Origin of the sequence: Pseudarthrobacter sp. SL88 (assembly GCF_026672455.1) — a bacterium.
In the GTDB taxonomy this organism is placed as follows: domain Bacteria; phylum Actinomycetota; class Actinomycetes; order Actinomycetales; family Micrococcaceae; genus Arthrobacter.
Map to the genome: position 1 here is coordinate 230,687 of NZ_JAPPRD010000001.1, position 55,543 is coordinate 286,229.

Below are 55,543 nucleotides of genomic sequence, written 5' to 3' on the forward strand. Positions count from 1 at the left end.
CTTCAGCGCCCTCACGTGGTCCCAGTGCTGGTGCGTGGTGGCGATGAGGGCGAGGCGCGGCCCGGCCTTGGTGTCCGCAGCGCCGTCCGCTATCAGTTGCCGGATGGCCGGGAGGTCGTCGGCGGCGTCAATCAGCAGTTGTGCGCCGCTTGCCTTCGCCGTCAGCAGGTACACGTTGTTGTCCATCTCGCTGACGGAGATGCTGCGGATGGTCAGTGCCGGCAGGTCGTACAGAAGTGAGTCCATAGGCTTCAGTCTAGGGACGCCGGGTGCCCGGTCTCCGGCATCCGTGCTGCCTTGCAGGACTGCTGCCGGGCCAGCAGCAGTCCTGCAGGCGCTACAGCCCCAGCGGCAGGGTTTCCGAGTAGACCTGCTTGGACGGCGGCGCGGCCAGGATCTCGCCCAGGGAGCTCTTGCCCTCCGGGGTAGTGCGCCAGGCTGCGTAGTCGTCGTGGTCCTGCGGGGTGGCCCAGGTTTCCACCACCAGGATATGGCAGGGATCGGCGTCGTCCACCAGCGCCTCGATGCCCTGGTTGCCCGGCCAGGCGCGGGTGGCGGTGAGTGTTTCGGCCAGATACTTCGCGGCCTCGTCCCGGCGTGCGGGATCGATCCGGACCTCAAAGTGGACAATGGCGGGCATGGTGCTCCTTGGCTTGTGGGAGTAGGGCCGATCCAGCCAACCTTACTGCTGCAACCAGCGCGGGGACCGCTTTCTTCCTTGCGAACCCGGGTGCATCCGCGCAATTTCGGCCGTTGGCCGCATCACGGCCAGCCGTGACCGGATTCATAAAAGTCTGCCCTTCCGGGCACCCGTTGATAGCGTCGAAAGCCAAGCCAGACTCAATGCGACGCCCGGCCTGATCTTCATTCGGTGTGCCCTCAGCGGCACCGTACGCCCGGCGTCTGGACCGCAGCCTCAAAACTGGAACGGGATCTGATGAGCCAGAATGCAGTACCGCCCGTGGACACCACGGGTCCTGAGAAAGAAGAACGAAAGCCGCCCGCGCACGGCGGAAACACCAACCACAGCGCCGGCCCGGCGGCCAAAACCCGGGTCAACAAGACAGTCTTCCTGGGCTCCGCCACCGGCGTGGTGGCTATTGCCCTGTGGGCCATCATGGCCAAGGACAACGCGGAGGCGGTCATCGGGGCCATGGTGGGCTGGGTGTCCACCAATATGGGCTGGTACTACTTCATGATCGTCACCGCCGTGGTCATTTTCGTCCTGGTGGCCGCCCTGTCCCGGGTGGGAAAGACCAAGCTCGGGCCGGACCACTCCAAACCACAGTTCGGCATGTTCACCTGGGCGGCCATGCTCTTTGCCGCCGGCATCGGCATCGACCTGATGTTCTTCTCCGTCTCCGAACCGGTAAGCCAGTACCTGGCCCCGCCGCAGGGCGAGGGAGGAACCGCGGAGGCCGCCCGCCAGGCCCTGGTGTGGACGCTGTTCCACTACGGCATCACCGGCTGGGCGCTGTACGCCCTCATGGGGCTCGCGCTGGGCTACTTCTCCTACCGGCACAACCTGCCGCTGAGCATCCGCTCGGCCCTTTACCCCATCTTCGGCAAGAAGATCGAGGGGCCGGTGGGGCACGCGGTGGACATCGCGGCGCTCCTTGGCACCATCTTCGGGATCGCCACCTCACTGGGCATCGGCGTCGTCCAGCTCAACTACGGGCTGAACTTCATGTTCGGCATTCCCGAGAACCTGGCCGTGCAGATCGGCCTGATCGTCCTGTCCGTGGTGATGGCCACCGTGTCCGTGGTTTCCGGCGTCGAGAAGGGGATCCGGCGGCTTTCCGAACTGAACGTGATCCTGGCCGTTGCCCTGATGCTCTTCGTCCTGGTGACCGGCAAGACCAGCTTCCTGCTGGACGGGATCGCCCAGAACATCGGCGACGTCATGAGCCGGTTCCCCGCCATGACCCTGGATACGTTCGCCTATGACCGTCCCACGGACTGGATGAACGCCTGGACCCTGTTCTTCTGGGCCTGGTGGATCGCCTGGGCGCCGTTCGTCGGCCTGTTCCTGGCCCGCATTTCCCGCGGCCGCACCATCAGGCAGTTCGTCCTGGGCACCATGACCGTGCCCTTCATCTTCATCGTGCTGTGGATCTCCATCTTCGGGAACTCCAGCCTTGACCTGATCATGAACGGCAACGCGGCGTTCGGCGAGGCGGCCATGAGCCACCCGGAACGCGGCTTCTACAGCCTGCTGGAACAGTTCCCCGCCGTACCCGTCACCGCCGCAGTCGCCACTTTCACCGGGTTGCTCTTCTACGTGACCTCGGCTGATTCCGGCGCCCTGGTGATGTCCAACTTCACCTCGCACCTCAAGGACGCCGATTCCGACGGCCCCGAGTGGATGCGCGTCTTCTGGGCGGTGGCCACCGGCCTGCTGACCCTGGCCATGCTGACGGTGGGCGGCGTTCCCACGCTGCAAAACGCCACCATCATCATGGGCCTGCCGCTCTCGCTGCTGCTGGTGCTGATCATGCTGGGGCTCTACAAGGCGCTGCGGGTGGAGAACTCGCTCAACGACAGCTACCGCGCCAGCCTGCCCGGCATCATCACCGGAAGGTCCCTGGACCAGCGCGGCGGACGGACCTGGCGGCAGCGGCTAAGCCGGGCCATGAGCTACCCGGGCCGCAAGCAGACAACCCGCTTTGCCGAAACCGTGGCCCTGCCGGCGTTGAAGGACGTCGAGGCGGAGCTCAAGTCCCAGGGCGCCGAGACGTCGCTGACCGTAGCCACGGTGGAGGCCTGCGGCATCCAGAGCATCGACCTGCAGCTGGCCATGGGGGAGGAACGGGCGTTCAAGTACCAGATCTACCCGGTCCAGTACGAGACGCCCAGCTACGCCACCCGCCGCGCTGATCCGGAGGACCGTTACTACCGGATGGAGGTGTTCTCCCAGGAGGGCAGCCACGGTTACGACCTCATGGGATACACCCGCGAGCAGGTCATCACCGATGTCCTGGACCACTACGAGCAGCACCTTGAATTCCTGCACCTGAACCGTGCAGCACCCGGAAACACCGTCCTGGTCGAGGACCAGGTGGCTAAAGACAATTGGGAATCCGATTTCGACATGCAGGAGGAAACGAAATGAGCGCTTCGACGCTATTCATCGGCGGCACTTGGACCGGAGCGTCCGACGGCGGCACGCGGGACATTCACTGCCCGGCGGACGGCGAGCTGGTGGGCACCGTTGCTGAGGGGACGGCTGACGACGCCGGCCGCGCGGTGCTGGCCGCACGTGCTGCCTTCGACGCCGGCGAGTGGTCCGCGAGGTCTCCGCTGGAGCGCGGCTCTTTCCTGCTCAAAGTGGCCGCCCGGCTGCGCGACCGCAAGGACGAGTTTGCCCGCGCCGAAACGCTGGACACGGGCAAGCGCCTGGTGGAAAGCGACATCGACATGGACGACATCGCCAACTGCTTCGAATACTTCGGCAAGCTCGCCGGGCAGGAATCCGGCCGCCTGGTGGATGCCGGCAGCCCCACGGTGGTCAGCCGCATCGAGTACGAGCCCGTGGGCGTCTGCTCCCTGATCGCGCCGTGGAACTACCCGCTGCTGCAGGCGGCGTGGAAGATCGCCCCGGCGCTGGCGGGCGGCTGCAGCTTCGTCCTCAAGCCCAGCGAACTGACGCCGCACACGTCCATCCTCATGATGGAAGTCCTCCAGGAGCTGGGACTGCCCGACGGCGTCGCTAACCTGGTCCTTGGCGACGGCAAAACCGTGGGCTCCGTCCTGTCCAGCCACCCCGACGTGGACCTGGTGTCCTTCACCGGCGGCCTGGAAACAGGCAAGGTGATTGCGGCCTCGGCAGCCGCCTCGGTCAAGAAGGTTGCCCTGGAACTGGGCGGCAAGAACCCCAACATCGTCTTCGCGGACGCTGATTTCGACGCTGCCCTGGACAACGCCCTCAACGCGGCGTTCGTTCACTCCGGCCAGGTCTGCTCCGCGGGTGCCCGCCTGATCGTGGAGGAATCCATTGCGGAGAAGTTCGTGGATGAGCTGGTGCGCCGGGCAGGCCAGATCCGCCTGGGCGGCCCGTTCGACCCCGACGCCGAGGCCGGCCCGCTGATTTCAGCAGCCCACCGGGACAAGGTCACCGCCTACGTGGACAAGGGCGTTGCGGAGGGCGCCCGCCTGCGCTGCGGCGGCGCGTGGGGAACCGGGGACCTGGAAAAGGGCTTCTACTACCTGCCCACCGTCCTGGACCAGGTCACCAGCGGAATGTCGGTCCTGGTGGACGAGGCGTTCGGGCCCGTGGTGACGGTGGAAACCTTCACCAGCGAGGCCGAGGCCGTGAAGCTCGGCAACGACACCCACTACGGCCTGGCCGGGGCTGTCTGGTCACAGGACGCCGGCAAATCCCAGCGGGTGGCCCGTGCCCTCCGCCACGGCACCATCTGGATCAACGATTTCCACCCCTACCTGCCACAGGCGGAATGGGGCGGCTTCGGGCAGTCCGGCGTCGGCCGTGAACTGGGCCCCACCGGCCTGGCCGAGTACCAGGAAGCCAAGCACGTCTACCAGAACATCGATCCGCAGGTCACCGGCTGGTTCGCGGACCACGCCGCCGCACCTGCAGGGAGGAACTGATAATGAGCGCAGCAGCAAAGACGGACTTCGACTACATCGTGATCGGCGGCGGCTCGGCGGGCGCTGCAGTGGCTTCCCGCCTCAGCGAAGACCCCTCGCTGGAAGTTGCCCTGGTGGAAGCCGGTCCGGACGACCGGGACCTCCCCGAGATCCTGCAACTGGACCGCTGGATGGAACTGCTGGAATCCGGCTACGACTGGGACTACCCCATCGAAGAGCAGGAAAACGGCAACTCCTTCATGCGCCACGCCCGGGCCAAGGTGATGGGCGGCTGCTCCAGCCACAACTCCTGCATCGCCTTCTGGGCGCCGCGCGAGGACATTGACGAGTGGGAGCAGAAGTTCGGCGCCACCGGCTGGACCTCGGACCTGGCTTACCGGCTGTACAAGCAGCTGGAAACCAATGAGGACGCCGGCCCGGACGCACCGCACCACGGCGACTCCGGACCGGTGCACCTGATGAACGTCCCGGCGTCGGACCCCACGGGCCGGGCCATGCTGGAAGCCTGCGAACAGGCAGGAATCCCCAAGGCGCACTTCAACACCGGCGACACGGTGATCAAAGGTGCCGGCTTCTTCCAGATCAACCGCCGCGCCGACGGCACCCGGTCCTCCAGCTCGGTGTCCTACATCCACCCCATCATGGACCGGAAGAACTTCACCCTCCTGACCGGCCTGCGCGCCAAGGAGCTCACGTTCGACGACGCCAACCGCTGCACCGGCGTGGCCGTGGTGGACAACGCCTTCGCCAAGACCCACCAGCTCACCGCCCGGGCCGAGGTAGTGGTGTCCACCGGTGCCATCGATTCGCCCAAACTGCTGATGCTCTCCGGCATCGGCCCTGCGGCCCAGCTGGAGGAGTTCGGCATCCCCGTCCGGGTGGATTCACCCGGCGTGGGCGAGCACCTGCAGGACCACCCTGAGGGCGTCATCCAGTGGGAAGCGAAGCAGCCCATGACCCAGACGTCCACCCAGTGGTGGGAAGCCGGCATCTTCACCACCACCGAGGACGGCCTGGACCGCCCGGACCTGATGTTCCACTACGGGTCCGTACCGTTCGACATGCACACCCTGCGCCAGGGCTTCCCCACCACGGAGAACGGCTTCTGCCTCACGCCCAACGTCACGCACGCCCGCAGCCGCGGGACCGTGAAGCTGCGCAGCAAGGACTTCCGGGACAAGCCCAAGGTGGATCCGCGCTACTTCACCGATCCCGAGGGCCACGACATGCGCGTGATGGTGGCCGGCATCCGGAAAGCCCGTGAGATCGCGGCCCAGCCTGCGCTTTCCGAGTGGGTGGGAACCGAGCTGTACCCGGGTTCCGGCATCCAGAGCGATGAAGAGATCACCGAGTACATCCGTAAGACCCACAACACCGTCTACCACCCCGCGGGCACGGTCCGGATGGGGGCAACCGGGGACCGGATGTCGCCCCTGGATCCCGAACTCCGGGTCAAGGGCGTCACCGGCCTGCGGGTGGCCGACGCGTCAGTCATGCCGGAGCTGACCACCGTGAACCCGAACATCACCACCATTATGATCGGCGAGCGCTGTGCCGAGCTGGTCCGGGCCGCCCGCACAGCCTGATCTGCCGCTGAAATTCCCCACCTTCGCCGTGAGGATGGAATGGACGACGGCGTGTCCCCGGGACACGCCGTCGTCCCGCCTCAAAGATGGGGAACCCCAGCGGTGCTGCCGTCAGTTTGTCCGATGTGGAAAAAGGGGATGGTCAGAGCCAGGGAATGATGCGGTCGGCAGCGTGGCGGGTGGACCTGATCAGGACCGTGTTGGCCTCGTCCGGCCCGTTGGCCCACGCCTCCGCGGCGTCCGGCGCCATCCCGAATGAGGCGTGCCGGGCCACCAGCCGGCTGATCCGCAGCCCGTGGGGTGTCTCCAGGAACCACACCTCGTCCAGCTGCGCCCGGATCTCTTTCCACGGCTCCTGGTCGGCCAGCAGGTAGTTGCCCTCGGTGATGACCAGCGGAACGTCGGCCGGCACCGCGATCGACGCCGCCACAGGCTCGTCCAGGGTGCGCCGGAATTCCGGCGCGTAAACGACCGCCTCGTCCCGTGCCGCCAGGCGCCGGAGCAGCGACAGGTATCCGCCGGCGTCGAACGTGTCCATGGCGCCCTTGCGCTCCCGCAGCGGGGTTCCGTCGATGATGGCGTTCCCCAGGTGGAAGCCGTCCATGGGCACCACCACCGCCGTTCCGGGGCCGAACTGTTGCTGGAGCCAGGCGGCCAAGGTGGATTTTCCGGAGCCGGGCGCCCCGGCGATGCCCAGGATGGTTCGCGTTCCCGGGGCTATCCGGCGCCGGAGCGCGTCCACGGCCTGGGCGATCTCGGGGGAGTCCATGGCAAAAGCCTAAAGGCCAGGGCCGCGCCGCTGAACCTCCCCACCTTTGCGGCCACCAGGACGGCGGACGACGGCGGGTCGCTGGGACACGCCGTCGGCCCGCCTCAAAGGTGGGGAGACTCAGCGCCCGGCGGGCTCGGACGGTGCGGAAGCCGGCTGCTTCTTCTCGGTGGGGAGTGCCTTGAGCCCGGCGGCGCAGCCCACGATTCCGGCAATGAACAGCAGCTTCAGCACGCTGAAGGGTTCCACTCCGGTGGCCATTGCCCAGCCAACTGTGAGGGCGGCGCCGATCCCCACCCAGATGGCGTATGCGGTGCCCAGCGGGATGGACCGGATCGCCATCCCCAGGCCCAGCATGCTGAGCGTGGCGGTGATCAGGAAGACCAACGTAGGCAGCGGTTTGCTGAAGCCGTCGGACAGGCCGAGCGCGGTGGCCCAGACCGCTTCGAGGACGGCTGATGCCAGGAGCACCAGCCACGGAGCTGAACGCTTCAACATCACGCCACCACCTTCAGGCCCACCACGCACGCGGCGATGCCGGTCAGCAGGAGCAGGCGCGCCGCCGTCGGGCGTTCAACCTTGCTGGCCATCGCGTAGGCGGACGTCAGGACCACGCCGACGCCCACCCACACCGCATAGGCGGTACCGGTGGGAATGCTTTGCATGGCAAAGGCCAGGCCGCCGGTACTGGCAGCGACGGAGACCAGGAAGAGGATGGAGGGGGCGATGCGGCGTTTGCCGGATGCCTGCGCTGCGCGGTGCAGGGCGGCGGCCCAGACTGCTTCGAGCGCCCCGGAGAGAACCAGGATTAACCACGACATGACAGATCCTTTGGCCAGTCTTGTCGCGTGCCGGGTACTGAACCGTCGTCCGGAGGCTCGGGTGCGGAGCCTTGGCATCCAACATAGCAACGCCCGACGCCGGCTGGCCAGCGTTGGTGCCCAAGCTCACCACGGGTGTCTGCACCCAACCAGGTCGCAGCAGATGCTCTTTTGACGGCTCTATCCGACATCTGCTGCTACCCAGTTAGCCGGGGGTTAGAGCGTGCCGCCTGCGGCAACCGGCGCGTTGGCGTCGCGGCCGCCGTTGCCGACGGTTTCCCGGGCAATGAAGTTTTCGATGTCGAACAGGTTGTCCGCGCGTTCGGCGATATTCAGCAGCGTGGTCATGGACGCCACCTCCTCCACCTGTTCCTTGAGGAACCAGAGCATGAACTGCTCGCCCAGGGCATCATTTTCGGAGCGGGCGGCACGGAAAAGGTCCTCGATGTTCCTGGTGACTTCCTGTTCCTGCTGCAGCGCCAGGGCCAGCGGTTCGGTGACCTTGGCGAAATCGGTCCGGACAGCCGGAACGCCCGGAATGCTGAAGGGGATGTCGCGGTCCAGCATGTACTGGACCATCATCATGGCGTGGTTCCGCTCCTCCACGGACTGGCGGTAGAAGTAGCGGGCCAACTGGGGCAGGTCCTGGTTGGCGAACCACGTGGCAACGGCGATGTACTGCTGGGACGCCGTGAATTCGTTGCCGATCTGGGTGGACAGGAGCGCGTTGAACGTTGTTGTGGTCATAGTGCCGAGTGTAGGGACGGGCCGGAGCGCCCACCAGAGGGGGAAACATCAGGGCCCGGGACGTTCGCCCCTGCCCCTGTCCCTGCTCTTGTCCTTGTCGGGGTCCGGTTCGCCGGCGTGTCAGTCGCTTGCAGGATCGATGGACACCACGGCCAGGAACCCGCGGCCGGTGACCTCCGGAGTGGCGTCATCGGATCCCACTACCGCGTCGTAACGCCCCAGGTCAGCGGAGCCGCCGGCCCCGTCACCAGCCGTTGCCTGTCCCTGCAGCAGCACTGCGACCTGTCCCGCGAACACCGGGTGGGCCCGCTTCTTCGAAATTTCGATGACGGATGCGTAGCCCTTGAAGGCGTCAGACTTGGTGATCACGTTGAGGTTCCGAATGTCGCCGGTGGGCAGCGTGGCGGTGGTTGCCGCGCCGCCGTCGAAGCGGAATGGCCGGTACTTTTCCACGGGACGTTCGGAGCCGTCCACGCTGAGCAGCAGGAGTTCGCCCTCCACCACGGTCAGCACACGCTCACAGCCCGGGAACTCCGAAAAATCACCGGCTTTGGTGACATCGGCGAGGCTGACCCGCCAGCCCCACCCGTCAGCCTGGTCCGCCGGGCCGCTGAGGATTTCCCGTGTGGTGCCGCCGCCGTTGCGCCAGGGTTTGGCCTTGAGTTCTGCGAAGCGGATGATCTGCATCTGCCCAGCCTAGTTTGCGGCCGGGGTTGACCGGTCCCGCCACCTGGCGAGTGTGCGGTTTGGTTACGTGGGCATGCATCGCAGGTTGGACCCGTCCCTGCTACTCTCCTGCGGGGGGTCAACACGAAAACAGCCTGAAGGAGCCGGGAATGTTCGTCAAAGTGTGTGGTCTCAGCACGTCAGAATCCATCCGTGAGGCGGTGGATGCCGGGGCGGATGCGGTGGGATTCGTCCTGACTGCCAGCCCGCGGGTGGTCTCGCCGGGCCAGGTTGCCACCTTGCTGGCGGACGTGCCGGCGAATGTTTCCCCCATTGCTGTCTTCCGCCACGAGCCCGTGGCCGACGCCATTGCCATTGCCCGCGCCGCAGGATTGCAGTGGATCCAGCTGCACGGCCAGCGTACCCGCGCGGATGTCGCCACAGTGCACGACGCCGGCATGAAGCTGGTCAGGGCCGTCACCGCTGGTGCCGGGCCGGATGAGTTGGAGGACTGGGGCGAGGACCTCCTCCTGATCGATGCCGCCGTGCCCGGCTCGGGTGAGAGCTGGGACTACGCGTCCATGGCGGATCTCCCCGTCCTGCAGGGCCGCCAGTGGTTGCTCGCCGGCGGGCTGGAGGCGGGCAATGTGGGTGAGGCTTCCGTGGCAGCCCACGCCTGGGGTGTGGACGTGTCCTCCGGTGTGGAGGCATCCCGGGGCGTCAAGGACCTGGCAAAGATCCGTGCCTTCGTGGGTGCCGCGAAGACCGGCGCGAAGGTCTAGGGCTGCCCGGAATCCTGCTCCCGGCGTTGTCGGCCGGGCCAATTCAGGGTCTGCTCAGGGGGATCCCCCACGTTCCGGTCCGCAGTCCCGGTGGACAATGGATGCATGAAGACACTGCTCAACATCATCTGGCTGGTATTCGGCGGCTTCTGGCTGGCCCTGGGCTACTTCGCGGCAGGGGTCATCTGCTGCCTGCTGATCGTGACCATTCCGTGGGGCATCGCCTCGTTCCGGATCGGGGCCTATGCGCTGTGGCCGTTCGGGCAGATGGTGGTGGACAAGCCGGGCGGCAACGGGCCGTTCGCCCTGCTGGGCAACGTGATCTGGCTGTTGGTGGCCGGCATCTGGATCGCGATCGGTCATGTGGCCACCGCGATCGCGATGGCCCTCACCATCATCGGCATCCCCCTGGCCATCGCCAACCTGAAGCTCATCCCGGTGTCGCTGATGCCGCTGGGCAAGCAGATCGTGCCCACCAGCACTCCGTTCGTGAGCACCTACCGCTAAATCCCGGCTCTGGTCGTGATGACCGGGAGGTCTTCGATCCGGGCCACTCTGATGTGCCAGAAATTCTTCAGAAGAGTTCTTCGCCGCGAAGGACTCGTTCCAGATCTGCGCTGTCGAGGCCTGCTGCCTCCAGGATCCATCCCGTTCCATACCCAGCCTGGCTTGAAGCGCGGATAACGGCGCCGAGATCGACGGCGGCTCTTCTGCACGATTCCATGGCCTCGCGCAGTTCCTTGGCGGCCTTCTCAACGGGCAGGCGCACTTCGTCGGATGGGACGAGGTAACGTGCATTGCTGTCGTCTGTCCTAAAGCTCCAGTCGGCGTCCATCATGCCCCCACTTTTCGGCTTTCCAAGTACGGCCAGGATACTGGTCCTGAGGTGCGGCGATGGCTCCAGTTAGACTCGCATGCATACCTTAGGTTGGGGGACCAGGATGAGCGCATCGACGGGGCCGACGCACACGGCAACACATCAACTGAACAAACTGGCTGTTGCGGCCATGGTTTTGGCTGTCCTGGCTGCATCTGGGCTGTGGATTTTTGGGGTGGCCGTTCTTGCCGTGTTTGCGGTGGGTGCCGGGCACGTTGCCTTGAACCAAATTCGCCTCAGGGGTGAACGGGGGAAGCTGCTGGCAATTGCTGCCCTGATGATTGGCTATGGGATTGCCTCGTTGGCGCTGATCAACACTTTGGGCTTCATACCAGGTGCCGTGCAGCAGTTCACGCAGTAGCCAGCCTTAAGCAATAACATTCCTCACCTGCGCCGGAATACCCCGTCCGCCAGGATGGCCACGGCGTCGCTGTCGTCCAATTCAGCGGCGATGTCCACATCCGCGGCGTAGCCGGCGCCCGCCAGCTCCCTGCCGCTGGCGCAGCCGTGCAGCATCTCCCGCAACCGCGGCTCGGCAGCCTCATAGACCGCCATCGCCGCCACGGCTTCGGGTGAGTATCCGTGCCGGCCATCCCTGCCTTCATCCGCGTCGTAGCCGCCCCTGCCCGTGGCCGCCAGGCCCGCGATGAAGGCGCCGGCACCGATCTGGTCCTCCACGGCGGGGCGCAGGGTTCCGTCGTGCCAGCGCTCGCCCGCGGCGATCACGGCGATCACGGCGTCCTCCGGCAGGTTCGCGGCCACCCAGTCGGCCGTTGCCGCCGCGTTGCGGAGGGACACCGCGGCCACCAGCGGAACGTGGCCGGCCAGTTCATGGCAGAGAGCCGAGCCGTTGGGGGACGGGAGCACCACCCGGCCCAGGGAGTCCGCGGCGCGCAGGCTGGCGGGGGACAGGCTCAGCCCGCCGCCGTCGCGCGGACCGGCAAGCTGTGCACCGTGGTGGGCGGCGAAGTCCTCGGCGCCGGTGTCCTTCCACGGGTAGGGGAGCACCTCCGCGCCGCGGTCCAGCGCCACGCTCACACAGGTGGTGAAGGACAGGACGTCCACCACCACGGCAAGGTCGGCACCGGATGTGATGGCGGCTGCGTCCGGTCCCCACTCCAGGCGGACCGTGTAGGGAAGCTGCCAGTGCGCGGCATTCGCCGTCCTGGTGTGCCGCGGGTTCGAGCCCGGTGCGTTCATGCCAGTTCGCCCTTCAGGTTGCGGTGCGCGGAGTCCTCCCACAGCACCTTCGCGCGGGGGCTGTGGAACAGCGGGTCCAGTTCGAGCAGATGGCGTACGACGGCGGCACGGCCGGCGGCGAAGTCGGTGTCACCGATGTGCGCATAGTCCTTGCGCACGGCTGCAACGTAGCGCGCGTACTGGTCCGGTTCCCCGCCAAGGACGGAAAGGTCCGCGTCGCAGAGGAGGGCGCCGCCGTCGTCCCCCGGTTCCGGCCGGTGGTCAGAGGTCAGGCGCACCAGCCGGGCGACCTCCTCCACCTCCGCTTCGGCGAGCCCGGCCTCCGCCAGCCGGTCCTCGGCCAGGCGCGCCGATTCTTCCTCGTCCTGTTCCGCGATTCCGCGGTAGACGGCGTCATGGAACCAGGCGGCCAGCAGCACCGTGCGTGGAGGTTCGGCAGGCTCCGTCAGCAGGTCCAGCGCCTCGAGGACCGAGAGCAGGTGGGTGCAGCCGTGATAGTGCCGGTGCGGCTCGCTCCAGCGGTCCAGCAGGTCCAGGAACAGGGCATCATGGCCGGCCATGATGGTGTTCCACCGGTTCAGCAGCGGCACCTTGAGGGACTTGTTGCGCTGCCGCGCCGGGATCCGCAGGCCGCTGGCGATCAGTTTCCGCACCAGGACGCGTGCCTCAACGGGCACGGCGCCGGCAGCCACCAGATCGTCAAAACGGCGCTCCGGCACATCGTAGTGGTCGCCGTCGAACGCCCGTTCCGGGATGCCCGCCGCCCCGGCAAAGGCATGCAGCTCGTCCAGCGACGCGTCTGACACCAGGTGCGAGAAGTGTGTTCCGTGGGCAGGCCACAAAGGCGGGTCCAGGTAAATGGCCATGCAGGAAGTGTAGTGCCGCCGCCCCGCCGCCGCCCCGCCGCCGCCCGGCAGTACGACACCCGCAGGAAACAGCGCTGCAGTCACAATTGGATTGCGGAAAGAATCTGTAATCTGGTCCGCAAATACGAACTAATATTGGCGCATGACCCTCATTCGCGTTTCCGAGGCCGCACGCTTCCTCGGCGTCAGTGACGATACGGTGCGGCGCTGGACGGACAACGGTTCCCTCACGGCCCTCAGGGACGAGTCCGGCCGGCTGGCAGTAGACGGCCTGGAGCTCGCCCGGCACGCCCAAAAACTCGCCCAGCTTCCCGGCGACCCGCACCGGACCGGAAGTTCGGCGCGCAACAGGTTCGTGGGGCTGGTGACCGGCATTACGGCAGACACGGTCATGGCCCAGGTGGAGCTCCAGTGCGGCCCCTTCCGCGTGGTTTCCCTGATGAGCAGCGAAGCCGTCCGGGACCTGGGGCTCGAACTGGGCTCGGTGGCCACGGCCGTAGTCAAGGCCACCACCGTCATCATCGAAACCCCGCAGGGGAAGGGAACAGCATGAAACGAGGCGTCACGACGGCCGTCGCCGCCCTGGTGCTGGCGGCTGGGCTGGCCGGATGCGCCGGCAGCAGCGCACCGGCGGGCAGCGCTGGCACCTCATCCGACGATGCCGCCACAACCCTGACCGTCTTCGCCGCGGCGTCGCTCAAGTCGAGTTTCACCGAGTTGGCGGAGACTTTCGAAGCGCAGCATCCCGGCACCCGCGTCAGCCTGAGCTTCGCCGGCTCCTCCGACCTCGCCACCCAGATCACCCAGGGCGCCCCCCCAGACGTATTTGCCTCCGCGGATACCAAAAACATGGACAAAGTCACCCTGGCGGGCCTGGCCGAGGGCGAGCCCCGGGTTTTCGCGACCAACACCCTGGCCATAGCAGTCCCGGCCGGAAACCCCGCACGTGTCACCGGGTTCCAGGATCTCGCCAGGGACGGCCTCCGGCTGGTGACCTGCGCCAAGCAGGTGCCCTGCGGCGCGGCCGCCGCCACGGTGGCGGACAAGGCAGGGGTCACCCTCCGCCCGGTCAGCGAGGAAAACGCGGTGACCGACGTCCTGGGCAAGGTCACCTCCGGAGAAGCCGATGCCGGCCTGGTGTACGTCACGGACGTCAAATTAGCCGGGGGCAGGGTGGACAGCATCCCGTTCCCGGAGGCCGGAGCGGCCGTCAACAGCTATCCCATCGCAGCCCTGTCCGGGGCAAAGAACCAGGAAGCCGCCAAGGCCTTCATCAACCTCGTGCTGGGATCAGACGGCCAGCAGGTTCTCGCCAAAGCCGGGTTCGGCGCGGGCGGACAATGAAGCTCCGGGCGCGGCAGCCGTATACCGGCATCCCGCGGTGGGTTTCCGGACTCGCTGTCCTGTCAGCCCTGGTGGTGGTCCTGCCCCTTGTAGCCATCGTGGCCCGGGTCAACTGGGCAAACTTCATCCCCTTGGTTACCTCGGAGTCCGCGCTTGACGCCCTGGGCCTGAGCCTGCGCACGTCGGCCGCGAGCACGCTCCTGTGCATCGTTCTCGGCGTCCCCCTCGCTCTCGTCCTGGCCCGCGGCAGCTTCCCCTTCCAGCGGCTGCTCCGCTCCCTCGTGCTGCTGCCGCTGGTGCTGCCGCCTGTGGTGGGTGGCCTTGCGCTGCTCTACACCTTCGGCCGGCAGGGACTCCTGGGCGGCGCCCTGCAGGTCCTGGGAATCCAGATCGCTTTCTCCACCACCGCCGTGGTCCTTGCACAAACCTTCGTGGCACTGCCGTTCCTGGTGGTCAGCCTGGAGGGGGCGCTGAGGATCGGCGGGCAGAAGTACGAGGCCGTGGCCGCCACCCTCGGCGCACCGCCGGGCGTCGTGTTCCGCCGCGTCACCCTCCCGCTGATCCTTCCCGGGCTGGCCTCCGGAGCCGTGCTGTCGTTTGCCCGCAGCCTGGGCGAATTCGGCGCCACCCTCACCTTCGCCGGCAGCCTCCAAGGCGTCACCCGCACCCTGCCGCTGGAAATCTACCTCCAGCGCGAAACCGATCCTGACGCCGCCGTCGCCCTGTCACTCGTCCTGGTGGCTGTCGCGGTAGCGGTGGTGGCACTTGCCTACGGCCGCCCCGGCGGACTGCAGCGCCAAGGTCCGGCACCATGGGGCGGTTCTTCCCGGCGCCCGACGACGGCGGGTGCCGCGGGCGGGAGGGTCCGGTGAGCTTTTCGTTCCAGGCTGCCGTGGCCCAGCGGGATTTCGACGTGTCCCTCGCGCTGGGGCCCACCGAAACCGTGGCGGTGATGGGGCCCAACGGCGCGGGCAAATCCACCTTGCTGTCCACCATCGCGGGCCTGGTCCGGCCGGACACCGGGAGGGCCGAGCTCAATGGCCGGACGCTGTTCCACCTGGGATCCGGGATCCATCAGTGGACGCCGCCGCACGGCCGCGGAACCGCACTCCTGGCCCAGGAACCCCTGCTCTTTCCGCACCTCACGGCGGCGGACAATGTGGCCTTCGGGCCCCGGAGCGCCGGCGTCCCCCCACGCAAGGCAAAGGAACGCGCCCTGCAGTGGCTGGCCGAAGTGGAGGCTGAAGCCCTGGCCGGCCGCCGCCCAGCCGGGCTGTCCGGCGGCCAGGCGCAGCGCGTCGCCGTGGCCCGTGCCCTCGCTGCGGACCCGGGCCTCCTCCTGCTGGACGAGCCCATGGCGGCCCTGGACATCCATTCGGCTCCGCTGCTGCGGCGGCTGCTGAAACGGGTGCTCGCGGACCGGCCGGCCATCATCGTCACCCACGACGTTCTGGATGCGCTGGTGCTGGCGGACCGTGTGGTGGTCCTTGAGAATGGGCGCATCGCGGAGGACGGACCCACCCGCCAAGTGCTGGAACGGCCGCGCAACCCGTTCGCAGCCGGCCTGGCCGGGCTCAACTTCGTCACAGGCACGCTGACGGCTTCCGGAATCCGGACAGCCGGCGGGCAGGGCATCGCTCCTGACCTGGAGATCGCCGGGCACCTGGAGGAACCGGGCGAAGCGGGCCAGGCAGGCGCCGCCGGGCTGCTTGGCGCGGCCGTGTTTCCGCCGTCGGCCGTGTCCGTGTTCCTGACGGACGCACACGGAAGCCCCCGCAATTCCTTCCCCGTGCAGGTCACCGAGCTGGAGCCCCATGGAGACCAGATCCGGGTGCGGGGAGGCGGCCTGGCCGCGGACATCACTCCCGCAGCCTCGGCAGAGCTGGGCCTGGCCCCCGGGATCCGGGCCCACTTCGTGATCAAGTCCGCTGCGGTTTCCATCTACGCGACTTGATTTACAAACTCATTTACACGTTTTGTCAAAGTCAGTGACAAGCTTAACAATGTTCCGGTACCGTTCGGATGGGCGGCAGGCCATCGCCTCCGCCCATCAACCGGAACCGACCCCGTCCGCGCCTCAACCGGCAGCGGTGCGGGGTCCCTTGCGAAGGAGCCACCGCTGTGAAAATCGCCAGAATCCTTGCCGCCGTTGCCGCGACTGCTGCGCTCATGGGCCCGCTGCCCGCACAGGCCGCACCCGCAACGGGCGGTGACACGGCAAGCCCCGACATTGCCGGCGGCAGCACCACCACCATTTCCGCAGCCCCCTATGCAGCGCAGATCTCCTTCGATGCCACCGGTACCAACGTAGGATGCACCGGCAGCCAAATCTCGGCCAGCTGGGTGATCACGGCCAAGCACTGCAATTCGGCCTCCCTGCAGTCTGTCCGGCTGGGGTCCACCTACCTGGAGGCCGGCGGCACCGTGAAGACCGTGGCCGGCCGCTATGCCTCCAGCACCGGGGATGTCCTGCTGCTGAAACTGTCCACCCCCCATTACGGCTCCTACGTAGGGCTCTCCAGCTCATTCCCCGCCATTGGGGCTCCGGCCAAGGTGTACGGCTGGGGCGACCAGACCGAGGGCGCGGGCACCATGTCCTACAACCTCAAGGCGGCGGACGTCACCGTGGCCGGCCAGGGCACGGACACCTACGGCGGAGCCTCCGTCCGGACGCAGTCCCAAAGCGGGCACACCCTGGGTGGCGACTCCGGCGGCCCGCTCATCGTCAGCGGCAAGCTGGTAGGTGTCCTGTCGACGTCAAGCATCCTGCCCAGCCCCAACCCGTCCAGCTTCACCAGGTACTACAACGACCATGCGTCCGTGTCCCGCAACCTCAGCTGGATCACCAGCGTCTCAGGGGTGGGTGCCTCCTGAGTTCCGGTCTTCGCGACTTCCGCCCGTCCCGGTAGGGGGGCGGGCGGTGCCGGTTCCCGGGGGATGCCGCGGGAACCGGCCGTCCGGCGGATGGCTTGTTGGGGGAGCCGCCCGCCGGTTTTGCATGTCCCGCCGGGAAGCGCCGAAGGTTCGCTGTGGGAAAACAGGGCCAAAGGACTGCGTTTTTCAAAGTTGAGCGTAGTACACTCAACCTAAAGAAAACGCCCCTGAAAGGAGCCCTCTTTGGACGTCAAATTCACCACCAAGAGCCAGGAGGCTCTTTCGGCTGCCGCCATGAACGCCTCAACGGCCGGTAACCCGCAGGTGGAACCCGCCCATATCCTCAAAGCGCTGATGGACCAGCGCGAGGGTGTGGCCGTGGCGCTGCTCCGCGCCACCGGCGCAGAACCGGACGCAGTCAGTGTCCACGCCAGCAGCGCCATCAAGTCCCTTCCTTCGGCTTCGGGTGGATCTTCCCAGCAGGCCCAGCTTTCCCGCACTGCACTGCAGGCCATCCAGAGTGCGAAGGAGGAGGCCGAGCGCCTCGGCGACACCTTCGTGTCAACCGAAGTCCTGCTGCTGGGACTCTCTTCCGGAAGTGACGCCGTCGGGCGCCTCCTCCGCGAAGCCGGCGCCTCCCACGAAGCCCTGGTGGCCGCCCTGCCCGGCGTCCGCGGCGACCGCAAGGTCACCAGCCCGGACCCGGAGAACACCTTCCAGTCGTTGGAAAAGTTCGGCACCGACCTCACGGCCATGGCCCGCTCCGGCAAGCTGGACCCGGTGATCGGGCGCGACACGGAAATCCGCCGCATCGTCCAGGTGCTGAGCCGCCGCACCAAGAACAACCCGGTGATCATCGGCGAGCCCGGCGTGGGCAAGACCGCCGTTGTGGAAGGACTTGCCCAGCGCATCGTGGCCGGCGACGTCCCCGAAAGCCTCCGCGGCAAGACCCTGATCGCCCTGGACCTGGCGTCCATGGTGGCCGGCGCCAAGTACCGCGGCGAATTCGAGGAGCGGCTCAAGGCCGTGCTCGAGGAGATCAAGAATTCCGAAGGCCAGATCGTCACCTTCATCGATGAGATCCACACCGTGGTGGGCGCGGGCGCTACCGGCGACTCCTCCATGGATGCCGGCAACATGCTCAAGCCCATGCTGGCCCGCGGGGAGCTCCGGCTGATCGGCGCCACCACCCTGGATGAATACCGCGAGAACATCGAAAAGGATCCCGCCCTGGAACGCCGCTTCCAGCAGGTCTATGTGGGGGAGCCCAGCGTCGAGGACACCATCGGCATCCTCCGTGGCCTGAAGGAACGCTACGAGGCGCACCACAAGGTCGCCATCGCGGACTCCGCACTCGTGGCCGCCGCCACCCTCTCCAACCGCTACATCTCCGGGCGGCAGCTTCCGGACAAGGCCATTGACCTCGTGGACGAGGCCGCGTCCCGGCTGCGCATGGAGATCGATTCCGCTCCGGAGGAGATCGACCAGCTCCAGCGGCTGGTGGACCGGCTCACCATGGAGGAATTGGCCCTTCAGGACGAGAAGGATGCCGCCTCCGTGGAGCGGCTCGCCGCGCTGCGGGCTGACAAGGCTGACCGCGAGGAGGAACTCAACGGGCTCAATGCCCGCTGGGAGGCCGAGAAAGCCGGCCTCAACCGGGTGGGCGACCTGAAGGCCAAGCTGGACGAATTGCGCGGCGCGTATGAGAAGGCCGCCCGCGAAGGAGACCTCGAAACCGCCTCCCGCGTGCTGTACGGCGAGATTCCCGCCCTGGAACGCGAGCTCACCGCCGCAGCCGAGGCCGAGGCTGCCGTGACAGACAAGTCATCCCAGATGGTGGCCGAACAGGTGACCGCCGATGACATCGCCGAGGTCATCTCCGCCTGGACCGGCATCCCCGCCGGGCGCATGCTGCAGGGCGAGAGCCAGAAGCTGCTGCACATGGAGGAGGAGCTGGGCCGGCGGCTGATCGGGCAGGCCAAGGCCGTCGCTGCCGTATCGGATGCCGTTCGCCGTGCGCGTGCCGGGATCAGCGATCCCAACCGGCCCACCGGTTCCTTCCTGTTCCTGGGTCCCACCGGCGTGGGCAAGACCGAGCTGGCCAAGGCCCTGGCGGACTTCCTGTTCGATGACGAGCGTGCCATGGTGCGCATCGACATGTCCGAGTACGGCGAGAAGCACTCCGTATCACGCCTGGTGGGCGCCCCTCCCGGATACGTCGGCTACGAAGAGGGCGGCCAGCTCACCGAGGCCGTCCGCCGCCGTCCGTACTCCGTGGTGCTGCTGGACGAGGTGGAGAAGGCGCACCCCGAGGTGTTCGACATCCTGCTCCAGGTGCTCGACGACGGCCGGCTCACCGACGGCCAGGGCCGCACCGTGGACTTCCGCAACGTCATCCTGGTGCTGACGTCCAATCTGGGCAGCCAGTTCCTGGTGGACCAGGCCCTGGATGCCGAGGCCAAGCGGAACGCCGTGATGGCCACGGTGAACGCGTCCTTCAAGCCGGAGTTCCTGAACCGCCTGGATGAGGTGGTCCTGTTCGATGCCCTCACGGTGGAGGAGCTCGGCCACATCGTCGAACTGCACGTGGACGAGCTGGGCCGGCGCCTCCATGATCGCCGGCTCACCCTTGACGTCACGGACGGGGCCAAGGCATGGTTGGCCCTCTCCGGTTTCGATCCCGCATATGGCGCACGGCCGCTGCGCCGCCTGGTCCAGCGGGAGATCGGCGACCGGCTGGCCAGGGCCATCCTTGCCGGTGACATCGTTGACGGCGACACCGTGCTCGTGGACACCGCGGCCGATCCGGACGAACTCACCAACGGCAACGTGGACGCCCTCACCGGTGCCCGGTCAGCCGGGCTGTCGGTGCGCCGGAAGGATTAGCGGACTCCTAAGCGTGCTGTCCTGGCAGGCAACTGTCAGGGCAGCACGCTCGCGTTGATGACGTTGCCGTTCGGGGCCGTCACATAACAGTCCGCCCTGCGGTCCCCGGCGTCCCAGCTGGTGCTGCTGGGGAAGCTGCGCTGGTAGTTGAGCTGGAAGTTGTTGGCGGCCGGACCCAGCCTGGTGGCCTGGCAGATCTCCAGGGCCTTGGCCTTCAGCGTTTCGGCGCCGGGGTAGCGCTCACCTGCGGGATAGCGGAAGACGCCAACCAGCTGCGCGGAATGGCCCGTGTCGCAGGGCACCGCGGTTGAGGCCAGCGATTCCGGATCAAAGTCCTTGAAGCAGTCGCCCACGGCATAGTCGGCAGGCTTGACGCCCTCCCTGGGCAGCGGCAGCGGCGTCGCCCTCGGCGTGGGTGTGGTTTCCAGGACTCCAGCCTGCCCTCCCTGGGCCTCCGGTGACGCTGCGCCCGAATTAAGCCAGAGGGCCAGCCACACGAGGCCGCCCACCACGGCAATGAGCACGACGGCGAAGAGCGCCTTCCACAGGGCCTTTGCCCGGTGTGCCCGGTGCGATGCGGTGGCACCGGATGGGGCGGATTCGGAGGCTCCGGAGGTCGAGGGGCCGGTTTCGGCATGCTGCGGCCACGTCACGGAGGCCGGGGCGGGGGCGGCGTCTACCCGGGGGATGCCGGCCGTTGGCGGGGAGGCTGGCTTCGGCGGGACGTCTTGGGGGTTCACGGCTGCATCCTCCTGCGTTGTCGTCGCGTCAGTGCTGCAAAACCGGCCGTCCGAACGGTTTTGGCAGCTGCCTGAAGCGACTCTACCGAAGAAAAAACCCGGAATCCCGCGGGCGGACCCGGGGATGGTATCCCAAACACCCGTGGGAGCGCGTCGGGCGGCAAGCAGTTGCCGCAGAAAGCATGTAATCTAGGTGTACGACAAATTGACCAAACATTCCGGGGCCTCACCGATCGCCAAGGTGACCACCTCCGGTCCAAGTACAAAAGGGGGTCACGCCATGGGGCGCGGCCGTCAAAAGGCAAAAGCTACCAAGCAGGCTCGGGATATCAAGTACTACTCCCCGAACACTGACTACTCGGCACTTCAGCGGGAGCTGACGGGCCCGGGCAGTCGTGTAACGAGCCATTACGCCAATGAGCCGGTAGAACCGGACTATTCGGCTTATGTGGATAAGTACGCGGATGATTTGGAAGATGATGACGACGAGGTTGATAACCGTCGCATCGGCTAGTCGCCGCCGCTGAACAATTCTTTTGCAGCACCATTACTGCTGACCTCGGTCACAAGGCCCGTTCGGGCACGCCTCTTCACAGTGCGTGCCCGCGGGCCTTTCCGTCGTCGTCATTCTTTCCGCTGGCTCTGCAGCCCTCCCGGATTCCCAATCCGATTCCCGGGCACAGACACCGGAAGCTGCGTGCACGGCGGCCGGGGCTTCTTCTGGGCCTCCGTGTACGGTAGGTCCCATGCCAACTGTGAACACCTACCCGCAGGGTGCCCCGTGCTGGGCTGACGTTCAGACGCCGGACGTCGAGGCCGCCAAAACGTTCTATGCAGCGGTGTTCGGGTGGCGTTTCGAGGACCACCCAACTCCGGACGGCCGCAGCTACGCGATGGCCTTCCTGGGCGACGACGTGGTGGCCACCATCGCACCGCAGAGCCCCATGCAGGCACCCGGTTCGGCTGCCCGGTGGAACGTCTACCTGGCCGCGGAGGACGCGCGCAGCATAGCCAGCGAAGCAGTCCATGCCGGCGGTGCCGTGCAGTTCGGCCCGGAAGCGGTGGGGGACACCGGCGTCATGGTGTTCGTGGACCCGCCGGGCGGCGGCACCACCGGAGTGTGGCAGGCCGGAACGCACCGCGGGTCAGGACGGTACAACGGGCCCGGTGCCCTGTCCTGGGCCGAGCTGCTCACCCCTGAGCCTCAGGCCGCCATCGGATTCTTCCAGCACCTTTTCGGGCATGAAGTCACGGAGTACCCGCAGGAGGACGGCGGCACCTACAGCACGCTGTTGGTGGACGGCACGGAAGTGGCCGGGGTGGCGCCGGACGAGGGACCGGCTGGCTGGCAGATCTACTTTGGCGTGGCGGACCTCAGTGCCGCCGTGCAGGCCGTCAGGGATTCGGGCGGCGAGGTCCTGGTGGAACCGGATGACGGCTCCGGCGGGGGGCCGGCCACCATCCGCGATCCGCAGGGCGGCGAATTCAGCTTGCTGGAGGTTGAAGCCGCTTAAATCACATCGAGTGCTCCTTAACCGCCGTTTTGAGGGTTCAAAAGGGCAGTTACGGAGCACTCGACGGGGGGATTACGCGTAGGCGTTGACCATGCGGACTGCGCCGCCGTCCACGCCCTTGGCGCCCTGGACGTAGTCCGGGCCGGACTTCAGGATGGAATCCGAGTCCGCGGCGACGGTGCCCATTACCCAGGACGGCAGCCCGCGTTCGTTCAAACGCGCGACGGCGGCATCCGCGGCTTCGGGGGAGACGATGGCCACCATGCCCACGCCCAGGTTCAGGGTGCGTTCCAGGTCGGCCAGCGGCACGTTGCCGAGTTCGGATACGAGCTTGAAGATGGCCGGCAGTTCCCAGGTGGCGCGGTCCACGGTGGCCACCAGGCCCTGCGGCAGGACCCGGGCCAGGTTGGCGGCGAGGCCGCCACCGGTCACGTGGCTGAAGCCGTGGACCGCTGCAGAACCCGTGACGGGGAAGGTGCGGGCCAGGTCCAGGCAGTCGGCGGCGTAAACGCGGGTGGGTTCGAGCAGTTCTTCACCCAGGGTGCGGCCCAGTTCGGAGACCTGGCGGTCCAGAGCCCAGCCGGCGTGGTTGATCACGCGGCGGACCAGCGAGTAGCCGTTCGAGTGCAGGCCGGAGGAGGCCATGCCGATCACAACGTCGCCCGCGCGGACGCGGTCAGGGCCGAGGAGGGCATCTGCCTCCACGACGCCGGTGGCTGCACCGGCAACGTCGTATTCGTGCTCACCCAGCAGGCCGGGGTGTTCTGCGGTTTCGCCGCCCACCAGGGCAGTACCGGCTACGGAGCAGGCGGCGGCAATGCCGCGCACAATGCCGGCAATGCGCTCAGGAACCACCTTGCCGCAGGCGATGTAGTCGGTCATGAAGAGCGGCTCGGCGCCCACCACGACGATGTCGTCCACCACCATGCCGACGAGGTCGAACCCGATGGTGTCGTGGATGTCCATGGCCTGGGCGATGGCCACCTTGGTGCCGACGCCGTCCGTGGAGGTGGCCAGCAGCGGCTTCTTGTAGGTCAGCAGCTTCGAGACGTCGTAGAGGCCGGCGAAACCGCCCACCCCGCCGATCACCGAGGAGTTGTGGGTTGCCTTGATGGCGCCCTTCATGAGCTCGACGGCGCGGTCGCCGGCCTCGACATCGACGCCCGCGGAGGCGTACGTGATACCTGCGGTATTTCCGGGGGTTACGGAACCGTTGCCGGCGGCAGTGTTTGCGGAAGTCATACGGACTCTTTCTTGTCAGTGCCTGCGGCGGCGTGTACGTCTGGCACCATGTCGGCGTCGGTCAGCAGGTTTTCAAACTCGGAGTCCGGGCCGGGATCGCAGCCGGTAGCGCCGGCCTTTTCGGCGGGATCCTCTTCCGAGTCAACGGCGAGGGCTGCGGTTTCGCCCGGCAGGGCTGACGGCGACGGCGCCAGGCCAACAAGGTCGGTGCGTTCCAGGAGGTTCTTGCCCAGTTTGTCGGCACCCGGCAGCGCAATCGGGTACTTGCCGGTGAAGCACGCGGTGCAGAGGCGTTCCCGGGGGCTGGCGGGTGGCGTCGATCATGCCGTCTTCGGAAATGTAGGCCAGCGAATCGGCGCCGATGGCCTGGGAGATTTCCTCGATGGTGGCGCCGTTGGCGATCAGCTCGGCGCGGGACGCGAAGTCGATGCCGTAGAAGCAGGGCCACTGCACGGGCGGGGAGGAAATCTTGACGTGCACGGAGGCGGCGCCGGCTTCCCGCAGCATCCGGACGATGGCCCGCTGGGTGTTGCCGCGGACGATCGAGTCGTCCACCACCACCACGCGCTTGCCGCGGATCACGGACTCAAGGGCGTTGAGCTTGAGCCGGATACCCAGCTGGCGCAGCGTCTGCGAGGGCTGGATGAAGGTGCGGCCCACATAGGAGTTCTTGACGAAGCCGTGTGCGAACGGAATGCCGGATTCTTCGGCGTAACCCACCGCGGCGGGGGTGCCCGACTCCGGGACGGGGATGACGATGTCCGCTTCGTGGGTGTTTTCGCGGGCCAGCTGGCGGCCCATTTCCACGCGGGATTCGTAGACGGAACGGCCGGCAATCGCAGCATCCGGGCGGGCCAGGTACACGTACTCGAAAACGCAGCCGGCCGGAGTGGGCTCAGCGAACTTCTTGGACCGCACGCCTTCTTCGTCAATGGCGATGAATTCGCCGGGCTCGATCTCGCGGATGAAGCTGGCGCCCACGGTGGCCAGTGCGGACTGCTCGGACGCCACTACCCAGCCGCGTTCCAGCCGGCCCAGGACCAGCGGGCGGATGCCGTAGGTGTCGCGGGCTGCGTAGAGGGTGCCTTCGTCCATGAAGACGAAGCAGAAGCCGCCCTTGATCTTGGGCAGCAGTTCGGTGGCGGTTTCCTCAAGGGTCTTGCCGGGCTCGCCTTCAAGGAGGGCCGTGACCAGGGCGGTGTCCGAGGTGTTGCCCTGCTTCATTTCGCCGGTGAGCTGGCCGCCGTTGCGTTCGGTGATCATGGCGTTGAGCTCGGCAGTGTTGGTCAGGTTGCCGTTGTGCGCCAGGGCGACGGTGCCGGTGGAGGTGGCGCCGAGGGTGGGCTGGGCGTTGGCCCAGTGGCTGGCTCCGGTGGTGGAGTAGCGGCAGTGCCCCACCGCCAGGTGCCCGGTGAGGGTGTTCAGGGTTGTCTCGTCAAAGACCTGGGACACCAGCCCCATGTCCTTGTAGACATTGATCCGTTTGCCGTCACTGGTAGCGATACCAGCCGACTCCTGGCCACGGTGCTGCAGTGCGTACAGCCCGTAATAGGTTAGTTTTGCTACTTCTTCGCCGGGAGCCCAGACGCCGAAGACGCCACAGGCGTCCTGCGGGCCTTTTTCGCCGGGAAGAAGATCATGGGAAAGTTTTCCATCGCCGCGTGCCACTGATCGATTATCGCACGACATGGGGTAGGACTTTTTCCCGCTTCCCTTTGTGACCCGGCAGCGTCACGCGCCCGGATGCCGGGGCGTGCTGCCGGTGGCGCGGGTCACGGCTGCGGGTCTGTGTCCGGTTCGGAATCCGGAACGGATTCGACGACGACGCGCTGCTGCCTGCGGACGCTCCGGCGGTCCAGGATCAGCGCCAGGACCGCACCGAGGACGGCTCCGGCGGCGCCGAACGTGATCATGAGGAAGCCGAAAACCGCGCCCGGATCGAAGTCCTCATCCGCGGGCACCCCGAAAGCCGCAATTGCAGCTGCTCCGAAGCCAGCCAGTGCGCCCAGGACCAGGAAAGGTACGAATTTGGGGGCCCGGCGGACGGTTACCTCGCGCCGCTCGGCGGGGGGTTGGTTCGAAGACATGCCATCCAGCCTACTGCCGGAGATTTGGTGCGCGTAATGCCGCGGCGGAGCTGGGCGGGCCGGCATCGGTGGACGGCGTGGGGGAAAGGAAGGTCGGCACTGTCCGCCAAGTGATATGACTGATATATCTATTGACACCAACTGTGGCCGCTGTCATATTCTCAAGTAGCACTATGTGCGCCGTGTTGTGTAATGCGCAATGCCTCCGGCGCATGCCGACCAAGCCGCCGGCGGGCAGCCACCCTGCTGTGTCGGCTAGATTGGCAGCTGGTGCCGACTCACCGGATCCGGCCGGATCCAGGAAAGGAACACAGAACCATGGTTCACAAAGTTCAAGCTGTCATTGCCCGTGAGAAGAACGCTCCGGTGTCGCTGGAGACCATCCTGGTGCCGGATCCGGGCCCGGGCGAGGCGTTGGTGGACATCCTGACCTGCGGTGTCTGCCACACCGACCTGCACTACAAGCAGGGCGGCATTGGCGATGACTTTCCCTACCTGCTGGGCCACGAGGCCACCGGCGTGGTCAGCGCCGTGGGCGAGGGCGTCACCGAAGTGGCGCCGGGCGACCGTGTGATCCTGAACTGGCGTGCGGTGTGCGGCCAGTGCCGTGCCTGTGCCAAGGGCCAGCCCCAGTACTGCTTCAACACGGCCAACGCCACCCAGAAGATGACCCTTGAGGACGGCACCGAGCTGTCCCCTGCGCTGGGCATTGGAGCGTTCGCTGAAAAGACGCTCGTTGCCGCCGGGCAATGCACCAAGGTGGATCCCGAGGCTGATGCTGCCGCCGTCGGCCTGCTGGGCTGCGGCGTGATGGCCGGCATCGGCGCCGCGATCAACACCGGTGAGGTCAAGCGCGGCGAATCCGTGGCCGTGATCGGCTGCGGCGGCGTGGGCATCGCGGCGATCGCCGGGGCCAAGCTCGCCGGGGCCACGACGATCATCGCCGTGGACATCGACGACAACAAGATCGAAATGGCCAAGAAACTCGGCGCCACCCACGGCGTCAACTCCAAGCAGGAGGACGCGGTGGAGGCCATCCAGGCCCTCACCGGAGGCAACGGAGCGGACGTGGTGATTGACGCCGTCGGCCGTCCCGAAACGTTTAAGCAGGCCTTCTACGCCCGCGACCTCGCCGGCCGCGTGGTCCTGGTGGGTGTTCCGACGCCGGAGATGCAGCTGGAACTGCCGCTGCTGGATGTCTTTGGCCGCGGCGGATCGCTGAAGTCCTCCTGGTACGGCGACTGCCTGCCCTCCCGTGACTTCCCCATGCTGGTGTCCCACTACAAGCAGGGCAACCTGGACCTGGACGCCTTCGTGTCCGAGCGGATCACCATCGACCAGGTGGAGGCGGCCTTCGGCAAGATGCACGAGGGCAAGGTCTTGCGTTCCGTCGTCGAAGTCCAGGCTGAGACCGAGACTGCGGGCGCCTCCGCATGAGCGTCACCATCGAGAACCTGGTCACCTCGGGGACGTTTTCGCTCGACGGCGGCACCTGGGACGTGGACAACAACGTCTGGGTCGTGGGCAACGGCACCGAATGCGTGATCATCGATTCCCCGCATGACGCCGCTGCCATCATCAACCAGGTCAACGGCCGCACGGTCAAGGCCATCCTGCTCACGCACGCGCACAACGACCACATCGGCGCTGCCCGCGAGGTCGCCGAAGCCGTAGGTGCACCGATCTGCCTGAACCGGAAAGACCTGGTCCTCTGGGAGCAGGAATACCCGGGCTCCACCCCGGACCAGTACCACGAGGACGGTGACGAGTTCGAAGTGGGCGGCGCCGTGCTGAAGGCCATCCACACGCCGGGCCACTCGCCGGGATCCACCTGCTTCTACCTGGAAAGCGAAGGCACGGTGTTCACGGGGGACACCCTGTTTAACGGCGGACCGGGTGCCACCGGCCGCTCGTACAGCGACTACCCCACCATCCTCACCTCCATCCGCGAACGGCTGCTGACCTTGCCGGCCGAAACGGTGGTGCGCACCGGCCACGGCGACAACACCACCATCGCGGCCGAACAGGAAACCCTGGCCAAGATCGCGGAGTAGGCGCAGTCCAGAAGAACGCGCAGTGGAGGCGTGCCGGGAAACCCGTGCACGCCTCCATCAGCGATTGATCAACATATGCCGGCAAGGAAGTTATGTGCCGGTAAGGAAGTTGGAACGATGAAGTTCGGTAAGCAGCCCGCCCCGGTGGCGGACATCAATGAGGACCTCCTTGAGGTCCACAAGCCCAAGACCGAGGCCGCAGGCGTTAAGGCCGTCATGGTCGCGCTGGAGCGCGCCGTGGCACAGGCGGGCGTGACCCGGACGGCGCAGTCACTGCTGCGGTTGAACCAGCGCGGCGGCTTCGACTGCCCGGGCTGCGCGTGGCCCGAATCGGACAAGAAGCGCAAGGCTGCCGAGTTCTGCGAGAACGGCGCCAAGGCCGTGGCCGAGGAGAACACCCTCCGCACCGTAGGCGCCGAGTTCTGGGCCAGGCACTCCATAGCGGAACTGTCGGAGAAGACAGAATACTGGTTGGGGAACCAGGGCCGGCTCAGCGAACCCGTCGTGATCCGGGAAGGCGAAACGCACTACTCGCCCATCTCCTGGAATGACGCGTTTGAGCTGATCGGTGAGCATATCCGTGCGACCACGCCGGACCGCTCCGTCTTCTACACCTCAGGCCGCACCGCCAACGAGACCGCATTCCTGTACCAGCTGTTCGCTCGGGCCCTGGGCACCAACAACCTTCCGGACTGCTCCAACATGTGCCACGAGTCCTCCGGCTCCGCGCTGAACCCGACCATCGGCATCGGCAAGGGCACCGTGTCGCTGGAGGACATCCACGACTCCGAACTCATCTTCGTGGTGGGCCAGAACCCTGGCACCAACCACCCGCGCATGCTCTCGGCGCTCAAGGAGTGCAAGGACAAGGGCGGCAAGGTGGTGGCCGTGAACCCGCTGCCCGAGGCCGGCCTGTTCAACTTCAAGGACCCCCAGACGTTGTCCGGCGTGGTGGGCGGCGGCACACCGCTGGCCGATGAGTACCTGCAGATCAAGGTGGGCGGGGACCTGGCCCTGTTCCAGGCGCTCGGCCACCTGCTGTTGGAGGCCGAGGAGAAGAACCCGGGAACCGTCGTCGACCATTCCTTCATCGCCGCGCAGACGGACGGGTTCGACGCCTACCGCGACGCCCGCCGCACCCTGGACTGGGACGAGACGGAGAAGGCCACCGGCCTGGACCGGGCGCAGATAGAGAAGGTGGCAGGGATGCTGCTGGCCTCCAAGGCATCCATCTTCTGCTGGGCGCTGGGTGTCACCCAGCAGCCGCACTCCGTGGACACCATCAAGGAAATGGTCAACGTCCTGCTGCTGCAGGGCAACTTCGGCAAGCCCGGCGCGGGCGCGTGCCCCGTCCGCGGGCACTCCAACGTCCAGGGCGACCGGACCATGGGCATTTGGGAAAAGCCCAAGGAATGGCTGCTCGCGGCGCTTGATGCCGAGTTCGGGATTGCGTCCCCGCGGCACCACGGCCACGACGCCGTGGAGTCCATGGAGGCGTTCGACCGCGACGAGGTGGACGTCTTCGTTTCGATGGGCGGCAACTTCTCGCTCGCCTGCTCGGACACCGAGGCGCTGGAAGCCGGTATGCAGCGCATCGGCCTGACCGTCCACATCTCCACCAAGCCCAACCGCTCCCACATTGTGCACGGCCGCACGTCGCTGATCCTGCCCACGCTGGGCCGCACGGACAAGGACGACAAGCACCCCAAAGGCGCGCAGTTCCTCTCCGTGGAGGACTCCATGTCCGTGGTCCACTCCACCCAGGGCCGCCTCACGCCGGTGTCCGAGCACCTGCTCGCGGAACCCGTGATTGTGGCCCGGATGGCAGAGGCAACTTTCGGCAGGGACCACTCCGTTGACTGGCGCGGCATGGCCGAGGACTACGACGTGATCCGCGACCACATCTCCCGCGTCCTGCCCGGCTTCGAGGACTTCAACGCCAGGGTCCGGACCAAGAACGGTTTCGTGCTGCCCAACCCGCCGCGCGACACCCGTTCCTTCGCCACGGACATCGGCCGTGGCCGGTTCACGGTCAGCCCGCTGGAGTACCTGACGCCGCCGGCCGGCCACCTGGTGCTGCAGACCATCCGCAGCCACGACCAGTACAACACCACGTTCTACGGCCTGGATGACCGTTACCGCGGCGTCTCCGGCGGCCGCCGCGTCATCCTGATCCACCCGGAGGACCTCGCCGAGTCCGGCTTCCAGGACCGGGAACTCGTGGACGTGGTGAGCACGTTCCAGGGTGTCGACCGCCGCGCGGACAAGTTCCGCCTGGTGGCCTACCCCACCGCCAAGGGCTGCGCAGCGGCGTACTTCCCCGAAGCCAACGCCCTGGTCCACAAGGAAAACGTGGCCCGCGAATCCAACACCCCCGGCTTCAAGGCCATGTTCGTCCGCTTCGAACCGCACAAGGGCGAGGCAGCCGTGGCTGAAGAGCCCGCGTCGCTGCAGGCGAGCGGCGTCTAAGCCTCGCTGCACGAACGCCCCCGCTTCCGCAAGGAAACGGGGGCGTTCTGCTGCTGGCTGGCTCTGGGCTGCCGGCACGCAAAAGGTGGCGGGGCCTGCCGGTCCCAAGCAGGCCCAGCCACCGGGTCCGGGCGGTTTAGCCGCCGGGGCGGTCAGCCGCGGATGCGCTCCATGCCCGGGTCCACCAGGGGTTCAGCGGAAACAGTGGCCGCCACGCGCTTACCGAAGTACTCGATCTCCACGGCATCACCGATTTCGACGCCGGCAGGCAGCCAGGCGTAGGCGATCGGCTTGTGCACGGTGTAGCCGTAGGCCGCGCTGGTGACGTACCCGACGGCTTCCCCGCCCACGTACACAGGTTCCTTGCCGAGCACCACTGACGTGCCGTCGTCGACCGTCAGGCAGCGCAGGGCCCGGGTGGCGGGCTGCTCCTTGCGCGACGCAAGGACCTCGGCGCCCACGAACCCGGTCTTGTCCTTGGCCACGGAGAAGCCCAGGCCGGACTCGTAGGGGTGGTGCTCGGAGGTCATGTCGGTGCCCCACAGCCGGTAGCCCTTCTCCAGCCGCATGCTGTTGAAGGCGCCGCGTCCGGCGGCGACGATGCCGTGCTCCTGGCCGGCCTCGAACAAAAGGTCCCAGAGCTTCAGGCCGTACTCGGCGGTGGTGTAGAGCTCCCAGCCGAGTTCGCCCACGTAGGAGAGGCGCATGGCGGTGACGGGGATGCCGCCTACCGTGATCTCCTTGGTCCTGAAGTACTTCAGGCCGTCGTTGGTCAGGTCGTCTGTGCTGACCTTGCCGATCACCTCGCGGGCCAGAGGGCCCCACAAGCCGATGCAGCAGGTGCTGCCGGTGATGTCCGTGACGTGCGCCCACTGGGCCGGATCCGCAGCCGACTGCCGGCGGGCCTCCACGCGGAGGTAGTCGAAGTCCACATTGCTGTTGACGCCCAGCTGGAACTCCTCCTCGGTGAGCCTGGCGACGGTCACGTCACTGCGGATGCCGCCGTCGTGCTCAAGCAGGAGGCAGTAGGTCACGGCGCCGGGCTTCTTGGCGATGTTGCCGGTGCTGAGCCGGTGGAGCAGCGCCTGCGCCCCGGGGCCGGTCACGGAGAGCCGCTTCAGCGGCGTCATGTCGTAGAGCCCGACGGCGGTGCGCGTCTTCCACGCTTCGGCTGCGGAGATGGGGGAGTGGAACATGGCGGCCCACTCGTCGCGTTCGGGCGCACGCCATTCCTCGGGCAGCTCCGCCAGGAGCCCGCGGTTGGCTTCGAACCAGTGCGGGCGCTCCCAGGCAGCGGATTCCAGGAAAAACGCGCCCAGTTCCCTCTGCCGCACGTTGAACGGGCTCACGCGCAGGTCGCGCGGGGATTCGCGGGGCTGCAGCGGGTGCAGGACGTCGTAGATCTCCACGAAGTTCTGCTGCGAGGTTTCGCTGACGTAGGAATCGGAGGTCTGGACCTTTTCGAACCGGGTGAGCTCGCAGCCGTGCAGGTCGGTCTCCGGGTGTCCGGTGACCAGGAGTTCTGCCATGGCCTTGGCCACGCCGGCGGAGTGGGTGACCCAGACGGCCTCGGCCACGAAGAAGCCGGACAGGTCCGGTGCCTCGCCCATGAGCGGGCCGCCGTCCGGCGTGAAGGAGAAGATGCCATTAAACGCATCGTTGATCTGGGCCTGGTGAAGTGCCGGCAGCAGGTCCTGGCAATCCTCCCAGGCCGGGGCGAAGTCCTCCAGCGTGAAGTCGAGCCGGGACGGCATGCGGTGGTCGGACATCTCGTCCGCGCCAACCCGGGGCAGCCGGTCCATGTCCACCGGCATGGGCTTGTGGGCGTAGCTGCCGATGCCGATCCGGTTGCCGTGCTCCCTGAAGTAGAGGTCGCGGTCCTGGTAGCGCAGGATGGGCTTGCTGGCACCGTTGGGCAGGTCATTGATGCCACTGAGCGCGTCCACCGGAGTGGTCTTGACGTACTGGTGGGCCAGCGGCAGGAGCGGCACGCTGAGGCCCACCATCTTGCCCAGTTCACGGCCCCAGAACCCGGCGCAGGAAACCACGATGTCAGCCGGGATCACGCCGTCGGGCGTCTGCACGCCGGTCACCTTGCCGCCTGCCTGCTCGACGCCGGTCACGGTGGTGGAGCCGCGGAAGGTCACCCCTGCCGCGCGGGCCTTGGCGATGAGGAGCTGGACGGCGCGCGCCGCCGAGGCGAGGCCGTCGGACGGTACGAACAGTCCGCCCAGGACCTGGCGGCCGTCGGCCAGGGAACCGGCGTTGAGCAGCGGCCAGTGCTTCTCGCATTCATCGGCGTCGATGATGCGGCCGTCAACACCCCAGGAGGTGGCGTAGCCAAGCTTTCGCTTGAGGTCTTCCAGGCGGGCCTCCGTGGTGGCCAGCTCGAGGCCGCCCACCTGGTTGAAGCAGGAGACGCCGTCAGCGCTCAGGGAGAGCAGCTTGTTCACCGTGTAGGTGGCGAACTCGGTCATCGTCTTGGACGGATTGGTCTGGAACACCAGGCCAGGAGCGTGGGAAGTGGAACCGCCGGCCAGTTCAAGCGGACCCTGTTCCACCACGGTGATGTTGTTCCAGCCGCGGCTGGCGAGTTCGTCGGCGAGGTTCGTGCCGACGATGCCGGCTCCGATGATGACGACGCGGGGCGATGCGGTCATGGCGTGTGGTTCTCCTGGTTGGCGGTGTTGGGTGGGAGCTGCGCTGTCGCTTCGCTATGAGCAACGCACATCACCATATGCAACACGGTGGCGCAGCTCACATCAGATGTCAAGGGGCTGCCTGCTTTGTTGCGGAGCGGGCGGGAGTATGTCGGGGGCAAGGAAGAAGGCCCCCGCCGCAAACGCGGCGAAGGCCTCTCTCCTTTGAAGCCCTGGTATCCCCGGGCCGTTCCGGGCAGTCCAGGGTCAGTGGGAGAAGTCCGCCGAGATCTCGGCGAGGGTGCGCCCCTTTGTCTCCGGTGCAAGCCATTGCGAGAGGGCGGCGCCGAGCAGTGCGACGGCGGCGGCTACCACCATGCTTGGGCCCATGCCGATGTTGCTGATCGCCCACGGCAGGGCAAAGGTGCCGAGTGCGGCCCCGATGCGGCTGAAGGCGGCAGCGAAGCCCGTTCCGATGCCGCGCAGGTGGCCGGGGAATACCTCGGACGGATAGACCTGGGTCATCGTGGTGTAGCCGGCATTGAAGAAGGAGAACGCGAAAAACAGGACGAGAATGAGGATCGCCGGTGCGTCGGCCCAGACGCCGATGACCAGCAGGATGCCTGCGCAGAGCCACTGCCCGGGCACGGTAAGGATCCGGCGGCCGAGCCTGTCAATCAGGAGCACCGAGGTGACAACGCCCGCGGTTGCAAGGGCGGACAGGCCCACTCCACCGGCCCAGCCGCCTCCGAAACCGAACTGGTTGAGCACCTCATCGGCAAAGGTTGCGATTGCGAAGTACGGGGTGACGGCGCAGAACCAGAAACCTGAGGTGAAGAGGGTGGTGCGCCAGTACTGCTTCGAGAACAGCATCCCCACGGAGGCGGTCTTGATTTTGCTCCGGCTCTTCGCGGCCTGGGCCTCCTGGATCATCCTGAGATCTATCTCTTCGGTGATGCTCTCGTGCATCTGGCGCGATTCGACGTACCGGTGCGCAATCGCCAGTGCTTCCTCACGCCGTCCCTTCGTAATCAGCCAGCTCGGCGATTCGGGGAGGCCGAAACGGGCGACGAACAGGACGGCTGCGATGATCGTGCTGGTGCCGAGGACGAGGCGCCATGGTGCGCCGGCGTCGTGCAGGACCGTGCCGATGATGAACGCCATCATGAAGCCGACGTACCAGGCCACCAGGGTCAGCCCGAGCAGCCGGCCGCGGAGCTTTGGAGGGGAGAACTCTGACAGCAAGGGGCCGCCAATTGAGTATTCGCCGCCGATCGCGACGCCCATGAAGAACCGGATGATGGCCAGCTGGATCACGGCTCCGTCGCCGGAGGTTACGAAGAATTGTGCCGCTGAGGCGGCCAGGAACAGGCCCATGTCCACGAGGAACATTGGTTTGCGTCCGAACTTGTCAGCAGCCCAGCCGGCCAGTGGGGAGCCGACGAAGATGCCGACCAGCGGGCCGGCCGCGATCAGGCCCAGGGACAGTGCGTCGAGCTGAAGGTCTGAGCGCATCAGCCCGGTGACGGGGCCGATGATTCCGAGGATGTAACCGTCAAGGAACATCCCGCCGATGAAGACAGCGACGAGCCGAATCATGAAGCGGCGTTTGAACGCGGAGCTGGTTGCTTCTGCTCTGGTTTGATCGATGGTGCTGCCACCTTGGATTCTCATCAACAGTTCCTTCGGGTTTTTGTTGCGGCAGCGGGCTGCTCGCCGCAGCGGGAGCGGCTTGGGGGACAGGGGTCCTCCGCCAGCGGCCACCGCAGGTTGGGTTCTCGTTGTGATTGATCGCGTCCCGGGTGCCGCGGCGGTTGTGCCGCGGAAACAGGAGGTACGCGCATTCGAGAAGGCTTTCGTTCCGGGATGATCAACAAGCTTCGTTTTATGCAACAAAACAGTGCGCCAGGTCACAGCCGTTGTCAAGAACATGTCGGCCGGCAATTGCGGAGTTCAGCACCGGCGCGCGCCCCGAAATGGGCAGCAGGAATCACGCCCCCGGCTGCGGGGGAGTGACCGGCCCGAATTGGCACCGCGGAGCGCTAGCTTTGCCGGCCGGCACCTGCCTGGAGAGGGTCTTCTGTTACGGCGCGGGGCCGCTCCAGCCGGTCCCGGCCCGCGTAGGCGTTCAGGCTGTGGCCCCTGCTGAACCCCACGAGCGTCAGGCCGGTTTCGACCGCCAGGTCGATGGCCAGGCTTGACGGGGCGCTCACCGCGGAGAGCACTGGAATGCCGGCCAGTGCGGCCTTCTGGACGAGTTCAAACGACGCCCGGCCGGACACCTGCAGCACCGTGCCGCGCAGGGGCAGCAGGCCTTGCCGGAGGGCCCATCCCACCGCCTTGTCCACGGCATTGTGCCGACCCACGTCCTCGCGCAGGCACAGCAGCTCAGGCTCGCCATCACCCAGCCGGAAGAGGCCGGCAGCGTGGACACCGCCCGTCTTGTCGAACACGGCCTGGGCTTCCCGCAGCTTCTCCGGCAGGGCGGCCAGTGCGTCGACGGGTACCCTCAGCGGGTCCGCGGAGGGATTGCAGTGCAGGGTTTTCCGCACCGCTTCGATGGACTCCGTGCCGCAGATGCCGCACGAGCTGGAGGTGTAGACGTGCCGCATCGTTTCGGGCAGGGGCACGTCCGGACGCAGCTGGGCGTCCACTACGTTGAAGGTCTGGACGTCATCGGGGCCGCCGGCGCAGAAGCGCAGCGAGACCAGCTCGGATCCGTCCCGGATAACACCTTCGGAGACGAGGAATCCGGCCACGAGGTCGAAGTCGTCGCCCGGCGTCCTCATGGTGACGGCGAACGATCGGCCGCCCAGCCGGATCTCCAGCGGCTCTTCTGCGGCGACCACATCCTCCTTGAACCGGACGGGATATTCGGTGCCCGAGCCGTCCAGCTGGAAGCGGTGGATCTTGCGGCGCTGCGTCATGCGTGCCAAGGCGTGTTCCTTCCGGCGCTGGTGGCCGCATGGATGGCTGCAGCAGCCGGGGTCCAGGGAAGCGGCAGTACCGGTACGGGTTGCCCCGAGTCGACGCCGCCGGGAGGGACAACCATGACACCCTCAGCCCACGCCAGGCCGCGCATCATGCCCGGTCCGGTGTGGTCCACGGGAAAGGCCAGTCCGGACAGGAACCTGCACGGGATGAGCCGCGTCCGGCCCTTTCCGTCGCTGCAGCCGCCGTCGGGGCCGAAGGCATTGCCCGAGGTGGCCTGCCGGACCTGCGGCAGGGGCTGGTTTCCCAGCGCAGCCAGTAAGGGGGCGCCGATGGTGGCCAGCGCCATCATGGCGGCCAGGGGATTTCCGGGAAGTCCGACGGCGAAACGGCCGTCGGGGAGTTCGGCCAGGACGGCGGGGTGTCCGGGGCGCATGGCGACTCCGTCCAGGAGCAGGCGCCCGCCCAGCGCGGCCACCGCGTCCCGGAAGTGGTCGGTGCCGGACTTGCCTGTCCCTCCGGTGGTGATGACGACGTTGGCCCGCGACGCCGATTCCGCACCGGAGCCTTCCAGCGCCGCCAGCCAAGCATCGAAGGAGTCGCCAACGCGGGTGAAGCCGCCCGGTACGCCGCCCAGCTGGGAAATGACGGTGCCCAGCTGGGGCCCGAAAGTATCCCGGACGTTCCCGGGAGCAGGAACACCTGACGTCACTACCTCGGAGCCGGTCAGGATGACGGAAACCACGGGTTGTGACTGCACCTCCACCTGGTCATGGCCGGCCACGGCGGCAAGGGCGAGGTGGGCAGGGTTGAGAACGGTGCCCGCGGGAATCAGCGTTTCGCCGGCCAATGCCTCGGTTCCCGCGGGGCGCACGTGCTGGCCCGGCCGGGGTTCACCCGGCTTCGCGCCGGCGCTGACGGTAAGGACGGGGCGCCCCGTTCCGTCCTCAGCCACCAGGCCGCTTTCCTTGCGGAGCACCGCAGTTGCGCCGTCCGGAACCAGGCCACCGGTGGCGATGACGGCGGCCGTGCCCGGCGCCAGGGGCTGCTGCCCGCCGGACAGCAGCCAGGGACCATCCCCGCTCAGCGCCCAGCCGTCCATTGCCGAGGAGGCGTAGTGGGGCAGGTCCTGCAACGCGGTCACCGCGCGGGAGAGGGTTCGGCCGGCCGCTTCATGGAGCGGAACCTGAACCGAGGGGAGGGGGCCTGCGCAGTCATGGGCCAGGCGCCTGGCTTCCGGCCAATCAAGCGAGTGCAGTCCGGTCCCCGCCGTTGGGGACGTGGGATCTGCGATAGGCGTGAACGTCATCATGGGTGCCCCTTGCGGAGTTGAAGCGAAAACGCCCGTTGCCCGTAAGCGGTGCTTCGACGAGGAATACCTCCCCAGGTTTCAGGCCATCGAAGCACCGTCTGCGAGCAACGGGCAACTGATATCTCATTGTTCCAGTTAGAGATATATCAGTTATGTTAGGTCAGTGGCGGGCGCCGTGTCCACACTTTTTGGGACGCTAGGCGTTTTCCAAAAGCTGGACCGGTGACTGCTGCCGGGCGGCCTGCACCGTGTGCAGCAGCAACAGTGCCGTGGTCACCGAGCCGACGCCGCCGGGGACCGGGGTGAGCGCGGCGGCGATGCCGTTCACGCTTGCCCCGTCCACATCGCCCGCCAGGGAGCCGTCCGGGAGGACGTTGGTGCCAACGTCCACCACGACGGTGTCCGGCGAGATGTGGCTGCTGTTCACCAGCCCCGTCCTTCCGGCGGCCACCACCACGATGTCCGCCTGCCTGGTGTGCCGCTCCAGCGGGCCGGAGCGGGAATGGCACACGGTGATGGCGGCGTCGCGTTCCAGCATCAGCAGCGCCAGGGGTTTGCCCACGACGGCGGACCGGCCCACCACGGCCACGCTGCGGCCCGCAAGGGGGACGTCGTAGTGGTCGAGGATTTCGACCACGGCGCGTGCGGTGGCGGGTGCGAAGGCCGGCTGCCCCACGGCGAGGCGGCCGAGGCTGAGCGGGTTGGCGCCGTCAATGTCCTTTTCCGGCGCGATCAGGCCCACCAGGGCATCGGTCCGGACTCCTGCCGGCAGTGGCGTCTGCAGGATGATGCCGTGGACTGAGGGCTCCGCGCTGAGGTCCCGCAGGACGTTGGCCAGCACCTGCTCGGTGGCATCGTGCCCGAGGTCGATGATGCGGCAACCGATGCCCGCCGCTTCAGCCGCCCGTTCGATGGAGCGGACGTACCAGTGCGTTGACCCGTCGTCCGTGGCGATGACCACGGCGAGGGACGGATGCGCACCGTCGTGCTCAAGTTCCCGGGCCTCATCCTGGGTGCGCTGCCGGATGACTCCGGCCAGCGCCTTTCCGGACAGTGCTGTGGTGGTAGAGGGGCTCATTGAAGGATCCTTTCCCGCACCCGGGCCGCGAGGCTGTCCGCTGCCGCAACAACCTTGTCCGCGAGGCCGTCCGTCTGGTCTGCCAGCAGCGACCTGACACCCGGGTCCTTGATGGCAACAAGGTTGATGTCGATGTTCACCCGGGCGGTGGTTGCGGCAGCCCGGGCGGCATCCGCCGCTGCTGCGACGTCGCTGATGACGTTCGGGTTTGCCACCTCGCCCAGTTCGGTGGCGAGTTCCACCACCGAACCGGCGAGTTTGATGAGCTGCGCCGGGGTCTGCGCCGCCTGGACGAGGGCCGCCTGGACGGCGCCGCTCTTGGCGGCCTTCAGTTCCTCCGTGTCGGCAGGCAGCTTGTAGGAGTCGATGACCGCCTGGAAGACCTGCTCATCCGAATCCGCCAGCCGCAGTGCTTCGGTGGCCAGTTCGTCGGCGATGCCGGCGATCCGCTCTACCAGCGCCGCGTGTTCGGCGTACTTGGGACCGGTGGTGTACCGGGCCACCATGGCCACCAGGGCAGCGCCTTGCGCAGCATGGAGGGCCGCAGCGGCACCGCCCCCGGGGGTCGGCTGCCGGGAGGCGAGCCGGGCGAGGTAGCCGCTGATGGTCTCTGCGCCGATTGAAGCTGAGCCGGGGGAACCTGCGCTGTTCGCTTGCTGTTCGGCCATGGTCAGCCGCGCAGCCGGGACATCGTGGGATCGTACAGCGGATCCTGCGTCACGGTGGCAACGATGCGGCGGCCGAAGTACTCAATTTCCACCGAGTCGCCCACCGATACTTCGGCGGGAAGGTAGGCGTACGCAATGGGCTTGGCCACCGTGTACCCGTAAGCTGCGCTGGTGACGTAACCCACCGCCTGGTCCTTGTAGAACACCGGTTCCTTGCCCAGCACGATGCTGCGGCCGTCGTCGACCGTCAGGCAGCGCAGGCGACGCGCCGACGTTTCCTCCGTGCGTCCTTCCAGGGCGGCCTTGCCGACGAAGTTCTCCTTGGCCATCTTGACGGCGAAGCCCAGGCCCGCCTCGAACGGATCGTGTTCGGTGGTCATGTCGGTGCCCCAGGAGCGGTAGCCCTTCTCCAGGCGGAGCGAGCTGAAGGCGGCGCGGCCTGCGGCAATGATGCCGAAGGGCTGGCCGGCTTTCCACAGCGCATCCCAGAGGCGCTGGCCGTTGTCTGCGCTGGTGTACAGCTCCCAGCCGAGCTCACCGACGTAGGACAGCCGCATGGCGGTGACCGGGACACCGCCGATGACAACCTGCTTGGACCGGAAGTACTTCAGGCCGTCGTTGGTGAAGTCGTCGATGCTGACCGCGCCGACCACCTCACGGGCGAGCGGGCCCCAGAGTCCGATGCAGCAGGTGCCGCCGGTGGTGTCGCGCACCTGGACCCAGTCGCTGGCGGTGCCGCTTTCAGTCTGGTGCCGTGCGGCCCGGTCAAAGTAGGCGGTGTCGATATTGCCGTTGGCGCCGAGCTGGAACGTGTCCTCGCTCAGGCGGGCCACGGTGATGTCGCTTCGCACCCCGCCTTCGTGGTCCAGCAGGAGCGTGTAGGTGACGGCTCCCGGCTTCTTGTTGAGGTCCGCGGTAGTCAGTTCCTGCAGCAGCTTCAGGGCGCCCGGTCCGGAGACCTCAAGGCGCTTCAGCGGAGTCATGTCGTACATTGCGACGGCGGTACGGGTCTTCCATGCTTCGGCAGCCGCAATGGGCGAGCTGAACATGCCGGACCAGGCATCGCGTGCCGGTGGCTGCCAGTCTGCCGGCATCTCCTTGAGCAGTTCGGCGTTGGCCTCAAACCAGTAAGGGCGTTCCCAGCCGCCGCCTTCCAGGAAAAAGCCGCCCAACTGATTGTGCCGGGCGTGGAAGGGGCTGACGCGCAGGTTGCGCGGGGACAGCTTGGGCTGGAGCGGGTGCAGGACGTCGTAGATTTCCACGAAGTTCTGCTGCGAGGTCTCGCTGACGTACTCGGGGGTCAGCTGGACTTCCTCGAAGCGGTGGATGTCGCAGTCGCCCAGGTCAATGGAGGACTTCCCGGTGGTCAGCAACTCGGCCACGGCGCGGGCGATGCCGGCGGAATGGGTAACCCACACGGCTTCGGCAACGAAGAAGCCGTCCAGTTCCTTGGACTCGCCCACCAGGGAGCCGCCGTCAGGGGTAAAGGAGAAGATGCCGTTGAAGCCGTCCTCGATCTCGCTTTCGCGCAGGGCGGGCAGCAGCTGCTTGGTGGCTTCCCAAGCCGGGAGGAAGTCCTCCAGGGTGAAGTCGAGCCGGGAGGGCATGTTGTGCTCGCTGATCTCGTCCGGCTTGAAGCTGCCGAGTTCGTCCAGGTCCACGGGCATGGGCTTGTGGGCGTAGGAGCCGATGCCGTACCGGTCACCGTGCTCGCGATAGTAGAGGTCCTGGTCCTGGTGGCGGAGGATGGGGAGCCGGGCGCCGTTGGGCAGCTCGTTCTTGCCCTTCTGGGCCGGGACCGGTGTGGTCTTGACGTACTGGTGGGCCAGTGGCAGCAGCGGCACGGACATGCCGATCAGCTCGCCAATTTTGGCACCCCAGAATCCGCCGCAGGAGACCACGATGTCAGCCGGGATCACGCCGTCGTGCGTCTGCACACCGGTGACGCGGCGGCCCGACTGTTCAATCCCCGTGACGGTGGTGTTGCCCTGGTACTTCACGCCGGCGGCTTCGGTGCGCTTGATCAGCAGCTGCACGGCGCGGGCGGCGCTGGCGAGTCCGTCGCTGGGGACGTGGAGGCCGCCCAGGATGTCGTCCGCGTTGATCAGGGGGTAGAGCTCCTTGCATTCCGCCGGGGAGAGGATGGAACCCTCGATGCCCCATGCCTGGGCGTACCCGAGCTTGCGCTTGAGGTCGGCCAGACGGGTTTCGTTGGTGGCAACTTCGAGTCCGCCCACCTGGTTGAAGCAGCTGACGCCGTCCTCGGTCAGGGAGAGGAGCTTTTCCACCGTGTACTTGGCGAACAGCGCCATGGACTTGGACGGGTTGGTCTGGAAGACCAGGCCGGGGGCGTGCGACGTTGAGCCGCCCGGCATGTTGAGCGGGCCCTGGTCCAGGACGGTGATGTTGTTCCAACCCCTGGTGACCAGTTCATCCGCCAGGTTCGTGCCGACAATGCCAGCTCCGATGATGACAATGCGTGGCGTCGATTCCATGTGGTTCTCCTGCTGAAAAGTCATTGATGTGCTGTGGGCTGGGTGCGGCGCCGGCTAGCGGAACACCACGGTGCTGGTGTGGTCCAGCAGGACACGGTGCTGGCAGTGCCACCGCACGGCCCGGGACAGGGCGAGGGCTTCGGCGTCCTGGCCCACGGTGGAGAGGGAAGTGGGCCCGTAGCTGTGGTCAACCCGGATGACTTCCTGCTCGATGATCGGGCCCTCATCCAGGTCGGCGGTGACGTAGTGGGCCGTGGCCCCCACGAGCTTCACGCCGCGGTCGTAGGCCTGGTGGTAGGGGCGTGCCCCCTTGAAACCAGGAAGGAAGGAGTGGTGGATATTGATGGCGCGGCCTTCCAGGGCACGGCACAGATCGTTGGACAGGACCTGCATGTAGCGGGCCAGGACCACCAGGTCCACGTTGTATTCCTCCACCAGGTCCAGCAGGCGCTGTTCGGCGTCCGCCTTCGTATCCGCGGTGACGGGAATGTGGATGAACGGCAGGCCGGCGGCCTCGGCCATCGCGCGGTGGGTTTCGTGGTTGGACACCACCAGTACCAGGTCACCGCCCAGGGTGCCGCCGCGCCAGCGGAAGATGAGGTCGTTGAGGCAGTGCCCGAACTTGGACACCATCACCAGTACGCGCTGCTGGGTCTGGTCGGCAAAGCTGAACTTCATGCCGAACCGGTCTGCGATGGGACGGAACTCTTCTTCGAGCGTGGCCCGGGTGTAGGCCGGCGAACCGGAGAACGCGGTACGCAGGTGCAGCGTTTCGCGGAGGCTGTCATCGAACTGCTGGTGCTCGTCAATGTTGAAGCCGCGGTCGAACAGGAAGGTTGTCACGGCCTGGACAATGCCGGCGCGCTCGCCGCAGGACAGGGTCAGGACAAACTTCTGATCCGTCGGCTGCTCAACCGTTTCGGTAAGCGTGGTCCCGCCGAGGGCCGTCGATGAGGCTGTTTCCACCAGGGTCATGTCTCCTCCTTCTATAGATATATTCCTGTGTTGCGTACTGATATATTAGGTTGAAGATCAGCGTATACTGGTCGGTGGGTGAGGTCAATAGGTTTTTTCGGCTCAAGGGGAGAGGTGCTGCGATGGCAATTGAGACTTTGGCGCTCGCGGAGGATGCCGCCAGGAAATCGCTCGCGGACGTCGCCTACGAAAGCATCCGCGACAGGCTACTGATGCTGGACATAAAGCCCGGCGACCTGCTCAACGACGATGCGCTGTCCAAATCATTGGGAGTGGGCCGCACGCCTGTCCGCGAGGCCCTTAAGAGGCTGGAGCTGGACCGGCTGGTGGTGACCTACCCCCGGCGCGGCACTTTCGCCACCCGGGTGGACGTGACCGATCTTTCGTATATCTCCGAGATCCGCACCCAGTTGGAGCCCCTGGCCGCCTCACGCGCCGCGCGGGTTGCCTCGCCCGCTGTCCGGGCGAACCTCAAGGACATCCTCGCCGAGGTTGAGGCCTTTGATGTCAGCGCGGCCTCCGTGGTGGAAACCCTCCAGCTGGATTCCCGGGTCCACCACAGCATCTATGCGGCAGCTGCCAACCCGCACCTCGAAGACATCCTGATCCGCTACGACAACCTGGCAACGAGGATCTGGTGCATGGTGGTGGACCGCCTGCCGGACCTCTCGGCCCACGTGCACGAGCACCTGAACCTGCTGCGGGCGGTCATCGACGGCGATGAGGACAGCGCGGCCGATCTGGCGCGCGTGCACGTCAGCGGGTTTGAGCGCGCCGTCCGTGAGGCGCTCTTCAGCGCCTAATCGCCATCGTCGCCCTCGTCGTCGTCACGTTGTCCGCGAGGCCCTCTTCAGCGCCCGGCCCTCGCCGTCGCGCCGCCCCGCTGCCGCTCAGCCATGTGGCGCGGACGCGCATTTCCGACGAATGCCACCGCTATTCCGGAACGGTGTTGACGCCCCGTGTGACCCGGGTCATACTTTCATCAGTATTGATATATCAAAAAAATATCAATGCTGACCCCTGAGGGGCTGACCAGACTATCCGGAGGAAGAGATGAACCCCAGCGTGCACGCCGTCGCAGATGCCGGAAGCAGCACTGTCGAAGCAAAGCGGAACGGCCGCGGCAAGAGCGTGCCGGTGCAAGGAGTCCGGGCCGACTGGGCCCGCCTTCCAGGCCACACCGTGGAGGTGTGGTTGCTCGGGGAGCATGTGGCGACGGGAGTGGTGGACCAGGCCGCGGACGACGATTCGGTGCTGTGGCTCGCCGGCGCCGGCGCCGATACCCGCCGGCTTTTCGACAAGGGCACCGGCTACCAGATATGGGTTTAAGCCCGTACTGAAGCTGCCTTGGCCCAACCTGCCCGGCCCGGCCCCGGCCTGGTCCCGGCCTGGAAGGGTACGCGAACCAGCACAGGTCCGGCCCCGGTGGACATCCACCGGGGCCGGACTTTTATTGCGTGGGATGGCTAGTTCTTGCTGGCCTCAGTGCTCGAAGCAGTGCTGGAACCCGTGCCGGGGCAGGATTCCCCTTCCGCGCACTTCTCGCTGTGTTCGTGCCGTGTCACCAGATCGAACTGGACGCCGCCGTGCTGTTCGACGCCGGTGCGAATGGCGCGTTCGACGACGGAATCCGCCAGGCGGCGACGCAGCGACAGCGGGTCCCGCCGGAGGTCCTTGGCGAGGGCGAAGCACAGCAGCAGCATCACCACCACGAACGGCAGTGCCGCCACAATGGTGATCCTTTGCAGGCCGGACAACGCTTCGGAAGGTTCATCGCCGCCGGCCAGCAGCATCACCGCGGCCACGGCACCGGTGAGGGCGCCCCAGAAGATGACGAGCCCGCGCTTGGGATCCGAGGCTCCGTTGGAGCTAAGGGAGGACATGATCAGGGAGGCTGAATCCGCGCCCGTGATGAAGAAGATGGCTACGAGGACCATCGCCAGGACAATCACCGCGGCGGTCAGCCAGCCCGGCATCGGCAGGTTCTTCACCAGGTTGAACAGTGCCCCGTCAAAGTCGATGGAAGCCACACCGTCGGTGACGGTCATCAGGCCGGGCTGGCCGGCCTTGTCGGCCTCCTGCTGGATGTTGAACGCGGCACCGCCGAAGATGCCGAACCAGATCACGCTGACAACGCTGGGTACCAGCAGCACGCCGGTGACGAACTGGCGGATGGTGCGGCCGCGGCTGATGCGGGCGATGAACATGCCAACGAAGGGCGTCCAGGAGATCCACCAAGCCCAGTAGAAGATGGTCCAGCTGGACATCCAGGTGCGCAGGGCTTCATCCCCCACCGCCTCGGTGCGGGAGGACATTTCCGCGAGGTCACGGGCGTAGTCGCCGACGGCAGAGGGGATGAGGTTCAGGATGAACAGGCTGGGACCGGCCACAAAGACGATGACGGCCAGGACCACGGCCAGGACCATGTTGATGTTGGACAGCCACTGGATGCCGCGGCTGATGCCGGAGACTGCGGACGCCACGAAGCATGCCGTCAGAATGGCCACGATGGCCACCAGTGCCGGGGTTCCCACTTCGCCCACCCAGCCGTTGGAGGTGAGGCCGCTGCCGATCTGCAGGGCGCCGAGGCCCAGCGATGCTGCGGTTCCAAAGAGCGTGGCGAAGATGGCCAGGATGTTGATGAACTTGCCCACCGGTCCCTCAACCGTCCGGATGCCGAACAGTGACGTGAAGGCTGCGGAGATCAGTTGCTTGCGGCCCAGGCGGTAGGTCCCGTAGGCCATTGCAATGCCCACCACGGCGTACATGGCCCAGGGGTGCAGGGTCCAGTGGAAGATCGAGGTGGCCATGGCGGTCTGAATGGCGGCGGGTGTGCGGCCGTCAACCGTTCCGGGTGGCGGTGAGATGAAATGGTAGAGCGGTTCTGCGACGCCGTAGAACATCAGGCCGATGCCCATGCCGGCCGCGAACATCATGGCGATCCAGGACACGGTACGGAATTCGGGCTTTTCGCCGTCCTTGCCGAGGGGGATGTTGCCGAACTTCCCCATGGCCAACCACAGGACGAAGACGACAAACAGGGAGGCGAGAACCATGAAGAGCCAGCCCGTGTACTCCATGACCCAGTCAAGGGCGTCCTTGGAGGTCGCGGCCAGGCTGTCCTTGCCGAAGAAACCCCAGAGCACGAAGGCGACGGCGATGGCGCCCGTGATTCCGAAAGTTGCCTTGTCCAGGGTGAGCTTGCGGTTGCGGCGCTGGGACACCGCATGTTCGGTCTTGGTCTGGCGCAGTTCCTCCAGGATCTGGTCGTACTCTTCGGTGTCCGGGAGGGGTTCGGTGAGGGTGTCTTCCGCGGGAGGGGCTGCGGTGTCCGGTGTGCTGCCGCCCGGGGCGGCGGCTGCCTCAGCGGGGATGCTGTCCTGGTCGTCCTCGGGACGCCCGGGTTTAGGGGTGGTTAATTCACTATTGATAGCCATGAGCTGGATCCTTTGCTCGGCGGTCATGGACATGCGCAAGGCAGGGCCCGGCGCGTCCGCCGGATCGAAGCTTGGGGGACTTCGCCGGACTTGAAGGCCATGATGTCGCCGTAGATGGTGCGTAGCTGTTTTAAGGCAAGTGCTTGCCGGCAGTCTCTTCCCGGCGCCGGCAGGCGGGGTGCGTGGAGTTACCTCTGGTATGGGTCGCGGCGGCTGGAAGATTCCGACGGACCGGGATGGCGGACGGGTAAAGCACCTGGGGAGTGTTTCGCAAGGGTCAACAGTATTCGCGTTAGGCAACAGAGTGCGCTAGGCCACATTCAAAGTCAAGGTATTTCATCCGGCCGGGGCAACAAGACCCGGCCGCTTGACAGTGAGGAAAGCGAAATCTATTTGTTGCACAGTGCAGCGACGGTTGCGCAAGAGACAATTGGAAAGCACCGAAGGAGACATAAAAAGGCCCCGACCCATAGGGCCGGGGCCGTTCCTGATCGTGTTTAGCGCCTGGCGTACCCCATGTTGGCGCTGATCTGGAGGCCTGCCTCGCGGAGTGCCTCCACCAGGCCCGGGATCTTTTCCGGATCGAAGCGGAAGGCCGGGCCGGAAATGCTGATGGAGCCCACCACGTTGCCCTGGTGGTTGTGCACCGGCACCGCTATGGCGTTCAGGCCGATCTCGAACTCTTCGCGGACCACCGCGTAACCCTTGCTGCCGGCTTCCAGCAGCTGGCGGTCCAGTTCCTGCCTGTTGGTGATGGTGCGTGACGTGCGGGCCGGGAGGCCGGTCTCCTTCAGGATCCTGTCGCGCTCGTCCGTGGCCAGCGCGGCCAAGAGGATCTTTCCGCTGGACGTGGCGTGCAGCGGGGTCAGGCTGCCCACCCAGTCGTAGGTGGCCAGCGTGGACGGCCCCATGGCCTGGTCCACGTTGACCGCGTAGTTGGAGCGCAGTACGGCGAGGTTGACCGTCTCCTTGAACTCGGCCGCGAGGCCCTCCAGGACCGGCCGTGCCTCGTGGACCAGGCTGAGCCGGCCGGGGATGACGCTCGCAAGGCGGAGGATGCCGAACCCCAGCTGGTATTTTCCGCGGTCGTTGTTCTGCTGCACCATGTCCCGGCTGACCAGGGAACCCATCAACCGGGACACCGTGGACTTGTGGATGCCCATTTCTTCGGCAATTTCACTGACTCCGGCCTGGCCTTCACGCGCCAGGATCTCCAGGACCGCGAGGGCGCGCTCTACGGACTGCACCCCGCCGGACGGGCCGCTTTCGGCGTCCGCGTCGGGCTCGGGGTGGTTGTTCGAAGCCATCAGGCGCTCCCACGTCGTCGCTGCCGCTTGCGTGCCGGCGGGCCGCAAGCGCTGGTCGGTTACTCCATTCGATCCTATGCCGGGATTTGTGACCGGCACGACACGGAGCCCGGCAGCCCGGCCTGCCGCGGTGTGCCGGGGGTGCGGTGGGCCGGGTGCTAGCTGCCCCGGTATGTGGAGTAGGCGAACGGGCTCAGCAGCAGCGGGACGTGGTAGTGCTCAGGGCCTGTCACCTCGAAAACCAGGTCCACTTCGGGGAAGAAAGTGGCGGTCTGCAGGCCGGCGTAATACGTACCGGTGGCGAAGTTCAGTTTGTAGTGGCCCGGTTCCAGCTGCTCGGGGCCAAGGTCCTTTGCGCGGCCGTCCGCGTCAGTAGTGGAGGCGGCGAGCTCCCGCCAGGTGCCGGCGTCGTTCCTTGAAAGGACGACGGCGACACCCGCCGCCGGGCGCCCGGCGCCGGTGTCGAGGATGTGGGTGGTTACGTGGGAGACGGTCATTCGGTGATCAGTCCTTCGAGCCGGAGTACGGCGATTTCGCGCAGCTGCTGGGCCACGATGGTGTCTTCCTCTGCGGGGGTGTTGGCGAGCCGGCTGTTGAGTGCCTGCAGGATTTCCGGCGCGGTGCGGCCCGCGGCGCGGATAAGGAACACCCGGCCAAACTTTTCCTCGTATTCCCGGTTCCCGTGGGCCAGCGCCTCCGCTGCCGCTGCGTCCGCGGGATCCACCCCGGCCTGCTCGGAACGGGACATGGACGCCTCGGCTGTGCCCGCCGTCGGCCGTTCCCCGATCCTGGGGTGGTGGGCCATGGCGGACTCCACCTCGGCGGGGGTGAAGGGGTTGGCGGCCGCGGACGCGAACGCCAGGAGGGCTTCCCTGGTGAGGAAGGGGCGGGCTGCCGTGACGGCATCCACCCAGCGGGTGACATCGATGCAGGGCTTAAGGGTGTCTGCGGCGGAGGAGGGGTCCGCGCTGTTGAATTCGGCAAGCTTCATGCTGGCTGGTTCCTCGGTAGCGATGCTGGCATCCATGGTGACGGCTATGCGGAGGCCGGATTGCCCGGCGCCTCCGTGACGGACTCGCCAAGGCAAGCCAACGAAGGTTCCGCATCATGGAACTGTTATTTCAGCATACGTAATATTCAAGGGTACAGAGGGTGTGGTGTCAAGAGACTACAACACCACCGCGGCCTACCCGGTATCATCACGGAAAGGCCTTTCAAAGGCCTGGTGACACAGACTGGGGAGTCAACAGAACATGGACGGGACGCTATGCAGACGCTGACCGATCAGGACGCCGGACGCGATCTTGGCCTGCAGGAATACGGATTACTGCCGGCCCACGAGGGTACTATCCCCATACTTCTTGACCGTCAGGCGCAGGGCGCCCTCGACAACCTGGTACGCGTGGCGGCATCGCTGTGCGGGGTGCCCTACAGCGTGGTCAACATCATCACCTCGGACCAGCAGCTGCAGATTGCGGCGTCCGGGACCGCGGCAGGCATCTGCTCGCGCGAGGATTCCATGTGCGCCTCCGTGTTCCTGGACCCCGGAACCACGGTGGTGCGGGACGCCTCCCTGGATCCCCGGTTCGCCGCCAACCCGTTCGTCACGGGGGAAATCGCGGAGGTACGCTTCTACGCCTCCGTCCCGTTGCGGACCTCCAGCGGCCTGGTCCTGGGTTCGCTGTGCGTCTTCTCCGACCAGGCCGAACTCCCCACCCCGGAACAGATAGACCTGGTGGAGGTGCTGGCCCTGCAGGTGGTGGAACTCCTCGAGCTCCAGCACCGGACGCTCCAGCTTGACCATGCACTGGTGGAGCTGCGCCGCAGCAACGCCATGCTGTCCGAGTTCGCCGGCCGCGTGAGCCATGACCTGCGTGCTCCGCTGACCACGATCCTGGGCTATGTTGAGCTGGCTGAGGACGATCCCGCTATGGCGCCGGACCACCCGGCAGCCGAGTACTTAGGGCTGATTGGAAGCGGCGGCCGGCGCATGCTGGGAACCCTCGAAGACGTGCTCAACTACGCCCGCGCGGATGGGGAGCTGCACCTGGAACGGGTGTCCCTGCTGGCCGTCACGGCAGAAGCTGCCCAGGACCTCGGGGTGGACCTGGGGCTCGGCAGCGGTTTCCTGTGCGAGGACGCCGAACTCACCGCGGACCGCCAGCAGCTGCGTACCCTGATCCAGAACCTGCTGGCCAACTCACTTAACTACCGTGAACCCGCCCGTGGGCTGGAGGTGGCCATCACCGCCACCACCTGCCCCCGCGGTGTCACCATCCATGTGGCGGACAACGGCAAGGGCATCAAACCAGAAGACCGTGAAAGGGCGGTGGAACCGCTGGTCCGGCTCCACCGGCCCGGAGACGGCGCGGGATCGGGGCTGGGCCTGGCCACCTGCCAGCGGATTGCCCAGTCACACGGTGGCGAACTGAGCATCAGTGAAACCCCGGGCGGCGGAGCAACCGTCTCAGTGCTGTTTCCCGCGAAGCAGTAGCGTGCGGTCTTAGTGCCGGTGGTTGGGCTTGCCGAAACCGGGTTTCGACAAGCCCAACCCCAGGCAGCAGTCAGTCCTGGGAAGACGTGCGGGACAGGACCCAGGTGCTGGTGCCGTCCTGCCGTTCGAACGTCACGGTGGTCACCAGGGCCTGGATCAGGGCAAGCCCGCGGCCTGACTCGGCATCCTCGCCGGGTGTAGCCGGTTCCATGGGACCGAAGGGCGGCTTGGCGTTGTAGGCGCTCACCCGGGCCTGGAGAAGCAGCGGCTCCACAGTGATGTCCACGCCCAGTTCCACGGGATCCGCGGCCGCCGGTTCGGCGTGCTGGACGATGTTGGACGCTGACTCGATGACCGCCGTGGTGAACGTCATCTGGTCCATGTCATTCACGAACGGTACGTCCAGCCACAGGCTGTCCATGTCGTTGTGGACGTCGTTGATCGCGTCTTCGGTGGCGAGCCCGCGGAAGCTGCGTGAGGCGAGGACGTCAGTCATTGCTGAACGCCTCTTCGACCGACGGGTAGGCCGTGAGGACTTTGTCCATGCTGGTGAGCTGCAGCACCATCTTCACCTGCGGCTGGACCGCAGCGATCCGCAGGTCCCCGCCGGCCTGCCGCGCAGCCTTGAGGCAGCCAATGAGGGCGCCCAGTCCGGACGAGTCCATGAAGGCGGTGTTCTCCAGGTTGACCACGATCCGGTTCGACCCGCCGGCGATAACGTCCGTGACGAACTCGCGGAGCTTGGGCGCGGACACCATGTTCAGCCGCCCGTCCGCCTTGACCTCGGCATATGAGTCCTTGACCTCATAGCTAAACTCCATCGGGATTCCTCTCGGATTGTGTTGGTTCTGCGGATTCTGCGGGCGGTTCAAAGCCCTTGTAGAGCACTGCGCGGACCAGGATGGACATGACCACCAGGTCGAAGATCACCCAGGCCACGTTCACCAGGGTGCCCAGCGGTTCTGCCAGGCCGGTGGCCAGGCGGACAATTCCGACGACGGCGGCCACGGCGAGCAGGATGGACACCACGATCTGGGGCTGGATCAGGCTCCAGCTGGGTCCGCCGCTTTGGCGCGCCTTGGGCGTCACCGCGAACCCCAGGGGACGGCCGAACCAGACGTTGCGCGCCGCCGTCGTACACGCCTTGATCCACGTGGGGAACAGGGCGAGGCTGTACTGCTGGCCGCGCCAGGTGGGAATGCCGCGGCCGGCCACCGCGAACAGCAGCTGGTTGACCACCATGAACGGGATGAACCGGATGAAGAAGTCCCAGCTGAGGCTGGTGACGGGCAGGATGCCCAGCAGCAGGTAGATGATGGGGGCGGCGAAGTAGATGACCGCGGCGAAGCCGCTCAGGTAGGTCCACATGGTGGCGAAGTACATCAGCCGCTGGCCGATCTTCAGGCCCTTCTGCACCAGCGGGTTCTCCCGGAGCAGCACCTGGATGGTGCCCTGGGCCCAGCGGAGCCGCTGGGTGAGCATGGTCTTCAGGTCCTCCGGCGCCAGTCCGTAGGCCAGGATCTCGTGGTGGTAGACGCTCTGCCAGCCCATGGCGTGCATGCGCATGGCGGTGGCCATGTCCTCGGTGACCGAGATGGTGGCCAACGGCATGATCGGCTGGGCTTCGTCGTTGCGTTCCACCGAGAGCGCGTCCAGGACGGCCTGGACGGATTCGAGGGCGCCCAGCGGGGACCAGTCACGGGCGGACATGCGCTGCACGGCGTCGTCAGCCACCACCGGAACGCCGGCCTCGCCAACATGGGCGAGTTCCATGGCCGCGATTTCCTCCAGGTCCGACTGCAAGGCCTCGACGTCGGCCTGCACCAGGGTCTGCACGGCGGTGTCGACGCGGCGGCGCACCCGGTAGGTGATCTCGCTGAGCGCCATGCCGGAGTCCAGTTCCTGCTGCGCTTCAACGGTGGCGGCTTCCACCTCGTCCAGCACCTGCGCCACCAGCGGCGAGTCCATGTCGGTGGACTTGCGGGCCTGCCGGATGGCCTGCCGGGAGGCGGCCAACGCGCGGCGGATGCTCTTCTCGGTTTCCTTCACGTAGCCCACCAGGCCCAGCTGCATGAGCGCTTCGCGGCGCAGGATGGCGTTGGAGCCGCAGAAGAAGGCAGCGTTCCAGCCGTCCTTGCCCTGCTGGATGGGGCCGTAGAACAGCGGCGCCTGGCTGCCCAGGGGGTCATCGGCCGGGACGTTGCTGAAGTACTGAGGGGTCTGGACCAGCGCCACCTTGCGGTTGTTGAAGTACCCCAGCGTCTTTTCCAGGATGTCCGGCTCGGGGATCTGGTCCGCGTCGAGGATCAGCAGGAACTCGCCGTCGGTTTGCATCAGCGCATTGTTCAGGTTCCCGGCCTTGGCGTGGCGCGGCAGGTCCTTGGTCCAGTCCTCGCTGCGCGTCACGTAACCCAGCCCGTGCTGTTCGGCGAGTGCCTTCATCTCGGGGCGGGCGCCGTCGTCCAGGATCCAGGTGCTGTGTGGATGCCGGATCCGCTGGGCCGCCAGCGCCGTGGTGAGCACCATGTCCAGGTCCTCGTTGTACGTGGTGATGAAGACGTCCACCGTGGCATCGGCCGGCGGCTCCGGGGCCCCCTTGCGGATCTTCAGGTTCCACACCGTCATGCCGAACAGCATCACGTCGATGAGGCTGTAGGTTTCGGCGATGACCAGCGGCAGGGCGATCCACCAGGCTTCCCAGTTCAGGGAGGCCATCCACCGCCAGGCGATGTAGTTCACGCCGGTGATAACGGTCAGCACCACCACCAGGCGGGTCCAGAACCGGGTCATGCCGCCACCTCCTGCGGGAGCCTGCGGACCACAACCACTGTCACATCGTCCTCAGCGGTCTCGGCCGGGGCGAGGGACAGGATGGCGCTGCTGGCCGCCTGGGCGGAATCCTCGGCCTGGGTGGCCCGCCGGACAGCTTCCGTGAAGTCCTCCACGGATTCGAAGACATCCAGTACGCCGTCGCTGACCACCACCAGGCAGTCGCCGGGCGCCAGGTCGAGGCCGGACTGCGGCCACTCGGACCCGGACCAGGCCCCCACCGGCGGCCCTCCCGAAGGAAGGCGGTGGGCTGCCCCGCCCGACTCAACGTGCAAAGCAAGCCCGTGGCCGGCGTCGACATAGCTGACCTTGCCCGACGCCGCATCCAGCCGGGCGTGGAAGAGGGTGACAAAGGAGTTGGACGAATCAAGGTCCGTGGCGATGGCCTTGCTGGCGGAGGCGAACGCACCGTCCAGGTCCTGCCGGCGGCCGGTGGAGCGCATGACGGCGCGGACGGTGGCGGCGATCAGTGCTGCACCCATGCCCTTGCCCATGGCATCGGCAAAGGTCAAATGCAGGCCTTCCGGTGTCTGGTACCAGTCGTAGAAGTCCCCGCCCACGCTGCGTGAGGGGCGGAAGACCCCGGCGACGTCGTACCCCTCAACACGGATGTCCTCCTTGGGCAGGAGGCTCTGCTGGACTTCGGTGGCACGCTGGAGTTCGCTTCGCGACGCCGTGTCAGCGGCGGGGGAGGGCCGGCGGCGGAACAGCGCGTTGATCCGCGACTGCAGTTCACGCGGACTGAACGGTTTGCTGATGTATTCGTCGGCGCCGTTGTCCAGGCCAGTCAGCTTGTCCAGTTCGTCTGCGCGGGCGGTCAGCATGACGATGAACGCATCGGAAAATTCGCGGAGGAGTTTGCAGACTTCCAGGCCGTCCAGGTCCGGGAGGTTCAGGTCAAGAGTGACCAGGTCCGGCTGGCTGCGCCGGACTTCCTCAACGCCGGTCAGGCCCGCGCCGGCCTCCGTGACTTCGAAGCCCTGCTTGGTCAGCACGCGGACCAGGAGCCCGCGGATGTCCGGGTCATCCTCGATGACAACGGCACGACGAACTTCAGGGGGAGAGACCATAGCTCTACTTCTACCGTATTAAGGCGGACGGGGCATGTCTCAGCGCTTCACAGTTTCAAGCGAATCCGCTGTTCAGCGGCGAAAATCTGCCGTGGCAACGGCGCCCGGAGCCGTCGTCGTGGCTTCTTGCGCAAATCTTGGGACCGGCTTGCCCGGACGTTGAGCATCGGCCGGGACACTCGGAGCAAGGCTGCAGATTCCGGGCAGCAGGGGACACGACGGCGGTCCCCGCCGGGAGTTGCTTGGCTGGCGGATCGCGGGGGGAAGCCATGGAACAGACGGAGAATACGAACCGGGGTGCGCCCGCCCAGGGTGCAGCTGGGACGCAAACCGGAGCTCGTCCGGGTGTCGGCCTGGACCTGATCGTCCGGGAAGTCCTGGAGGTGGGCGCGGCCAAGGCCCGTGCCCTGTGGTGCCTCCATGTCCATGCCCGCAAAGTCCGTGCCGCTGCCCGCGAACTCGCGGATGCCCTGGCCGAGTCCAGGGACGTCTGGAACTGGCCGGGCGACCGGCTGCCCGTGGGGGACGAGATGTCGCAGCACGTGGAGAAGCTGACGCACCGGTTGAGGGTGGAGACGGACGCGCACCTCCGGCTGGAAGGGCTTTTTAAGACTGTGGGCCGGGGGCGTTCCGTCCAGGCGGTTTAGCTGCCACACTGAGGAGCAATCGATTGGCTGGGGGAAACAGTCAGGAGATTGCGGTGGGTTGGATGGCAGGTTGGGCTTACCTTTTGGCAGGACTTATGACCATGGACGCGCTTCTGCTGGCGCTGTGGGCCATGGAAGTGGACTGGGGCAAGTACTGGCGAAGGAAGTAACCGCCACACCCACCACCAGCTACCCGCCACCAGCGTCCCACCTATGCGCTGCGGCGGCTCACGATCTCGTTGATCCATGCCGGCGCGAACGGTGACGTGCAGTTGGGCGGGGTGGGGTAGTCCTTGAGGACCTCCAGGCGCTCGCCAATGCCGATGGCCCTGGCCCGCTGGTCCGGATGCTCGATCCCGATCTGCGCCAGGGTATGGTTCATGGCCCACTGCAGGCGGTCCGGGGCGGCCTTCATCTCCGCTTCGATGGTGTCCAGCAGGCCCGGCAGGTCCAGCCCTTCCGGCTTTTTGGCCACCCGCTCCGTGGTGAGGGCCCAGCCGGCACTGGCCACCACCGGGTCAGGGTCTGCCGTCCAGGCCACGCGGAGTGTTTCGGCGTGCGGGCTCTTCTTGACTACGTAGTTGACCAGCCAGTCGTGGACTTTCGGTGCCCGGGATTCGCGCAGCATGGCGTCCAGTTCCTCACGGCTGAAGTCCTTGGGCCGGCAGATCAGCAGCGCCAGGAGCCGCGCGGCGGTATCCGCGGTGGCCCACAGCTGCCGGGCCAGGTCCTGCTGGGTTTTCAGCCGCTTGGCTACGGCCCGGAGCTTGGCCAGGTTGACGCCGTGATCGTCCCCGCGCTTTTCATTGGCTTCGCGAAACTTGGGATCTTCGAGCCGCGCCAGTTCGGCCAGAACTTCATCCACTGCCTGGGACATTCCCTACCTCCGCCTGCGTTGCCGTGAAGTATCAGCTTACGGCCGGGCTCCGTCAGTCACTGCCCGGGCTTTTACCTCCGGGGCCTCCTGACCGAGCTGCCACTGCCCGGCCTGTCAGTACGGGGCTCACCACCGGCCTGCCACCGCCGCGCCGGCTACTGTTCCAGGTCCAGCCGCATCAGCACCCGCGGGAAGCCGTTTAGTACCGACTCCGTGTCCGCGGCCTTCGTGAAACCGGCGTCCTCGAAGAGCTTCCGAGTGCCCACGTAGGCCATGGTGAGGTCCAGTTTCTGCCCGGCGTTGTCCACCGGATACCCTTCGACAGCGGGTGCTCCGTAGGTCCGCGCCAGATCCACGGCACCTGCCAGCAGCGCGTGCGAGATTCCTTTGCCGCGGTGCCCGGGCCGGACCCGGATGCACCAGATGGACCACACGTCCCGGCCGTCCACGTGGGGGATCCGACGGTTGGTCGCGAAACCCGTGTCCGCGCGGGGGTGGACCGCTGCCCACCCCACCGGCTCGCCGCCGTCGTACGCCAAAATTCCCGGCGGAGGATCCTCCGCCACGAGCTTCTTCACGAACGCCCCGCGTTCCGTTCCGTGGAGCTGCTGGTTCTGCTTGGACGGGAGGCGGTAGCTCAGGCACCAGCACA

At 66.7% G+C, this 55,543-nt stretch carries 52 protein-coding genes, 1 pseudogene and 1 riboswitch (2 of these 54 cut by a window edge); of the genes and pseudogenes, 21 read left to right on the forward strand and 32 right to left on the reverse strand.

The features are described 5' to 3' along the window. Positions 1–246: the beginning of an MBL fold metallo-hydrolase gene (locus tag OVA06_RS00955; RefSeq protein ID WP_268155646.1), read on the reverse strand. 405 nt of this gene lie to the left of the window's left edge; only the first 246 of its 651 coding nucleotides appear in the window; it begins with the start codon at positions 244–246; the stop codon falls past the left edge of the window. 91 nt (positions 247–337) lie between these two features. Then, on the reverse strand, positions 338–640 hold the full coding sequence (locus OVA06_RS00960; protein WP_056081028.1) for a putative quinol monooxygenase: 303 nt from the start codon (positions 638–640) through the stop codon (positions 338–340). A gap of 297 nt (positions 641–937) precedes the next feature. Between OVA06_RS00960 and betT the strand changes: the two genes are divergently transcribed. From betT to OVA06_RS00975, 3 genes are read left to right on the forward strand one after another with little or no spacing between them, the layout of a single operon-like run. After that, the gene (gene betT / locus OVA06_RS00965; protein ID WP_268155648.1) at positions 938–3,112 is read left to right on the forward strand and encodes a choline BCCT transporter BetT; all 2,175 of its coding nucleotides are present in this window, start codon (positions 938–940) and stop codon (positions 3,110–3,112) included. Then, entirely contained in the window at positions 3,109–4,608 is a 1,500-nt protein-coding gene (locus tag OVA06_RS00970; protein WP_268155650.1) for an aldehyde dehydrogenase family protein, read from the forward strand. Before betT ends, OVA06_RS00970 begins: the two co-directional genes overlap by 4 nt. Before the next feature lie 2 nt (positions 4,609–4,610). After that, a complete protein-coding gene (locus OVA06_RS00975) occupies positions 4,611–6,194 on the forward strand; it encodes a GMC family oxidoreductase (RefSeq protein ID WP_268155652.1) in 1,584 nt (527 codons plus the stop codon). A gap of 142 nt (positions 6,195–6,336) precedes the next feature. Here the strand turns inward: OVA06_RS00975 and OVA06_RS00980 are convergent, their stop codons facing one another. The 5 genes from OVA06_RS00980 to OVA06_RS01000 form a co-directional block, all read right to left on the reverse strand. Continuing rightward, the gene (locus OVA06_RS00980) at positions 6,337–6,963 is read right to left on the reverse strand and encodes a nucleoside/nucleotide kinase family protein (protein WP_268155654.1); all 627 of its coding nucleotides are present in this window, start codon (positions 6,961–6,963) and stop codon (positions 6,337–6,339) included. A gap of 120 nt (positions 6,964–7,083) precedes the next feature. After that, positions 7,084–7,461, reverse strand: coding sequence for a DMT family transporter (locus tag OVA06_RS00985; RefSeq protein ID WP_268155656.1), 378 nt, complete (start codon positions 7,459–7,461; stop codon positions 7,084–7,086). Further along, positions 7,461–7,784 carry a DMT family transporter gene (locus OVA06_RS00990; RefSeq protein WP_268155658.1) on the reverse strand — a complete coding sequence of 108 codons (324 nt, stop codon included), beginning with the start codon at positions 7,782–7,784 and terminating at the stop codon, positions 7,461–7,463. The genes OVA06_RS00985 and OVA06_RS00990 overlap by 1 nt, the downstream gene beginning before the upstream one ends. Before the next feature lie 9 nt (positions 7,785–7,793). Continuing rightward, positions 7,794–7,859, reverse strand: a riboswitch (guanidine-III (ykkC-III) riboswitch). A 141-nt stretch (positions 7,860–8,000) separates the two neighbouring features. Next, a complete protein-coding gene (locus tag OVA06_RS00995; RefSeq protein ID WP_268155660.1) occupies positions 8,001–8,531 on the reverse strand; it encodes a ferritin in 531 nt (176 codons plus the stop codon). Positions 8,532–8,651: 120 nt separating this feature from the next. After that, positions 8,652–9,218: a HutD/Ves family protein gene (locus tag OVA06_RS01000; RefSeq protein ID WP_268155662.1), complete on the reverse strand. Its 567-nt coding sequence runs from the start codon at positions 9,216–9,218 to the stop codon at positions 8,652–8,654. Between the two features lie 149 nt (positions 9,219–9,367). On the opposite strand from OVA06_RS01000, the gene OVA06_RS01005 reads away from it, so the two are divergent. Together OVA06_RS01005 and OVA06_RS01010 are read left to right on the forward strand one after the other, a co-directional pair. Continuing rightward, complete coding sequence (locus OVA06_RS01005) at positions 9,368–9,979, forward strand: phosphoribosylanthranilate isomerase (protein WP_268155664.1); 612 nt, start codon at positions 9,368–9,370, stop codon at positions 9,977–9,979. A 105-nt stretch (positions 9,980–10,084) separates the two neighbouring features. Then, positions 10,085–10,486, forward strand: a complete 402-nt coding sequence (locus tag OVA06_RS01010; RefSeq protein ID WP_056081005.1) for a YccF domain-containing protein — start codon at positions 10,085–10,087, stop codon at positions 10,484–10,486. A 67-nt stretch (positions 10,487–10,553) separates the two neighbouring features. Here OVA06_RS01010 and OVA06_RS01015 read toward each other — a convergent pair whose 3' ends face one another. Beyond that, a complete protein-coding gene (locus OVA06_RS01015; protein ID WP_268155666.1) occupies positions 10,554–10,817 on the reverse strand; it encodes a hypothetical protein in 264 nt (87 codons plus the stop codon). A 103-nt stretch (positions 10,818–10,920) separates the two neighbouring features. Between OVA06_RS01015 and OVA06_RS01020 the strand changes: the two genes are divergently transcribed. Continuing rightward, positions 10,921–11,217: a DUF4190 domain-containing protein gene (locus OVA06_RS01020; RefSeq protein WP_162239822.1), complete on the forward strand. Its 297-nt coding sequence runs from the start codon at positions 10,921–10,923 to the stop codon at positions 11,215–11,217. A gap of 23 nt (positions 11,218–11,240) precedes the next feature. Here the strand turns inward: OVA06_RS01020 and OVA06_RS01025 are convergent, their stop codons facing one another. Further along, the gene (locus OVA06_RS01025) at positions 11,241–12,056 is read right to left on the reverse strand and encodes a 2-phosphosulfolactate phosphatase (RefSeq protein ID WP_268155671.1); all 816 of its coding nucleotides are present in this window, start codon (positions 12,054–12,056) and stop codon (positions 11,241–11,243) included. Continuing rightward, complete coding sequence (locus OVA06_RS01030) at positions 12,053–12,922, reverse strand: DUF4031 domain-containing protein (protein ID WP_268155673.1); 870 nt, start codon at positions 12,920–12,922, stop codon at positions 12,053–12,055. Before OVA06_RS01030 ends, OVA06_RS01025 begins: the two co-directional genes overlap by 4 nt. A gap of 142 nt (positions 12,923–13,064) precedes the next feature. Here OVA06_RS01030 and OVA06_RS01035 point away from each other — a divergent pair, with 142 nt between their 5' ends. The 6 genes from OVA06_RS01035 (at position 13,065) to clpB (ending at position 20,026) form a co-directional block, all read left to right on the forward strand. Next, on the forward strand, positions 13,065–13,475 hold the full coding sequence (locus OVA06_RS01035) for a TOBE domain-containing protein (protein WP_268155675.1): 411 nt from the start codon (positions 13,065–13,067) through the stop codon (positions 13,473–13,475). Continuing rightward, positions 13,472–14,266: a molybdate ABC transporter substrate-binding protein gene (gene modA, locus OVA06_RS01040; RefSeq protein ID WP_268155677.1), complete on the forward strand. Its 795-nt coding sequence runs from the start codon at positions 13,472–13,474 to the stop codon at positions 14,264–14,266. Before OVA06_RS01035 ends, modA begins: the two co-directional genes overlap by 4 nt. Continuing rightward, positions 14,263–15,138, forward strand: coding sequence for an ABC transporter permease (locus tag OVA06_RS01045; RefSeq protein ID WP_268155679.1), 876 nt, complete (start codon positions 14,263–14,265; stop codon positions 15,136–15,138). Before modA ends, OVA06_RS01045 begins: the two co-directional genes overlap by 4 nt. Then, positions 15,135–16,220 carry a sulfate/molybdate ABC transporter ATP-binding protein gene (locus OVA06_RS01050; RefSeq protein ID WP_268155681.1) on the forward strand — a complete coding sequence of 362 codons (1,086 nt, stop codon included), beginning with the start codon at positions 15,135–15,137 and terminating at the stop codon, positions 16,218–16,220. The genes OVA06_RS01045 and OVA06_RS01050 overlap by 4 nt, the downstream gene beginning before the upstream one ends. A 167-nt stretch (positions 16,221–16,387) precedes the next feature. Continuing rightward, on the forward strand, positions 16,388–17,140 hold the full coding sequence (locus OVA06_RS01055; RefSeq protein WP_056080977.1) for a S1 family peptidase: 753 nt from the start codon (positions 16,388–16,390) through the stop codon (positions 17,138–17,140). A 243-nt stretch (positions 17,141–17,383) separates the two neighbouring features. Next, positions 17,384–20,026, forward strand: a complete 2,643-nt coding sequence (gene clpB / locus OVA06_RS01060; protein ID WP_268155682.1) for an ATP-dependent chaperone ClpB — start codon at positions 17,384–17,386, stop codon at positions 20,024–20,026. Positions 20,027–20,061: 35 nt separating this feature from the next. Here clpB and OVA06_RS01065 read toward each other — a convergent pair whose 3' ends face one another. After that, positions 20,062–20,766 carry a septum formation family protein gene (locus OVA06_RS01065; protein WP_268155684.1) on the reverse strand — a complete coding sequence of 235 codons (705 nt, stop codon included), beginning with the start codon at positions 20,764–20,766 and terminating at the stop codon, positions 20,062–20,064. 280 nt (positions 20,767–21,046) lie between these two features. Here OVA06_RS01065 and OVA06_RS01070 point away from each other — a divergent pair, with 280 nt between their 5' ends. Next, positions 21,047–21,280, forward strand: a complete 234-nt coding sequence (locus tag OVA06_RS01070) for a DUF3073 domain-containing protein (RefSeq protein ID WP_015938627.1) — start codon at positions 21,047–21,049, stop codon at positions 21,278–21,280. A 232-nt stretch (positions 21,281–21,512) separates the two neighbouring features. After that, complete coding sequence (locus OVA06_RS01075; protein WP_268155685.1) at positions 21,513–22,280, forward strand: VOC family protein; 768 nt, start codon at positions 21,513–21,515, stop codon at positions 22,278–22,280. Positions 22,281–22,352: 72 nt separating this feature from the next. On the opposite strand, the gene purM is transcribed toward OVA06_RS01075, so the two are convergent. The 3 genes and pseudogenes from purM to OVA06_RS01090 all read right to left on the reverse strand — a co-directional run bounded on the left by purM (position 22,353) and on the right by OVA06_RS01090 (position 25,609). Next, entirely contained in the window at positions 22,353–23,522 is a 1,170-nt protein-coding gene (purM, locus tag OVA06_RS01080) for a phosphoribosylformylglycinamidine cyclo-ligase (protein ID WP_056080968.1), read from the reverse strand. Further along, a pseudogene (gene purF / locus OVA06_RS01085) lies at positions 23,519–25,190 on the reverse strand (amidophosphoribosyltransferase). Before purF ends, purM begins: the two are co-directional and overlap by 4 nt. Before the next feature lie 104 nt (positions 25,191–25,294). Further along, positions 25,295–25,609: a hypothetical protein gene (locus tag OVA06_RS01090; RefSeq protein ID WP_268155686.1), complete on the reverse strand. Its 315-nt coding sequence runs from the start codon at positions 25,607–25,609 to the stop codon at positions 25,295–25,297. Between the two features lie 318 nt (positions 25,610–25,927). Between OVA06_RS01090 and OVA06_RS01095 the strand changes: the two genes are divergently transcribed. The 3 genes from OVA06_RS01095 (at position 25,928) to OVA06_RS01105 (ending at position 30,132) form a co-directional block, all read left to right on the forward strand. Beyond that, on the forward strand, positions 25,928–27,046 hold the full coding sequence (locus OVA06_RS01095) for an S-(hydroxymethyl)mycothiol dehydrogenase (protein ID WP_268155688.1): 1,119 nt from the start codon (positions 25,928–25,930) through the stop codon (positions 27,044–27,046). Continuing rightward, complete coding sequence (locus tag OVA06_RS01100) at positions 27,043–27,663, forward strand: MBL fold metallo-hydrolase (protein WP_268155690.1); 621 nt, start codon at positions 27,043–27,045, stop codon at positions 27,661–27,663. Before OVA06_RS01095 ends, OVA06_RS01100 begins: the two co-directional genes overlap by 4 nt. A 117-nt stretch (positions 27,664–27,780) precedes the next feature. Continuing rightward, entirely contained in the window at positions 27,781–30,132 is a 2,352-nt protein-coding gene (locus tag OVA06_RS01105; RefSeq protein WP_268155692.1) for an FdhF/YdeP family oxidoreductase, read from the forward strand. A 152-nt stretch (positions 30,133–30,284) separates the two neighbouring features. Here the strand turns inward: OVA06_RS01105 and OVA06_RS01110 are convergent, their stop codons facing one another. From OVA06_RS01110 to purU, 8 genes are all read right to left on the reverse strand, one after another. Next, positions 30,285–32,792 carry a GcvT family protein gene (locus tag OVA06_RS01110; RefSeq protein WP_268155694.1) on the reverse strand — a complete coding sequence of 836 codons (2,508 nt, stop codon included), beginning with the start codon at positions 32,790–32,792 and terminating at the stop codon, positions 30,285–30,287. Between the two features lie 246 nt (positions 32,793–33,038). Next, positions 33,039–34,445: an MFS transporter gene (locus OVA06_RS01115; RefSeq protein WP_268155696.1), complete on the reverse strand. Its 1,407-nt coding sequence runs from the start codon at positions 34,443–34,445 to the stop codon at positions 33,039–33,041. Positions 34,446–34,813: 368 nt separating this feature from the next. Further along, on the reverse strand, positions 34,814–35,707 hold the full coding sequence (gene fdhD, locus OVA06_RS01120) for a formate dehydrogenase accessory sulfurtransferase FdhD (RefSeq protein ID WP_268155698.1): 894 nt from the start codon (positions 35,705–35,707) through the stop codon (positions 34,814–34,816). Next, a complete protein-coding gene (locus OVA06_RS01125) occupies positions 35,695–37,014 on the reverse strand; it encodes a molybdopterin molybdotransferase MoeA (protein ID WP_268155700.1) in 1,320 nt (439 codons plus the stop codon). The genes fdhD and OVA06_RS01125 overlap by 13 nt, the downstream gene beginning before the upstream one ends. 196 nt (positions 37,015–37,210) lie before the next feature. Continuing rightward, entirely contained in the window at positions 37,211–38,092 is an 882-nt protein-coding gene (locus OVA06_RS01130) for a bifunctional 5,10-methylenetetrahydrofolate dehydrogenase/5,10-methenyltetrahydrofolate cyclohydrolase (protein WP_268155702.1), read from the reverse strand. Beyond that, positions 38,089–38,760 carry a cyclodeaminase/cyclohydrolase family protein gene (locus OVA06_RS01135; protein WP_268155704.1) on the reverse strand — a complete coding sequence of 224 codons (672 nt, stop codon included), beginning with the start codon at positions 38,758–38,760 and terminating at the stop codon, positions 38,089–38,091. The genes OVA06_RS01130 and OVA06_RS01135 overlap by 4 nt, the downstream gene beginning before the upstream one ends. 2 nt (positions 38,761–38,762) lie before the next feature. After that, a complete protein-coding gene (locus OVA06_RS01140) occupies positions 38,763–41,255 on the reverse strand; it encodes a GcvT family protein (RefSeq protein WP_268160568.1) in 2,493 nt (830 codons plus the stop codon). Positions 41,256–41,309: 54 nt separating this feature from the next. Then, on the reverse strand, positions 41,310–42,230 hold the full coding sequence (gene purU / locus OVA06_RS01145) for a formyltetrahydrofolate deformylase (RefSeq protein WP_268155706.1): 921 nt from the start codon (positions 42,228–42,230) through the stop codon (positions 41,310–41,312). Positions 42,231–42,352: 122 nt separating this feature from the next. Here purU and OVA06_RS01150 point away from each other — a divergent pair, with 122 nt between their 5' ends. After that, positions 42,353–43,033: a GntR family transcriptional regulator gene (locus tag OVA06_RS01150; RefSeq protein ID WP_056080931.1), complete on the forward strand. Its 681-nt coding sequence runs from the start codon at positions 42,353–42,355 to the stop codon at positions 43,031–43,033. Between the two features lie 250 nt (positions 43,034–43,283). Next, positions 43,284–43,559 carry a hypothetical protein gene (locus tag OVA06_RS01155; protein ID WP_268155708.1) on the forward strand — a complete coding sequence of 92 codons (276 nt, stop codon included), beginning with the start codon at positions 43,284–43,286 and terminating at the stop codon, positions 43,557–43,559. Positions 43,560–43,696: 137 nt separating this feature from the next. On the opposite strand, the gene OVA06_RS01160 is transcribed toward OVA06_RS01155, so the two are convergent. From OVA06_RS01160 to uraD, 4 genes are all read right to left on the reverse strand, one after another. Then, on the reverse strand, positions 43,697–45,667 hold the full coding sequence (locus tag OVA06_RS01160; protein WP_268155710.1) for a BCCT family transporter: 1,971 nt from the start codon (positions 45,665–45,667) through the stop codon (positions 43,697–43,699). Positions 45,668–46,164: 497 nt separating this feature from the next. Then, positions 46,165–46,974: an IclR family transcriptional regulator gene (locus OVA06_RS01165; protein WP_268155711.1), complete on the reverse strand. Its 810-nt coding sequence runs from the start codon at positions 46,972–46,974 to the stop codon at positions 46,165–46,167. 158 nt (positions 46,975–47,132) lie between these two features. Next, on the reverse strand, positions 47,133–47,471 hold the full coding sequence (gene uraH, locus OVA06_RS01170) for a hydroxyisourate hydrolase (protein ID WP_056080919.1): 339 nt from the start codon (positions 47,469–47,471) through the stop codon (positions 47,133–47,135). Then, entirely contained in the window at positions 47,468–47,965 is a 498-nt protein-coding gene (gene uraD, locus OVA06_RS01175; RefSeq protein ID WP_268155714.1) for a 2-oxo-4-hydroxy-4-carboxy-5-ureidoimidazoline decarboxylase, read from the reverse strand. The genes uraH and uraD overlap by 4 nt, the downstream gene beginning before the upstream one ends. Positions 47,966–48,241: 276 nt before the next feature. On the opposite strand from uraD, the gene OVA06_RS01180 reads away from it, so the two are divergent. Then, on the forward strand, positions 48,242–49,468 hold the full coding sequence (locus tag OVA06_RS01180; RefSeq protein WP_056080916.1) for a GAF domain-containing sensor histidine kinase: 1,227 nt from the start codon (positions 48,242–48,244) through the stop codon (positions 49,466–49,468). 70 nt (positions 49,469–49,538) lie between these two features. Here the strand turns inward: OVA06_RS01180 and OVA06_RS01185 are convergent, their stop codons facing one another. From OVA06_RS01185 to OVA06_RS01200, 4 genes are read right to left on the reverse strand one after another with little or no spacing between them, the layout of a single operon-like run. Beyond that, positions 49,539–49,964, reverse strand: coding sequence for an ATP-binding protein (locus OVA06_RS01185; RefSeq protein WP_056080913.1), 426 nt, complete (start codon positions 49,962–49,964; stop codon positions 49,539–49,541). After that, a complete protein-coding gene (locus OVA06_RS01190; RefSeq protein ID WP_015938602.1) occupies positions 49,957–50,289 on the reverse strand; it encodes an STAS domain-containing protein in 333 nt (110 codons plus the stop codon). Before OVA06_RS01190 ends, OVA06_RS01185 begins: the two co-directional genes overlap by 8 nt. Further along, the gene (locus OVA06_RS01195) at positions 50,279–52,258 is read right to left on the reverse strand and encodes a glycosyltransferase family 2 protein (RefSeq protein WP_261621022.1); all 1,980 of its coding nucleotides are present in this window, start codon (positions 52,256–52,258) and stop codon (positions 50,279–50,281) included. The genes OVA06_RS01190 and OVA06_RS01195 overlap by 11 nt, the downstream gene beginning before the upstream one ends. Continuing rightward, positions 52,255–53,367 (reverse strand): PP2C family protein-serine/threonine phosphatase, encoded by a 1,113-nt coding sequence (locus OVA06_RS01200; protein WP_268155719.1) that lies wholly within the window; start codon positions 53,365–53,367, stop codon positions 52,255–52,257. Before OVA06_RS01200 ends, OVA06_RS01195 begins: the two co-directional genes overlap by 4 nt. Positions 53,368–53,636: 269 nt before the next feature. Here OVA06_RS01200 and OVA06_RS01205 point away from each other — a divergent pair, with 269 nt between their 5' ends. Further along, positions 53,637–54,014, forward strand: coding sequence for a hypothetical protein (locus OVA06_RS01205; protein WP_235501520.1), 378 nt, complete (start codon positions 53,637–53,639; stop codon positions 54,012–54,014). A gap of 211 nt (positions 54,015–54,225) precedes the next feature. Here the strand turns inward: OVA06_RS01205 and OVA06_RS01210 are convergent, their stop codons facing one another. Beyond that, positions 54,226–54,891 (reverse strand): DNA alkylation repair protein, encoded by a 666-nt coding sequence (locus tag OVA06_RS01210; protein ID WP_268155723.1) that lies wholly within the window; start codon positions 54,889–54,891, stop codon positions 54,226–54,228. Positions 54,892–55,046: 155 nt separating this feature from the next. Then, positions 55,047–55,543, reverse strand: the 3' portion of a protein-coding gene (locus OVA06_RS01215) for a GNAT family N-acetyltransferase (protein ID WP_268155725.1). Its footprint extends 79 nt past the window's final position; 497 of the gene's 576 nt are visible here — the last part of the coding sequence; the start codon falls outside the window, past its right edge — the gene reads right to left on this strand; the stop codon is at positions 55,047–55,049.

What these genes read in the sequence shown, in the direction of transcription:
- OVA06_RS00960 (WP_056081028.1), bottom strand. Translation starts at nt 640, where the DNA reads ATGCCCGCCATTGTCCACTTTGAGGTCCGGATCGATCCCGCACGCCGG.
- betT (WP_268155648.1), top strand. Translation starts at nt 938, where the DNA reads ATGAGCCAGAATGCAGTACCGCCCGTGGACACCACGGGTCCTGAGAAA.
- OVA06_RS00970 (WP_268155650.1), top strand. Translation starts at nt 3,109, where the DNA reads ATGAGCGCTTCGACGCTATTCATCGGCGGCACTTGGACCGGAGCGTCC.
- OVA06_RS00975 (WP_268155652.1), top strand. Translation starts at nt 4,611, where the DNA reads ATGAGCGCAGCAGCAAAGACGGACTTCGACTACATCGTGATCGGCGGC.
- OVA06_RS00980 (WP_268155654.1), bottom strand. Translation starts at nt 6,963, where the DNA reads ATGGACTCCCCCGAGATCGCCCAGGCCGTGGACGCGCTCCGGCGCCGG.
- OVA06_RS00985 (WP_268155656.1), bottom strand. Translation starts at nt 7,461, where the DNA reads ATGTTGAAGCGTTCAGCTCCGTGGCTGGTGCTCCTGGCATCAGCCGTC.
- OVA06_RS00990 (WP_268155658.1), bottom strand. Translation starts at nt 7,784, where the DNA reads ATGTCGTGGTTAATCCTGGTTCTCTCCGGGGCGCTCGAAGCAGTCTGG.
- OVA06_RS00995 (WP_268155660.1), bottom strand. Translation starts at nt 8,531, where the DNA reads ATGACCACAACAACGTTCAACGCGCTCCTGTCCACCCAGATCGGCAAC.
- OVA06_RS01000 (WP_268155662.1), bottom strand. Translation starts at nt 9,218, where the DNA reads ATGCAGATCATCCGCTTCGCAGAACTCAAGGCCAAACCCTGGCGCAAC.
- OVA06_RS01005 (WP_268155664.1), top strand. Translation starts at nt 9,368, where the DNA reads ATGTTCGTCAAAGTGTGTGGTCTCAGCACGTCAGAATCCATCCGTGAG.
- OVA06_RS01010 (WP_056081005.1), top strand. Translation starts at nt 10,085, where the DNA reads ATGAAGACACTGCTCAACATCATCTGGCTGGTATTCGGCGGCTTCTGG.
- OVA06_RS01015 (WP_268155666.1), bottom strand. Translation starts at nt 10,817, where the DNA reads ATGATGGACGCCGACTGGAGCTTTAGGACAGACGACAGCAATGCACGT.
- OVA06_RS01020 (WP_162239822.1), top strand. Translation starts at nt 10,921, where the DNA reads ATGAGCGCATCGACGGGGCCGACGCACACGGCAACACATCAACTGAAC.
- OVA06_RS01025 (WP_268155671.1), bottom strand. Translation starts at nt 12,056, where the DNA reads ATGAACGCACCGGGCTCGAACCCGCGGCACACCAGGACGGCGAATGCC.
- OVA06_RS01030 (WP_268155673.1), bottom strand. Translation starts at nt 12,922, where the DNA reads ATGGCCATTTACCTGGACCCGCCTTTGTGGCCTGCCCACGGAACACAC.
- OVA06_RS01035 (WP_268155675.1), top strand. Translation starts at nt 13,065, where the DNA reads ATGACCCTCATTCGCGTTTCCGAGGCCGCACGCTTCCTCGGCGTCAGT.
- modA (WP_268155677.1), top strand. Translation starts at nt 13,472, where the DNA reads ATGAAACGAGGCGTCACGACGGCCGTCGCCGCCCTGGTGCTGGCGGCT.
- OVA06_RS01045 (WP_268155679.1), top strand. Translation starts at nt 14,263, where the DNA reads ATGAAGCTCCGGGCGCGGCAGCCGTATACCGGCATCCCGCGGTGGGTT.
- OVA06_RS01070 (WP_015938627.1), top strand. Translation starts at nt 21,047, where the DNA reads ATGGGGCGCGGCCGTCAAAAGGCAAAAGCTACCAAGCAGGCTCGGGAT.
- OVA06_RS01075 (WP_268155685.1), top strand. Translation starts at nt 21,513, where the DNA reads ATGCCAACTGTGAACACCTACCCGCAGGGTGCCCCGTGCTGGGCTGAC.
- purM (WP_056080968.1), bottom strand. Translation starts at nt 23,522, where the DNA reads ATGACTTCCGCAAACACTGCCGCCGGCAACGGTTCCGTAACCCCCGGA.
- OVA06_RS01090 (WP_268155686.1), bottom strand. Translation starts at nt 25,609, where the DNA reads ATGTCTTCGAACCAACCCCCCGCCGAGCGGCGCGAGGTAACCGTCCGC.
- OVA06_RS01095 (WP_268155688.1), top strand. Translation starts at nt 25,928, where the DNA reads ATGGTTCACAAAGTTCAAGCTGTCATTGCCCGTGAGAAGAACGCTCCG.
- OVA06_RS01100 (WP_268155690.1), top strand. Translation starts at nt 27,043, where the DNA reads ATGAGCGTCACCATCGAGAACCTGGTCACCTCGGGGACGTTTTCGCTC.
- OVA06_RS01105 (WP_268155692.1), top strand. Translation starts at nt 27,781, where the DNA reads ATGAAGTTCGGTAAGCAGCCCGCCCCGGTGGCGGACATCAATGAGGAC.
- OVA06_RS01110 (WP_268155694.1), bottom strand. Translation starts at nt 32,792, where the DNA reads ATGACCGCATCGCCCCGCGTCGTCATCATCGGAGCCGGCATCGTCGGC.
- OVA06_RS01115 (WP_268155696.1), bottom strand. Translation starts at nt 34,445, where the DNA reads ATGAGAATCCAAGGTGGCAGCACCATCGATCAAACCAGAGCAGAAGCA.
- OVA06_RS01125 (WP_268155700.1), bottom strand. Translation starts at nt 37,014, where the DNA reads ATGATGACGTTCACGCCTATCGCAGATCCCACGTCCCCAACGGCGGGG.
- OVA06_RS01130 (WP_268155702.1), bottom strand. Translation starts at nt 38,092, where the DNA reads ATGAGCCCCTCTACCACCACAGCACTGTCCGGAAAGGCGCTGGCCGGA.
- OVA06_RS01135 (WP_268155704.1), bottom strand. Translation starts at nt 38,760, where the DNA reads ATGGCCGAACAGCAAGCGAACAGCGCAGGTTCCCCCGGCTCAGCTTCA.
- OVA06_RS01140 (WP_268160568.1), bottom strand. Translation starts at nt 41,255, where the DNA reads ATGGAATCGACGCCACGCATTGTCATCATCGGAGCTGGCATTGTCGGC.
- purU (WP_268155706.1), bottom strand. Translation starts at nt 42,230, where the DNA reads ATGACCCTGGTGGAAACAGCCTCATCGACGGCCCTCGGCGGGACCACG.
- OVA06_RS01150 (WP_056080931.1), top strand. Translation starts at nt 42,353, where the DNA reads ATGGCAATTGAGACTTTGGCGCTCGCGGAGGATGCCGCCAGGAAATCG.
- OVA06_RS01155 (WP_268155708.1), top strand. Translation starts at nt 43,284, where the DNA reads ATGAACCCCAGCGTGCACGCCGTCGCAGATGCCGGAAGCAGCACTGTC.
- OVA06_RS01160 (WP_268155710.1), bottom strand. Translation starts at nt 45,667, where the DNA reads ATGGCTATCAATAGTGAATTAACCACCCCTAAACCCGGGCGTCCCGAG.
- OVA06_RS01165 (WP_268155711.1), bottom strand. Translation starts at nt 46,974, where the DNA reads ATGGCTTCGAACAACCACCCCGAGCCCGACGCGGACGCCGAAAGCGGC.
- uraH (WP_056080919.1), bottom strand. Translation starts at nt 47,471, where the DNA reads ATGACCGTCTCCCACGTAACCACCCACATCCTCGACACCGGCGCCGGG.
- uraD (WP_268155714.1), bottom strand. Translation starts at nt 47,965, where the DNA reads ATGAAGCTTGCCGAATTCAACAGCGCGGACCCCTCCTCCGCCGCAGAC.
- OVA06_RS01180 (WP_056080916.1), top strand. Translation starts at nt 48,242, where the DNA reads ATGCAGACGCTGACCGATCAGGACGCCGGACGCGATCTTGGCCTGCAG.
- OVA06_RS01185 (WP_056080913.1), bottom strand. Translation starts at nt 49,964, where the DNA reads ATGACTGACGTCCTCGCCTCACGCAGCTTCCGCGGGCTCGCCACCGAA.
- OVA06_RS01190 (WP_015938602.1), bottom strand. Translation starts at nt 50,289, where the DNA reads ATGGAGTTTAGCTATGAGGTCAAGGACTCATATGCCGAGGTCAAGGCG.
- OVA06_RS01195 (WP_261621022.1), bottom strand. Translation starts at nt 52,258, where the DNA reads ATGACCCGGTTCTGGACCCGCCTGGTGGTGGTGCTGACCGTTATCACC.
- OVA06_RS01200 (WP_268155719.1), bottom strand. Translation starts at nt 53,367, where the DNA reads ATGGTCTCTCCCCCTGAAGTTCGTCGTGCCGTTGTCATCGAGGATGAC.
- OVA06_RS01205 (WP_235501520.1), top strand. Translation starts at nt 53,637, where the DNA reads ATGGAACAGACGGAGAATACGAACCGGGGTGCGCCCGCCCAGGGTGCA.
- OVA06_RS01210 (WP_268155723.1), bottom strand. Translation starts at nt 54,891, where the DNA reads ATGTCCCAGGCAGTGGATGAAGTTCTGGCCGAACTGGCGCGGCTCGAA.